Below are 54561 nucleotides of genomic sequence, written 5' to 3'. Positions count from 1 at the left end.
CGGTAGCCGACGTTGCGGACGGTGCCGATCAGCGACTCGTGCTCGGGGCCCAGCTTGGCGCGCAGCCGCCGTACGTGGACGTCGACCGTACGGGTGCCGCCGAAGTAGTCGTAGCCCCAGACCTCCTGGAGGAGCTGGGCGCGGGTGAACACACGGCCGGGGTGCTGGGCCAGATATTTGAGCAGTTCGAATTCCTTGAAGGTCAGGTCGAGGACCCGGCCCTTCAGCTTCGCGCTGTACGTCGCCTCGTCGACCGACAGGTCGCCGTTGCGGATCTCCATCGGGGAGTCGTCGCCGGCCATCTGCCGACGGCCGGTGGCCAGCCGCAGTCGGGCCTCGACCTCGGCGGGACCGGCCGTGTCCAGCAGTACGTCGTCGATGCCCCAGTCGGCGGTGACGGCCGCGAGACCGCCCTCCGTCACGACGAGGACCAGCGGGCAGCCCGGCCCCGTGGACCGCAGCAGCTGGCACAGCGACCGCACCTGCGGAAGATCGCGGCGGCCGTCGACCAGGATGACGTCGGCACCGGGGGTGTCGACGAGCGCGGGGCCCTCCGCGGGCGCCACCCGCACGCTGTGCAGCAGGAGACCGAGGGCGGGAAGCACCTCCGTCGACGGTTGAAGCGCGTTCGTCAGGAGCAGCAGTGAACTCATCGCCACCCACCTGCCCGGTTCGTCGGTCGATGATGGTGCACGGTTCGCTCGCCCATTACGTCGGTCCTCCTCGTTCCCTGCGAGAGGGGCACTCCCGGGACGGGCCCGGGGGAGTATGCGGCACTTCTTCGTTCGTTTTCGCGCGGCCCTTTGCACGGTTGCACGGTTACGCGGGTACGGCCCCGCGTCCCCGAGCCGCTGAGCTTGTGGAAACGTCGCCGTAACAACGCCTGGAAAGCGCAAAAGGACCCGGGGGCTTCTCTGCCCGGATCCTCTTCCCAGCAGAATAGCCCACATGAGTTCTGCGCCCGAGGGACGATTTCGGAGTTCCCCTGTTCCCTTGCTCACGCCCGGTGGTCCGTCCGGTGGTACGGACGGTTCCTCGCGTGCCTCGCTGCTGACCGATGACGGCGTCCGTATCGAGGCGCTGTACGAGCCGCGCGCGATGGCGGGACGGACCGTCGCCGGATCATCCTTCGACGGTACTGCGGGCGACGGCGTCACGGACGGACACGAGAGCGTCGTGGACGGGCACGGCGGTGCCGCGGAAGGCGGCTGCGTCACGGACGGCGGCGGCCTCACGAACGGCCACGGCTACGGCTCGGGCACCGCCGGTGTCGCGGTCGGTACGGCGATCGTGATCGCCCACGGTTTCACCGGTTCACTGGACCGGCCCGCGGTACGGCGTGCCGCCCGGGTGCTGGGCCGGCACGCGGCCGTGGTCACGTTCTCGTTCCGGGGGCACGGCGGGTCCGGTGGCCGGTCGACGGTGGGGGACCGCGAGGTGCTGGACCTGGCGGCCGCGGTGCGGTGGGCCCGGGCGCTGGGACACCGGCGGGTGGTGACCGTCGGGTTCTCCATGGGCGGTTCCGTGGTGCTGCGGCACGGGGCGCTGTACGCGGCGGGCCGGGAGGCCGGGGGGACGGAGGTCCCCGCGGAGGTTCTCGGGGATCCGGAGGCCCGTGCGGACGCCGTGGTGGCGGTGAGCGCCCCCGCCCGCTGGTACTACCGGGGCACCGCTCCCATGCGCCGCCTGCACTGGCTGGTCACCCGGCCCACCGGCCGGCTGGTCGGCCGCTACGGCTTCGGTACCCGCATCGACCGGGACGACTGGGACCCGGTACCGCTCTCGCCGGTCGAGGCCGCCGGACTGATCGCCCCCGTTCCGCTGCTGATCGTGCACGGCGACCGGGACCCGTACTTCCCGCTGGACCACCCCCGGATGCTCGCCGGGGCGGCGGGCGACGGGGCCGAGCTGTGGCTGGAACCCGGCATGGGGCACGCGGAGAACGCCGCCGACGAGAGCCTGCTCACCCGGATCGGTGACTGGACCACGGCGGCGTGCTCGATGATGGGCAGCTGACGCGATACGAGAGGAGCCGCCGTCATGCCAGCGGGAACGATCCGCTACTGGGCCGCCGCCAAGGCCGCCGCCGGGACCGCGGAGGAGCCGTACACGGCCGCGACCCTGGCCGAGGCCCTCGACGCGGTGCGCGAGCGGCACCCCGGCGAGCTCACCCGAGTGCTGCGAAGGTGCTCGTTCCTCGTCGACGGTGAACCGGTGGGGAGCCGGAGTCATGAGACCGTACGCCTTGCCGAGGGCGGCACGGTCGAGGTGCTCCCACCGTTCGCAGGAGGGTGAACCCCAGAACATGAGCAGCAACGATCAGCAGTACCCGTACGGGCCGGCCCCGGACCAGGGTTACGGGCACGGGTACGACGGGCCGTCGGGCGGGCAGCAGCCGCAGCAGCCCCCGCACGCCGCGCGGCCCCAGGACCCGTACGCGTACGGCGACGGGTCCACCGGTGCGCAGCCGTACCCGCCCCAGGCGCACGGTGGCCGCCCGTACGGGGACCAGCCGCATGCTGGTCAGCCGTACGGGAGCCCGTCGTACGGGGACCAGCCGTACGGGGGCCAGGTCTACGGGGGCGGGGCCCACGCACCCCAGCCAGATGGCGGCCAGACCCCCCAGCCCCACGGCGGTCAGTCCTACGACGACCGGCCCTACGGCGGTCAGTCCTACGGAGGCCAGCTCCACGGAGGCGTGGCCCAGCCGCACCCCCGGCTCCAGCCGCAGTCGCAGCCCCAGCTCCCGCCGCAGGCAAACCACCAGCCCCAGGCGAACGAGTCCTACGGAGGCCGGCCCTACGGGGACCAGTCCCACGGCGCCCCGGTGCCCGGCCACGGTGCCGCCCCGTACGACCAGGGCCAGGTCCCCGGGACGCACGTCGGCGCCGCGTGGCCGACCGGGGCCGGGCACACGCCCGGACCGGCGGCCGGGCACACGCAGGAGCCCGTCCCCTTCGCCGCACCGGCCCCCGGTCCGCAGGACCCGCACGTCCCGTACGACCCCGCGGTCACGCAGACCTGGGAGGGCCAGACCTGGGACACCCAGTACCAGCCGGCCATCCGCCCCACCGGGTCCACTGGGCCTTTTGCCCCCGAGGGTCCTTCCAGCTCCACCGGCCCCACTGGCTCCGCTGGTCATTCCGGTACCACCGGTCCTGCCGGGCCCACCAGCCCCAACGGGCCCGCCCAGCCGGAAACCTCCGCGCGGGAGTCCGTGCCGTCCGCCGCCGAGACCGCCTATCTCCCGCCGTACTCCGCGTACTCGGCGGGGCCGCAGGGCGCCACCGGCTCCCACCCGCTGCCCCCCGAGGCGCCTGTCGCCCCGGCGCCCGTGTCCGGAGCCGCGCACGGCGACGGGCCGGCCGCCACCGGCTCCGCGGCCACGACCACGTCCGGACTCGACACCTCCGGGTACGGCACTCCCAGCACCCTGGGCAACAGCCGCGTCACCGACGCCCAGCGCGCCCGCGCCGAGGGCCGCTCGCCGATCATCCCGCCGGGCATCCAGCCCGCGGGGCTCACCGCCGTGCTCGCGCTGCTGCTCGCCCTCGGCGCGGCGATCGGGTCGTACGCCCTGCTCGTACCGCTGGTCCTGCTGCAGGCCGTGACCGCGGCCGGATGGTTCCGGCTGAACGGCATGTGGCCCGCGCGCCAGGGCATCGCGCTCGCGTTCGCGGGCGGGATCGTCGCCGACGTCGCCCTGCTCGCCGCGGGCCGCGAGAACGCCCCGGCGGCCGTTCTCGGCACCCTCGGCGTGTGGGTGCTGCTCACCGTGGTCCTCCAGCTGCGCAGCCACGCGGACGCGGACGAGCGGATGTACGGGCTGATGGCCACCACCGCCTCGGCCGCCCTGACGGTGCTGGCGGCGGGGCACCTCGCGGCGGTCCCGGACGCGGTGACGGCCGGCACGGTGGCCGTCGCGGCCGCCGTGCTCGTCCGCGCGCTCCCGCTGCCCGGGCCGGCCTCGGTCGCGGTGGCGCTGCTGGCGGGCGCGGGTGCCGGTGCGGCGGCCGGGGCGCTCGCCGGTCCCGGTGGCACGCACGGCGCGCTGCTCGGCCTGGCGGCGGGCGGATGCGCGCTGATCGGGCTGCGGGCGGCGAGCTACGACTACCCCTCGCGGTTCGTCCACATGACGGCCGGTGTGGCGCTGCCGCTCACCGCCGCAGCCCCCGCCGTCTACCTGATCGGCCGCATGCTCGCGTAACGCGTAATGCGTGCCCGCACCGGCACCGGCACCGCGCCGATCGGCGCCGCCTTCCGACGAGCGGGCACCTCCCCGGGGAACCGATGGGGGTGCCCGCTCGTCGATCATTCGGGACGGTCTGTGCGCACGGGGGAGCGCGGGCGCCGTCGATCCGGACGCAGGGGGGAATGAGCGGTCATGCGGGCGCTGCGGGGATTGCTGGTCATAGTGCTGGTGCTGGGCGGGATCTTCGTCGTCCTCGACCGGACGCTGCTGTACTTCGCAGAGTCGGAGGCCGAGGACCGGATCCGGATCCCCGGGGCGACGGTCGAGTCCGCGGACGTCTCCATCAACGGGTTCCCGTTCCTGACCCAGGCCCTCGCCTCGCAGTTCGACGAGGTCGATGTCGAGATCACCGGCATCCAGACCGACAGCAACGGCCGCAGGATACGGGTCAGCCGGATGAGTGCCGCGCTGCACGACGTGAAACTGACGGAGGGCTTCTCCGGTGTCACCGCCGCCGACGCCGACGGCAAGGCCGTCATCTCCTACGACGACCTGACCAGTACCGCCGGTGACGGGGTCGCCGTCGAGTACGGCGGCAACGGCAAGGTGAAGGTCACCGGCACCGTCGACGTTCTCGGCCGCCCGTTCTCGCGCAGCGTGCTCTCCACCGTCACCCTCGTCGACGGCCAGACCCTCAGGGTGCGTGCGGACAAGGTGCCGGGCGGGGGAATCCCCGGGCTGGAGGACCTGGTGCGCCGGAAGACCGACTTCGAGCGGCAGGTCGGCGGCCTGCCCAGCGGTCTGGAGCTCCGGAAGATCCAGGTGACCGACGAGGGTGTGGAGGTCATGGTGGCGGGTACGAACGTGAAGCTCGCCGGCTGAATCCGGGCGGGTTCCGCCGGAGCCGGTGGGACCGGGCGGGTCGGACGCGTCCCTTCGGGCCCGGCTGATCGGCGGCGGGCCCGGACGAGTCCCTCTGGCCCGGTGGGCCCGGGTGAGTCCCGGTGGATCCGGGCGAGTCCCGGCCGGGAACGGACCGGGCCGGGGCTCCGGCCGCCGCCACTGCCCCGCAGGTCACATGCTGAGACGACGGTGTCCGCTCCGCAGATGGGTGGCGGGCGTCGGCCGTCGGGGAGCGGGGCGGGGAGTGTCGGGGGCCCTTTCGCATCCCGAATCGTGGATGATCGTGTCTCATCATGCGACACAACGGTGACATGGCCGTCCGCGCGTCCCTACGATCGGTCCCATGCAGTGCGCTATTGGCGGTCTCCCTCAGTGGGGACGGGCGGATCTCACGAAGCGGCGGGCAGTGGACCTGTGCCGCGTCGCCGCCATGCTCTGTCGCGCTGTCTGAGCGGGAGCCTCCGGCACCCCGCGTCCTCTCCGGCCCTTCGACCGGTTTTCAGGGCCCAGCCCCATCCCGCTGTCTTCGCACGTGTGCCACGGGCCCGCGCCCGCCGTACACCCGCATACACGCACCGTCTCGCATCATCTCGCCGCAGACTGCCCCGGAGGAGAAAAGAATGAGCCGCAGCGACGTCCTGGTAGACGCCGACTGGGTCGAGGCCCACCTCGACGACCCGCAGGTCGCTCTCGTCGAGGTCGACGAGGACACCTCGGCGTACGAGAAGAACCACATCAAGAACGCGATCCGGATCGACTGGACGAAGGACCTCCAGGACCCGGTGCGCCGTGACTTCATCGACCAGGCCGGCTTCGAGAAGCTGCTGTCCGAGAAGGGCATCGCCAACGACACCACCGTCGTCCTGTACGGCGGCAACAACAACTGGTTCGCGTCCTACGCGTTCTGGTACTTCAAGCTCTACGGTCACCAGGACGTCCGCCTGCTCGACGGCGGCCGCAAGAAGTGGGAGCTGGACTCCCGCGACCTCGTCGACGGCGACCAGGTCCCGTCCCGCCCGGCCACCGAGTACAAGGCCAAGCCGCAGGACCAGTCGATCCGCGCCTACCGCGACGACGTCGTGCAGGCGATCGGCGGCCCGAACCTGGTCGACGTGCGTTCTCCCGACGAGTTCAGCGGCAAGCTGCTCGCCCCGGCGCACCTCCCGCAGGAGCAGTCGCAGCGCCCCGGCCACGTGCCGACGGCCCGCAACATCCCGTGGTCGAAGAACGCCAACGACGACGGCACCTTCAAGTCGGACGAGGAGCTGAGGGCCCTCTACGAGGCCGAGCAGGTCGACCTGTCGAAGGACACCATCGCCTACTGCCGCATCGGCGAGCGTTCCGCGCTCACCTGGTTCGTGCTGCACGAGCTCCTCGGCCAGGAGAACGTCAAGAACTACGACGGTTCGTGGACCGAGTACGGCTCCCTGGTGGGTGTGCCGATCGAGCTCGGCGCCGCCAAGTAGCCCCGCGACTCCGCACGACCCGGATCAGTACGACCCCGACCCAGAAGGACAGGACACCATGTGTGGAGCACAGGCCGGCGGCCCCGACGCCTCGACCATCAAGCCCGGTGAGACGACCATCCAGGGCAGCGTGACGCGTGACGGCGAGCCCGTCGCGGGCTACGTGCGCCTGCTGGACTCGACCGGCGAGTTCACCGCGGAGGTTCCGACCTCGGCGACCGGGCAGTTCCGCTTCTACGCGGCCGAGGGCACGTGGACGGTGCGCGCCCTGGTGCCGGGCGGCAGCGCCGACCGTACGGTCGTGGCGCGGACGGGTGGCCTCTCCGAGGTCGCCATCGCCGTCTGACCGCCGTCTGACCGCCGTCTGACCGCCGTACGGGCGGCCTGCTCGGCCGGGCCGTACGGAACGAAACGAGCGCGGCCGAGCAGGCCGCCTCGCACGGGCCGAAGGGCCGTACCCCAGGGGTTGGACGCTTCTGGCGCGGGTACGGCCCTTCGCGCCGTCCGCACGAACCTGTCGGCACCGGCGGCACGCATCCATGGGCACGACGAGCACGTCCGCACGATCGCGTGTTCAGGTGTTCGTGCGGACGGGATCCCGCGTGTGCGCACGGGCTGTCCGCACCGGCGGAAACCGACCTACGCTTGAAGCATGTACGCCCGACGCCGGCGTGGCTATTTCCTGATGATGGGCGGCTGCATCGTCCTCTTCGTCTCGGCCTGGGCCTTCGTGAGGCTGTGGTCGATGCCCGCCGCGATAGTGATGTGCTTCGTGGCGATGGTCATTCCGCCCGTCGCGGCCATGATCGCCAATCGGCGGGGGCCGGAGGACCGCTGGTGGGACGATCCGTCCGGCGATCCGCAGTCCGACGAGTGGTGGGACGAGCTCGACGGCAAGAAACGCCACTGAACGTCACCGCCCGGCGATGACCGTGTGCGTGCGGGGCGTGGACGGGGCGTCGGGGGTGCGCGTGCGAGTGCCGGGGTGTGTCAGTAGACGAGGGCCTGCACGCCGTCGGCCATGATCTCGCCGACGAAGACCTGGGCCCCCGCGATCCGTACGCCTTCCAGGACGTCCTGTTCGGTGATGTCGCGGCGGGCCGCGCACTGCGTGCACAGGGTGATCCGCCCGCCCGCCTGGATCGACTCGATCAGGTCCGGCAGCGGCGCGGCGTGCGGCAGTTCGAACTCGGCGGCGCGCCCCGGCAGGGCGAACCACGAGGATTCACCGGTCAGCCAGAGCGAGACCTCCACTCCGCTGGCGACGGCGACCGCGGCCACCGTGAACGCCTGCGAGCAGCGCTCGGCCGCGTCGGCACCGGCAGTCACCTTGATCACGAGCTTCTTCGACATGGCTCGAACTGTAATCGTCGGCCGGTCCCCGTGCGCGGGCCCGCACCTCGCGGTCCCGCGGTGCTCACCGCGAACCGTGCGTCCGTGCGCGGCCGGGCCCGCAAGCCCCGAACCGACGTGCCGGGGCCCAACCCATTAGGCTGGGGCCCGGCGCCGTACCGCTGCCACACCGCCCGTCCCAAGGAGTTCCCGTGCTCGAGGCATTCTTCACCGCCCTGCTGGTCCTGGTCTGCATCGGCACCCTCGCCTTCGCGGGCGTGACCGTGAAGAAGCTCTACCAGGGCCAGCGCTGACCGCAGCGGCCCACCGCCGCCCCTCCTCCCTCCGTCCCCCGGTGCGGGTATCCCCGCTGGGCGGCCGTGACCCCCGCACCCGCGTGTGCCACGTCCGGAATCCAGCACCCCCGCCTTCCTCACAGATCGTCTGAGCCACTCATGATCGAGATCCCGTCCGACCTCCACCCGGACCTCGTCCCGCTGGCCTTCCTCCTCGGCAACTGGGCGGGCGCGGGTGTCTCCGACTTCCCCGGCGCCGAGAAGTGCAACTTCGGCCAGGAGGTCTCCTTCCGGCACGACGGCCGGGACTTCCTGGAGTACGTCTCGCACACCTGGGTGCTCGACTCCGATGGCAACAAGGTCAGGCCGCTGGAGTCCGAGACCGGCTACTGGCGCATCGACAAGGACCGCAAGGTCGAGGTCGTGATGGTGCGCGACCAGGGCGTCGTCGAGATCTGGTACGGCGAGCTGGCCGACCAGAAGCCGCAGATCGACCTGGCCACCGACGCGGTGGCGCGTACTGCAGCCTCCGGCCCGTACAGCGGTGGCAAGCGTCTCTACGGCTACGTCAAGAGCGACCTGATGTGGGTCGGCGAGAAGGCCACCCCCGAGGTCGAGCTGCGCCCGTACATGTCGGCCCATCTGAAGAAGGTCGTCACCCCCGAAGAGGTCGAGGCGATGGCGAAGAGCCTCGGCGACCTGCCGGACGACGGCATCGCGTTCTTCAAGTAGACCGCTTCGAGGAGACCGCTTCGAGCAGGCTCCGAGCGGGCGCGAGCGGGCCGCAGGCATCGCGGGCGGCGGTGCACTGCCTCGGGCAGACCGCCGCGAACGGGCCGCTTCGAGCAGCCGGCCGCCACCCGACCCGCATTCCAACCGGTCCTCCAGCCCTGCCGCACGGCCCTTTCGTCTTCGGCCGCGGGCGGCGGTCCGCCCGGACCTACACTGAGCGTGTGGTGAGCACCGACTGGAAGACCGATCTCCGGAAGCGCGGCTACCGGCTGACGCCGCAGCGGCAGCTTGTCCTGGAAGCCGTCGACACACTCGAGCACGCGACGCCCGACGACATCCTCTGCGAGGTGCGCAGGACCGCGTCGGGGGTGAACATCTCCACCGTCTACCGGACGCTCGAACTCCTTGAGGAACTGGGCCTGGTCAGTCATGCCCACCTGGGGCACGGGGCGCCGACGTACCATCTGGCCGACCGCCACCACCACATCCATCTGGTCTGCCGCGACTGCACGGACGTCATCGAGGCCGACGTCGAGGTGGTCGCCGAGTTCACCGCGAAGCTCCAGGACGGCTTCGGTTTCGAGACCGATATGAAGCACTTCGCGATCTTCGGCCGATGCGCCGAGTGCACGGCGCGGGCGACGGCGGAAGAAGCGTCGGCGAAAGCGGCGTCGACGGTGGCGCCGGAAGGTCACGGCGCCGGAGCGTGACGCCGAAGGGGGCGTCGGAAGGTGACGACGCCCGCCGCCGGGCCCCTGGGACCGCGTCGTACGCTGGTCGCATGAAGAGCCCCCTGCTGTCCCTGCCCGGCGCCGTCCCCGCCGAAGGCCGCGACGAAGGCGTCGCCGCGCACTACGGCGACCTGTTCCGCGAGCAGCGCGCCCTTGCCGACGGTTCCGGTCTCGTCGACCTCTCGCACCGTGCCGTCGTCACCGTCAGCGGCGGCGACCGGCTGGCCTGGCTGCATCTACTGGTCACCCAGCACGTCAGCGAACTCGCCCCGGGACAGGCCACCGACGCGCTGATCCTCACCTCGAACGGGCACGTCGAGCACGCCCTCTACCTCGTCGACGACGGCGAGACGGTGTGGATGCACGCCGAGCCGGGCACGCAGGACGGACTCGTCGCCTACCTGGAGTCCATGAAGTTCTTCTACCGGGTCGAAGTCGCCGACCGCACCGAGGACTTCGCCGTGGTGCACCTGCCCGCCGGTTCCATCGCCGAGGTCCCGGACGGCGTGACGGTACGGGAGACGGCGTACGGCCGGGACGTGTTCCTGCCCCGCGCCGACCTGGAGGAGTACGCGGCCGCGCACGGCCCGCTCGCCGGGATCCTGGCGTACGAGGCGCTCCGCGTCGAGGCGCACCGCCCGCGTCTCGGCTTCGAGACCGACCACCGCACCATTCCCCACGAGGTGGGCTGGATCGGTACCGCCGTCCACCTCCAGAAGGGCTGCTACCGGGGGCAGGAGACCGTGGCCCGGGTGCAGAACCTGGGCAGGCCGCCGCGCCGGCTGGTCTTCCTGCATCTCGACGGCAGCGAGGTCGTCCTGCCCGGACACGGCACCCCCGTGCGGCTCGCCGCGGACGGCCCCGAGAGCCGGCAGCTGGGCTTCATCACCACGTCCGCCCGCCACCACGAGCTGGGGCCGATCGCGCTCGCCCTGGTCAAGCGGAACGTCGCGGTGGACGCGGAACTGCTCGCGGGGGACACGGCCGCCGCGCAGGAAGTCGTCGTGGAGCCGTAGGACCGACCGACCGGGCGCCCCCGCCTGGGCACGTTCGTCTCGGGGCCGGGGCGCACCACGGACGCGCTCGTATCGGGGCCGGAGGGGGCCCGGCCCGCGTCCGCTGCCGGGCCCGTGCCGTGCCATCCCGACGCGCCCGCAGCCGGGCCCGTGCCGTGCCATCCCGACGCGCCCGCGTCGGGATCGGTCCGTCCCGGTCGGTCCCGGCCGGGACCGGGATCAGACCTCGACGATGACGGTGAACGGGCCGTGGTTCGTGAGCGAGACCCGCATCTCCGCCCCGAACCGGCCCGTCTCCACATGCGCCCCTAGCGCCCGCAACTGCGCCACCACCTCGTCGACCAGCGGTTCGGCGACCTCACCCGGCGCGGCGGCGTTCCAGGTGGGCCGACGGCCCTTCCTGGCGTCCCCGTAGAGGGTGAACTGCGAAATCACCAGAAGCGGTGCATTCACATCCGAGCAGGACTTCTCGCCCTCTAGAATGCGGACCGACCAGAGCTTGCGGGCGAGCTGGGCCGCCTTTTCCGGAGTGTCGCCGTGGGTGACCCCCACCAGCACACACAGCCCCTCGCCGACGATCTCGCCGACCACCTCGGGCCCGTCCGACGCGCCCGAGCCGTCGGCCACCGTCACCTTCGCGCCGTCCACCCGCTGTATCACTGCACGCATACGGACCAACCTAACTTGGCCAAGCCCGCCTTGGGCTGAACGGGTACAGAGCGCCCACACAGGGCCACTGGAGTGGCACCATGCTCGCAAGGCGGTGTGCCGACGCACCGGTCGAGGGGATGGACACAAGCATGAGCACCTATGGAACCGGGCGGTCCTCCGGCGCCGTGCCGTTCACGTGCGACGGCAATGGCGACGGCGACGGCGGCACCAGCACCATGCGCCCACCCGTACAGCGGACCGGTCACGCGGGTGTGGACGCCCCGCCCGCCGGGCCGCGGCCCGAGCTGGGCGGTCTGCGGCTGGCGGAGCTGCGCACGCTGCGCCGCGACTCGCAGCGCGACGAGGCCGACCTCAGCTACGTGCGGCGACTGGTCCAGGGGCGGATCGACATCCTGCGGGCCGAGCTGGCCCGGCGGCTGGATCCGGAGGCGCCGGTGGTGGACCGGCTCTCGGAGATCCTCGCCGATACCCCGTCCCGGCACCGCTCCTCCGCCCGGCACGTCACGCTCACCACGCCCCGCAGCGACGAGTACCGCCAACTGGCGGCCGAGACGCTCGCCGAGGTCGAACTCTCCGACCTCGACGCCCGTACGGACGAGGAGCTGCACGCCGCGATGGGGCGCCTGGTCCGTTATGAGCAGCAGGTCTCCCGGCGCCGCCACCAGCTGCAACGCACGGCTGACGATTGCGGTGCCGAGATCGCCCGCAGGTACCGTGACGGAGAAGCACAAGTAGACGATCTGCTCGCCTGAAGCGATCCTTCCGGGGGCGGATCCGCACCGTCCCCGGAAGGCCACCATGACCCCCAGCGCCGTCTCCTCCGCCCCCGCCGCCCCGTCCGGCATATCCCCCGTCCGCCCGGACGCCCATCCGGTCCTGGCCGAGGTCGTACGGTCCGGCTTCGTGGAGGGCGGCCATCGCGGCTCGCTGGTCGTGCTGGCCGCGGACGGCAGTGTGGAACGGGCCCTGGGCGATCCGGCGGCCCCCGTCTTTCCGCGTTCCGCCAACAAGCCGATGCAGGCCGCTGCCGTGCTGCGGGCCGGACTCGACCTGTCCGGCGAGCGGCTGGCGCTGGCCGCCGCGAGCCACTCGGGGGAGGGCTTCCACCTCGATCTCGTCCGTACCATGCTCGCCGAGCACGGGCTGACGCCCGGCGACCTGCGGACCCCGCCCGACCTGCCGCTGGATCCGGCCGAGGCGGAGGCGTACCTCGCCGCCGGGAACGTCCGTGAGCGGATCACCATGAACTGCTCGGGCAAGCACACGGCGATGCTTGCGGCGTGCGCGTTGAACGGCTGGGACCGGACCTCCTACCTCGACCCCGCGCACCCGCTCCAGCGCCTGGTCCACCAGGTGGTGGAGGAGGTCGCGGGCGAGCCGGTCGCGGCGGTCGGCACGGACGGGTGCGGGGCGCCGCTGATGGCGATCAGTCTGGTGGGGCTGGCCCGGGCGTTCCGTTCGTTCGTGCTGGCGGAGCCGGGGACGGCCGAGCGCCGGGTCGGGGACGCGATGCGTGCCCATCCCGAGTACGTGGCCGGGACGCGCCGCCCCGACACCTGGCTGATGCGGGAGGTGCCGGGCACGCTCTCCAAGATGGGCGCGGAGGCGGTGCAGGCGGTGGCGCTGCCGGACGGCCGGGCGCTCGCCTTCAAGATCGACGACGGTGCCGGGCGCGCGCTGGGCCCGGTGCTGGCCCGGTCGCTGGGGCTGCTCGGCGTCGACGCCCCGGTGGTCGACCGGATCGGGCACGCCCCGCTGCTGGGCGGCGGCGACGAGGTCGGCGAGATCCGCGCGGCGTTCTGAACGGACACGCCCGGACGGATGTCCGCGTCCGATATCCGGGTAAGGGGCGGTGCCGGGACGGGAACCCGAGCCGACCGGACCTTGTCCCGGCACCGAGGGAAAAACGCGGCGACAGTCCGTGATCGGAATGCCTAGCGTGGGCTCATGCCTCTTGATCTCCGAACTCTCGACGAGTCCGACTTCCCCGACTGGTTGCGGTCCGTGAACACCGGCTTCCTGCGCCCGCCGACCGTGACGGAGCAGGAGATCGGCAACCGCCTTCTGCACACCGACCTCTCACGCACGCGAGGCGTGTTCGACGACGGGCGGTGCGTGGCCACGTTCCGCTCGTTCGCACAGGAACTCACCGCCGTCGGCGGTGCCGCGGTGCGCGCCGACGCCATCTCCAACGTCACGGTCTCGCCCACGCACCGCCGCCGCGGACTGCTCGGCCGGATGGTGGCCGACGACCTGACGGCGGCGAAGGAACGCGGCGAGGTGGTCGCCACGCTGATCGCCGCCGAGTACCCGATCTACGGGCGGTACGGCTTCGGCCCGGCGACGTGGACCACCGAGTGGGAGATCGACGTGTCCCGGTCGGGCCTCGACCTGCGCCGACCCGTCCCTTCCGCGGCGGACGGCGGCCGGATCGACCTGGTGACGGGCGCGGAGGTACGGAAGCTGGGCCCGGCGATCCACGACCGGCTGCGCGCCCGTCGGCACGGGGCCATCAACCGCGACGCGCGCTGGTGGGAGTTGACCACCGGCGAGAACCGGCCCCGTCCCGAGCCCTGGACGGAACCCTTCTACGCGGTCCACCGGGACGCGGACGGCGAGCCCGACGGCCTGATGGCCTACCGCGCCGACGACCGCTGGAGCGACGCCAAGCAGCCGTTGAACCGGGCCACGGTCGTCGAGCACATCGCCGTCACCCCGGCCGCGGAGCGCGCGCTGTGGCACTTCGTCTGCTCGATCGACTGGATCACCACGGTCCGTACCGGCTACCGCGCCCCCGACGACCTGCTTCCCCTCCTCCTCCCGGACCCGCGCGCGGCCCGGGTCGTGACCCACGCGGACTGGCTGTGGGTGCGCGTCCTCGACGTCGTACGCGCCCTGGAGGCCCGCACCTACGCCGTGCCCGGCACGCTGATCCTGGACATCCACGACGCGGCCGGCCTGGCCGGCGGCCGTTACCGCCTGGACGCCTCCCCGTCCGGCGCGACCTGCGCCCCCACCACGCGGGACGCCGACATCGCCCTGGACGTACGGGAGTTGGGGACGCTCTACCTGGGCGACGAGTCCCCGGCCCGGCTGGCGGCCCTCGGCCGTATCGAGGAACGGACACCGGGGGCGGTGGCGACGGCGGAGGGGATGTTCCGGGCGGCGCGGCGGGCGTGGTGCCCGGACATGTTCTGACGCCCGGCGGCGGAGGCGCTCCGTGCGCGCGGGCGGGTCCGCAGGGGGTGTCCGACGTGCGCGCGGTGGCCGGGCTCGGGCGTCGAGTCCGCTCGGGGCCGAGGCGTACCCTTCATGGTCATGAGCGGAGAGAATCCCGGCCCCGGGGCAGTGGCGCACACGGCGCACGGGGGCCGTCGGGGCCGCCCGGAGGACACGCCCCAGACCTCCCATGCGCTGCACGCGCCGATGAGCCTGCGTGAGCGGAAGAAGCAGCTGACGTATCAGGCGGTCTCGGAGACCGCGATCGCGCTGTTCCTGGAGCGGGGTTTCGACAAGGTCTCGGTCGCGGAGGTGGCGGCGGCCGCGGACATCTCCAAGCCGACGCTGTTCCGGTACTTCCCGACCAAGGAGGACCTGGTGCTGCACCGGTTCGCCGACCACGAGGACGAGTCGGCCCGCGTGGTCGCCGCCCGCGCGGACGACGAATCCCCCCTGGATGCCCTGCGCCGCCACTTCCTCGACGGCCTGGAGCGGCGCGACCCGGTGACCGGGCTGTGCGACGCGCCGCAGGTACTGGTGTACCTGCGGCTGCTGTACGGGACTCCGTCGCTGGTGGCGCGGCTGTTCGGCTACCAGAGGCGTTCGGAGGCGGTGCTCGCCCACGCGCTCGGCGACCGGATGCCGGACCGGCTGGCCGCGGGCCAGATCAACACCGTGCTCCGCGTCCTGGCCGAGGAGAACTGGCGGCGGATCGACGCGGGCATGAGCGCGGACCGGGCGTACCCGGAAGCGGTCGCGGACGCCGAGGTCGCGTTCGAGCAGCTGCGCTCGGGGATCGACCGGTGAGGAGCGCCGGGCACGGAGCCGGTGAGCAGTCGGCCGTGGAACCGGCCCGGAGTCGCCCCGGAGCAGCCCCGGAGTCGGCCGGGGGACCGCTCGTTCAGACGCGTGAGTGCGGTGAGTGCGGTGAGTGCGTGAGTGCGTGAATGCGTGAGTGCGTGAGCGAGTGCGCGCACGCTGAGCGCCGGGTGCGTGAGCGCGGGCGCTCGGCGATCAGCCGCTCAGGTCCGTGCCGTGCAGCACCGCTTCGGCGATCGCCCGCACCCGGTCGCGTGTGATGCCGGTGCGCTGTTCGATGGCGAGGGGGTGGTCGGTGGGTTCCAGCTCGACGGCGGGGCGTCGGCCGATGGGGCGGGTGTGCACGTTCGTCTTGAGACTGGTCGTGCGGGGCGAGTACAGCCCCAACTCGGTGCTCAGCCAGCCGAAGTAGGGCTGCTCGGCCTCGCGCCCCGGGGTCTCCCACACATCGAGGGCGCGTGCGAAGTTCGTCCGGCTGAGCGAGACCCACACACCCCAGGAGAAGGGCTCCTCGCTGCCGAGGACGGGTATCTCGATCAGGCCCTTGATGAAGAAGTGCTCGTTCCTGACGACGCACTGTTCCGAGGAGAGCATGCTGTCGGGATCGCTCTCCAGGCTCGCGTCCCAGACGTCGGGCGCCATGGTCGAGTACCCCATCGGGAGTTCCGCGTGGTGTTCACCGCAGCAGGAGCAGGTGTAGCCGGGGTCGATAGCCATGGGCCGGATCCTAAGGGCTGTCCCGTAATCCCTGTCTTCGAACGCCGCCCGCCGTGCGGCCGACACGGACTCCGGGAGCACGGGGGGAGACCGGGAACGGAGACAGGGAACGGAGACAGGGAATGGGGCCCGGGGCGGGAGGCGGAGCGTCGGCTCGCCCCCTACCGGTGCGCCTCCACGACGTCCGCGACGACGCAGCTGATGTTGTCGGGGCCGCCGGAGCGGTTGGCCAGTGAGACGAGTTCCCGTACGGCCGGTTCCGGTTCGTCGACCGTGGTGAGGACCTGGCGCATCTCCTCGGTGCCGACCACCGCGGACAGGCCGTCGGAGCAGAGCAGGTAGCGGTCCCCGGCGCGGGCTTCGTGCAGGCGCATGTCGGGGGTGCCGTCGGTTCCCCGGCCCAGCGCCCGGATCAGCAGTGAGCGCTGCGGGTGGGAGTCGGCCTCCTCCGGGCCGATGCGCCCCTCGTCGATCAACGCCTGCACCACGGTGTGGTCGTGCGTGATCCGGAACAACTCGCCGTCGCGCAGGAGATGGGCGCGGGAGTCGCCGATGTGGACGAGGGCCAGCCGCGAGCCCGTCCAGAGCATCGCGGTGAGCGTGGTGCCGGTTTCGTCCGGCGCGGGACCCGTGGCGGTGACGCCCCGTACCGCCCGCTCGGCCCGTTCGACGGCGTCCGCCAGGACGTTGAGGAGATCGCCCGCCGGGACACCGCCGGTTTCGAGGTGCCGGAACGCGTCGACGGCGGCGGCACTCGCGGAGGCGCCCGCACGGCCGAAGCCGTCGGCGACGGCGAGCAGCCGGCCTCCCGCGTAGGCGGTGTCCTGGTTGTTCCCGCGGACGCGTCCGGTGTCGGAGAGCGCGGCGTAACGGATTGCCAGGGGCTCGGTGGTCGTGGTCGGTGACATGGCGGGGTCCTTTCCGGTCAGCTGGTCGACGAGGAAGGCGGCGAGGTCCCGCCGCGCGGCGGTCTCGGCCTCGAACCGGGCCCGGAACGCGCGGACCTCCTGGGCCGCTCCGGCCGCGTCCAGGGTGCAGACGTGCCGGATGCGAGCGAGCGGCATTCCCAGGCGTCGCAGCCAGGCGACCAGTCGGGCCCGCTCCAGTTGGCGCGGCGCGTAGAGGCGGTAGCCGGTCACCGGATCGACGCGCGCGGGTGGCAGCAGGCCGAGTTCGTCGTACAGGCGCAGGGCCTTCGGCGACAGCCGGGACGCCTTCGCGAACGCCCCGATGGTCAGCAGCTCCATGCCCGCTCCTCCTCGTGCCGGGCTTCTGGCCCGGCCCCACCGATGCTGTGGCTTTCCCCAGGGTGAAGGTCAAGGCGGAGGCCGGGCAGGGGATCCGTGCTTCCCCGGTCCTTTCTCTGCTCGGTGGTGGTCTCCCCGGCCTGGCGGTCGGATTCGTACCCGCCTCCGTGGTCGGCGGCCGGCGCGACCGGACCCGGCCGCTCCACCGCGTCGACGGCCTCCCACCGCCCCGAGCGGGAGGTCCTCGCCGTCACCCGCCCCCGTACCCCGCACCCCGTGGCCGGACGACCTCGCCGACCTCCTGGCCGCCGCTGTCGCGGCCACGCGTGACGCGTGAGGGGGCGAGTACCGGGCGAGCTCACAACAACATCCAGCAGTAGAGCTGATCACCGGCGTCGTGAGCCCGCCTGGCGAGCAGGACGAGCGATTCGACCAACGGCCGCATGTCTTCGGCGCGGGCTTCCCGCAACTCCTCCGCCTGCACCCACCTCGCGGCGATGGCCGGTATTTCGGAGTCGTGTACTCCCGCCAGGGCGTCCCGTACCAGGGGATCGAGCTGTGACACCCACGGTCCCGTCACCCAGGGATCGTCGTCGGTCTCGGGGCCCTCCGGGCCCGGTGCCGGGGAAGTCGGCCACACGGTCGTCTCGCCCACCAGGTCCACCCGCCACTCGGTCTGCTGGACGGCCGCGATCAGCTGACCCAGGACGACGGACGGATCCACGTGCTTGGCTTCGACCCCGTCGAACACGGATGGTTCCGCGTAGAGCGGGGACGCACCATCCGTCTGCTCAAGCGCCTGGACGACCGATGCGGCATCCACCGCGCGGAAATAGTCGGTCAGTACACCCATTGATCTTCTCCCGCTCTTCGATTCGTCGGCGGGCGGCGGGTCGGGCACTGCCCGCCGCGACGGTCCGTACCGCCGGTCGGAGCATGTGTCGTCGAAGCCGCCCCATGCCGTGTTGTGTTGTGTTGCGTCTCGCCGAATGTCGAGTGCAGGTGAACCTGCTGCGTCGTGCCTCATCCTGAATTCGCGCCAGGCGCCGTCGACTCCGCTGCGGCGGCGGTGTCATGGACGACCCGGGCGCTGCCACGGTCCGCACGCCCTTCGAGGCGGCGCAGCACCTCGGCGGGCGACAGGCCCTGCATCGAGGTGAAGCAATACGCTGCCGTGAGTTCGGGGAAACGCTCCTCGAACCACATGCGATCGGCGGCGGTCGTGGTCATGCCGCGATCATCGCCGATGCCACTGACATCGACGTGTCGTCACTTGCGACGCGGTTCACCTGCGGCACGGTCCCCTGCGATGCGCTCACCCGTGGCGCGGGGCCCTGGGGTGCGGTCGTCCGGGGACGGTCGCCCGGGGTGCGGTCGTCCGGGGTGCGGAGCGGCGCCTCGGGCCGCCCGACGGTCGCGTACGCGAGTGATCCAGCCGTCAGGCGTCGAAGTCGCGCCGGGCGTTCTCGATGTGACCGAGGTACCGGTGGGTCCAGTCGCACATACCGGCGACCGTCGCTCGCAGGGCCCGGCCCGGCTCCGTGAGGGTGTACTCGACCCGCGGCGGCACGGTGGGATGCACGCATCGTTCGACCAGGCCGTTGCGCTCCAGCATGCGCAGGTTCTGGGTGAGCATCTTGTGGCTGATGCCTTCGACCTCGTCGCGCAACTCGGTGAAGCGCAGAGTGCGGTCACCCACCGCCTCGATGATCAGGAGCGCCCACTTGTTGGCGACGTCCGAGAAGATCTCCCGCGCCAACGAGTCCGCGCGGGTCAGGTCTGCTTCGTCCTCGGGCGAGCCCTTGAACTGCTTGGTCACCATGGGGTTCCCCTGTCACCGAAAAGTGCGTTCTTCCATGTCAGCGGCCACTCTCCTACGGTTTCTCAGTAACCACAAGAGACCACGGGGGACGAGACCGTCCCTCATGACAAGGAGGTGGCCGACATGGCCGTCACGCTGCTGAACCCCGGTGGACTGCCCGAGGTCGACGTCTATCGGCAGGTGTCGATCGCATCCGGGGCGAAACTCGTCTTCATCGCCGGGCAGGTCGCCTGGGATGCCGAGGGGGCCACGGTCGGCGAAGGCGACCTCGCCGCCCAGGTCGAACAGTGTTACCTCAACATCGGTACCGCCCTGGCCGCAGCCGGTGGTTCCTTCGACGACGTGGCGAAGCTGACCGTCCACGTCGTCGACTGGACCCCCGACAAGATGCCGCTGCTCCTGGAGGGGATCTCCCGGGCGGCCGCGAAGCTGGGCGCCGCCCCGGTCCCGCCGGCCACGCTGCTGGGCGTGGCGGCACTGGACGTTCCCGACCATCTCGTCGAGATCGAAGCCACCGCGGTCCTCGACTGAGCGGATGCCTTTCGCCTGCTGGGCGAGACGGTCGTCACCCGCCCTGGTTCCGAGGGCCGCCCGTCACGGGTCGCGCCGTGCGACGGATGCGGGGCCCGGGTGACGACCTCCGCGTCCAGTCACTCGTGCGCGTCACATTGATGCCGGTCGCACCCGTGACACGATGCACTTTTGCAAGCGGGTGCTTGCAAAAGTTAGCGAGTGGGCGCACCATCGGGACATGGCATCGCTCAACGTCGGCAATCTCGGTGAGTACCTGCGCGAACAGCGGCGCAACGCGCAGTTGTCGTTGCGGCAGCTCGCCGATGCCGCCGGGGTGTCCAACCCCTACCTCAGCCAGATCGAGCGCGGGCTGCGCAAGCCGAGCGCCGAGGTCCTGCAGCAGGTCGCCAAGGCGCTGCGGATCTCCGCCGAGACCCTGTACGTACGGGCCGGGATTCTGGAGGAGCGGGAGCGGGAGGAGTCGGAGACGCGGGCGTCGATCCTGTCCGATCCGTTCATCAGCGAGCGGCAGAAGAGCGTGCTGCTGCAGATCTACGACGCCTTCCGCAAGGAGAACGGCTTCGAGCCCGGACCTGGATCCGGTGACGGCACCGACGGCCCGCACGCGGGCGACGACGGGGAGGGCGCCGGCCCGGCTTCGAAGCCAAAACCCTCAAAACCCTCACACTGAGTCTGATGATCCGGGAGGACCACAGTCATGCCCATCACCGATGACCTGCGCAAGACCCTCACCGACCCGACCCCCCTCTACTTCGCCGCCGGTACGGCCGACCTCGCCGTCGAGCAGGCGCGCAAGGTTCCGGCGCTGATCGAGCAGCTGCGTGCCGAGGCGCCGGAGCGCATCGAGGCGATGCGCAACACCGACCCCAAGGCCGTGCAGGAGAAGATGGCGGCCCAGGCCAAGGAGGCACAGGCCACCGTGCAGGCCAAGGTCGGCGAGGTGATCGGGGCGTTCGACAGCGATCTGCGGAAGCTGGGCGAGAGTGCCCAGGACCTCGCGATGCGCAGCCTGGGCGTGGCGGCGGAGTACGCGGTGCGGGCCCGGGAGACGTACGAGAAGGTCGCCGAGCGCGGCGAGCGGACCGTGCGGAACTGGCGGGGCGAGACGGCCGACGAGATCGTCGAGATCGCCGTCGTCGTCGAGCCGCGCAAGGAGTCCAAGTCGGCCGGGACCAGGACGACCGGTACCAACGCGACCGGAACCAAGGCGAACAGCGCCAAGGCGAACGGCGCCAACGCCACTGCGACCGGGTCCGCGGGCGCCAAGCCGGCCGGGACCGCGTCTGCGGGGACCAGGCCCGCGGGTACCAGGTCCGCCGGGACCACGGGCACCTCACGGACGGCGTCGGCCGACCGGGCGGGACAGGCCAAGGCGGCGCCCGCCCCGAAGGCCGCGGGGGCGGAGGGCAAGGCTCCGGCCGCGTCCGCCAAGAAGGCGCCCGCGCGCAAGCCCGCTGCCAAGCGGACGCCTCCGCCGAGCGCGAAGTAGGGCCCCCGGGGCGAGGCAGGATTCCCGGGGCGAGGCAGAACCCCGGTTCGAAGCGGAACCCCCGCGTGAAACAGGACCCCCGGTGCCACGGGCCGCAGGCTGCGGTGCCGTGGCACCGCCGCGTGTACCGGCGGCCGGGGCGGGCATTTTTCGGGGTGCCCGGCACGTTGCCCCGGTACCTTGGCCGCGAGGGGCTCATCCATCGACTAGGCGGTGCACACCATGTTGCTCACAGGATTCAGCACACTCATCTGGCTGCTCTACATGGCCATGCTCGTCCTGGCCGTGGTCGCACTGGTCATGGCGGCGATGGCCCGTGATGACGCCTACCGGGCCGCGGACAAGCAGCAGAAGTCCTTCTGGCTCATCATCCTCGGTGTCGCCGTCGCCGTGAATCTCTTCGTGCCCATGCTGTTCCTCCAGCTCGCCGGTCTGGTCGCGTCCATCGTGTTCCTGGTGGACGTGCGGCCCGCGCTCAGGGCGGTCTCGGGTGGCGGCAGGCGCGGCGGTTCCAGCAGCGACGGGCCGTACGGGCCTTACAACGGCGGGCGCTGACCGGACGCGGCGCTCGCCGCGTCCGTGGGTGAGGCCGATCCGGGGCGGGGGCGCGGGATGTTCATGGCCCGGCCCCCGCCCCCGTTCGGGCCACCGCTCGGAGTCCGGTCACCGCTCGGGCTCCGGCCGTCGTTCGGGTTCCGTCCGCCGCCCGGGCCGTGGTCGGAACAGGGGGCGGCATAGGGGTCGGAGTACGGGGCCGGACCACGGCTGGTGCACGCGCCCAGGCCGGATCCCGCGTACCGGCGGATCCGTTCCTGGTCGCGGTCGAGCAGCAGGACCGCCACGTCGTCGGTCAGCTCGTCGCCGTTCAGCTGACGCACGCGGGTGACCGCGGCCTCCAGCAGGTCCTCGCCGGTGAGTCCCTCGGCCAGCTGCTGATTGATCATCGCGACCATGCCGTCCTGGCCGAGCCGTCGGGTGCCCTCGCCGACGCGTCCTTCGATCAGCCCGTCCGTGTACATCATGAGGCTCCAGGAGCCGCCGAGGTCCACCTGCCGACGCGGCCACCGGGCCCGCGGCAGCAGGCCCAGGGCCGGTCCGCCGTCCTCGTACGGGAGCAGATGCGCGGCCCGTCCGCGCCGGGCGAGCAGCGGGGCGGGATGGCCCGCGATGCAGAGACCGGCGCGCCGGCCGTCGGGGGCGATGTCGACGGCGCAGAGCGTCGCGAAGACCTCCTCGCTCTGCCGTTCGTGCTCCAGGACCTGCTGGAGCGTGGCGAGCAGCTCGTCGCCGCAGAGTCCGGCAAAGGTCAACGCCCGCCACGCTATGCGCAGTTCGACACCGAGCGCCGCTTCGTCCGGGCCGTGACCGCAGACGTCGCCGATCATCGCGTGGACGGTTCCGTCCGGGGTGCGGACCGTGTCGTAGAAGTCGCCGCCGAGCAGCGCGCGGCTGCGGCCGGGGCGGTAGCGGGCCGCGAAGCGCAGGTCGGAGCCCGCGAGCAGCGGGGTGGGGAGCAGGCCGCGTTCGAGACGGGCGTTCTCCTGGGCGCGCAGCCGGGACTCGGTGAGCTGGTGCTGTGCGAGGTCGGCGCGCTTGCGTTCGACGGCGTACCGGATGGCGCGGCTGAGCAGCCGCCCGTCGAGTTCGCCGCGGAAGAGGTAGTCCTGGGCGCCGACCCGTACCGCCTCGGCGGCCAGCTCGGTGTCGTCCCGTGCGGTCAGGGCGAGGACGGCGTGGCGTGGGGCCAGTCGCAGGACGTGCCGGAGTGTGGCGAGCGCGTCCACGCTCGCGCCGTCGGCTCCCGCGGCCTGTGCGGGGCCCGTCGCTCCCTGGGCGGACCCGGTCGTTCCGCGGACGTTTCCGGCGCGGGCGGCTCGTGCCTCGGCGCCGGACGGCAGGGCCAGGTCCAGCAGGATGCAGTCCACGTCGTCCGTGAGGAGCCGGTCCGCCTCGGTCAGGTTGCGGGCGGTCCGGACACGTATCCGGGTGCTCGCCGAGGCCGGAAGTTCGGGGACGGTGAAGGTGCCCGCGGGGTCGTCCTCGATCACCAGGAGGGTGAGGCCGGTGGCGGGGGAGGGCTCCGCAGCGAGCGGGGTCTGCTCCTGCGGTTCGGGTACGGGCATCGGTTCGGGTTTCCTTCCCTCCCCCCGAGGGTGCGGCGGGACGACGAACGACGAACCGCCAGACCGGGACGATAGCGGGCCGCGGCGGGGAAACGGAATGGCGTACCGCGACCGCCCGCCTTCATGCGCCGGTCGTGCGCCGGGTCGCGGGCCGCGTCCGCCCGGCCATAAGCCGCGTCCCGTCACGGATCCGGCGGGGAGCGCCGGGGCGGGGACCGGGGGCGGGCGACCGCGCATGAGAAAGCTCACGTGGGCGCGGAGGTGGCGCGCGTCACCGCAAACATGTGAGCCGCTCGGTGGCCCAGCCCACCACGAAGCGCGTGAGCACCCTGGTGGCGTGCGTCACCCCGGTGAGATGGGTCACCGGAGCGAGGCGCGCGGTCCCGGGCCGGTGGGTCGCTTCGGCGCGATGGCGCAAGCGGGCGGGGTGGTGCACCTCAGGCGCCACCGTGCATACGGGCGCCACCGTGCATACGGGCGTGACCGTGCACACAGGCGCCACCGTGCACGGACGGGGCGGTGCACACGGGCGTGACCGTGCACATGGGCGGGGCGGTGCAGTGGCTCTCGTCCCACTCCCGCCCCCGGGCGGCGTTCTACTTGTCCGGGCGGACCACGCCGAGTATCCGCATCGAACCCGCGCCCGCCAGCGTGACGTCGCGGCCGGGGCGCGGGGCGTGGACGATGGCGCCGTCGCCGATGTACATCCCCACGTGGCTGGCGTCGTCGTGATAGATGATCAGGTCGCCGGGGCGCATGTCCTTGATGGCGATGCGCGGCAGCAGCCGCCACTGTTCCTGAGAGGTGCGCGGGATCGGCCGGCCGGCCGCGGCCCACGCCTGCGACGTCAGCCCCGAGCAGTCGTAGGAGTCGGGCCCCTCGGCGCCCCACACGTACGGCTTGCCGATCTGCGCGGTTGCGAAGGCCAACGCCTTCTTCCCGCTCGCGCTCGCCTCGCGGTTGATGTCCTTCAGGGCGCCGGAGCTGAGCCACGCCGTCTGCATCTTGTACGCGGCTTCCTGCTCCAGCTTGAGCAGCCGGGCCCGCTCCTCCTTCTCGAGCCGGGATTCCAGCTTCTTCGCCGCCGCTATCTGTTCCTTGATCTCTTTCTTGGCCTCGGCCTGCTTCAGGCGGTTGGCTTCGAGCTTCTCCCAGTTGGTGCTCGCGTCCTTGCTGTACGTCTCCAGGTTCTGCTGGGTCCTGGTCAGTTCACCGAGGACGCCGCGGGCGGCCTGCTGGCCTTCCCGGACCCGGTTCACCCCGTCCAGGAACAGCTGTGGATCGTCGCTCAGCATCAGCTGCGCCCCGGGCGGCAGCCCCCCGCTGCGGTACTGCTCGCGGGCCTGGGCGCCCGCCTGGCTCTTGAGCTCGGTGATCTTCGCCCGGCCCACGACGATGGCCCGGGCCAGCCTGACGATCTCGTTGGACTGCTTCTTGGCCTTCTCGGCGGCGAGGTTGTACGCGTCGGTGGCCGCACCCGCCTTGCGGTAGAGGGCCTCGATCTCCTCGCGTACCTCTTCGAGGCTCTTCTTCGGCTCCGACGCCTTCGACTGCTTCTTCGCCTTCGTCTTCGCCCCGGTCCCGGGCCCGACGGGGTTTTTGGGATCCGACGCGTGCCGCGATGCGGCGGGGGACGGCGGGGAGGGCGCGGCGAACGCCTCGACCGGCGCGGTGAGCACGGTCAGCGCACAGACCAGAGTGATCGCGGCTGCGGCACAGTGACGTCGGTTCACGTGATCCCCCTCCGAAAGCACTTGATTAACCGTCAGTAACTTTTCTTCGACGGCGTGATCGTGCCACGCCGTCCCGAAAAGCAACAGAGGCCCACACATGCTGTTCCGACCATCACACAGATCGGGCCGAAATGTTGGCAATACGCGCACGCGCCGGGGGGCGCTCGGTTGCGAAGTCGGTGCGCGCCGGGCCGCGGAGGCGGGCCCCGTGCATACATACCGGGCTGCCAGTTCAGTACATGTCTCAGTACGCGCGTCTCAAGCGCTCGAGTGCTCGCGTCTCAGTGCTGGCGTCTCCGTGCTCGCGTCAGTGCTCGCGTTTCAGAACGCGTGTCTCAGTGCGCGTGTCTCAGTACGCGTCGGGTCGGAGCGCGGCCCACCGCACCGTGACCTCGCCCTGGCGCCAGCGCCGTACCCCGTCCGTCAGCGGCCAGTCGGCCGACAGCGCCCGTACCGCCGTGATCCAGCGCTGCCGGGCGCCGAGCGCCGCGTACGGGGCGGCCGCGGCCCACGCCCGGTCGAAGTCGCGCAGGAAGGCGTGGACCGGTTCGCCCGGCACATTGCGGTGGATCAGCGCCTTGGGCAGGCGTTCCGCGAGGTCGGAGGGGCGGTCCAGGGAGCCGAGCCTGGCTGCGAACGTCACCGTGCGCGGGCCCTCCGGCCCGAGTGCCACCCATACGTGCCGACGCCCGATCTCGTCGCAGGTCCCCTCCACCAGCAGCCCGTCCGGCGCGAGGCGGGCGCACAGCAGCCGCCAGACCTCCGCCACCTCGCCCTCGTCGTACTGGCGCAGCACGTTCGCCGCCCGGATGAGGTCGGGGCGCCGGGGGACCGGGATCTCGAAGCCGCCGTGCAGAAAGGTGAGGCCCTCGCGTTCGTACGGCTTCGCCGCCGCGACCCGTTCCGGGTCGATCTCGATGCCGGCCACCTCGGTGCGCGCTTCGGCGGTGCGCAGGCGCTGGAGCAGTTCGACGGCCGTCCAGGGGGCGGCCCCGTACCCGAGATCGACGGCGAGAGGGGCGTCGGCGCGGTGCAGGGCCGGGCCGTGGGCGGCGGCGATCCAGCGGTCCATGCGGCGGAGCCGGTTCGGGTTGGTGGTCCCGCGGGTCGCGGTGCCGATGGGGCGCATGACAGCGAGCGTAACGACTGCCGGGCGGTGGGTGGCGGGGGAGTGAGGGGACAGCGGGTGAGTAGGGGGGGCCGGGGTGGCGGGCGGCAGCGGGAGGTGCCCACGCGCCTTGAGCGCGCGCGGCGTGTGGCGTGCGGCATGTGGCACCAGGCGCGGGGCACGGGCAGGTGAATGCGGGCCCGCGCGGCGAAGTTCGTAATGATTTGGTAAAGCGGAAATGAAAGGAGAGGTTCCGCTGTTTCCCCGCGGGAGGGGCTGGGTCCCTCCGTGTCGTGCCCTGAGTGAGGAGGACCGGACGACGTGAGTCAGTACGTCTCCCGGCTCGGCAGCAGTCGTGTGGCGCCGCGTCTCAGGTTCCCCGCGGCCTTCCCCGGCGGTCACCGCAAGCCGCGCCGTATCGCGATGCTCTCCGTGCACACCTCGCCCCTGCACCAGCCCGGAACGGGCGATGCGGGCGGCATGAACGTCTACATCGTGGAGCTGGCGAGGCGCCTGGCCGCGATCAACATCGAGGTCGAGATCTTCACCCGGTCCACCACCGGCGGACTGCCCCCAGCGGTCGATCTGGCGCCCGGAGTCCTGGTCCGGCACGTCGACGCGGGACCGTACGAAGGGCTCGCCAAGGAGGAGCTGCCCGCCCAGCTCTGCGCCTTCACCCATGGAGTCATGCAGGTGTGGGCCGGCCAGCGCCCCGGCTACTACGACCTGGTCCACTCCCACTACTGGCTCTCCGGCCACGTCGGCTGGCTCGCCGCCCAGCGCTGGGGCGTCCCGCTCGTCCACGCCATGCACACCATGGCCAAGGTCAAGAACGCGGCACTTGCGGAGGGCGACACACCGGAGCCGGCCGCCCGCGTCATCGGCGAGACCCAGATCGTCGACGCGGCCGACCGGCTGATCGCGAACACGGCCGAGGAGGCGGACGAACTGATCCGCTTCTACGCCGCCGACCCCGGTTCCGTCGCCGTCGTCCACCCCGGGGTCAACCTGGACTGCTTCAGCCCGGCCGACGGGCGCGCCGCGGCCCGGGCCCGCCTCGGACTGCCGCAGGAGGCCCTGATCCCGGTCTTCGCGGGCCGCATCCAGCCGCTGAAGGCCCCGGACGTGCTGCTGCGGGCCGTGGCGGTGCTGCTGGACCGGAACCCCTCGCTGCGTACCCGAATGGTCGTACCGATCGTCGGCGGTCCGAGCGGCAGCGGGCTCGCCAAGCCGGAGGGGTTGCAGAAGCTGGCGGCGCGGCTGGGCATCGCGGACGTCGTACGGTTCCACCCGCCGGTGCGGCAGCACGAGCTCGCCGACTGGTTCCGGGCCGCGTCCGTGCTGGTCATGCCCTCGCACAGCGAGTCCTTCGGGCTGGTCGCGATCGAGGCGCAGGCGGCGGGCACCCCGGTCGTCGCGGCGGCCGTGGGCGGGCTCCCGGTGGCGGTGCGGGACGGGATCACCGGCTTCCTGATACCGGGGCACGAACCGGGGGCGTACGCGGAGGCGTTGGCCCGGTTCGCGGACGCGCCGGACCTGGTCGCCCGGATGGGCGCGGCGGCGGCGGCCCACGCGCAGGGCTTCGGCTGGGACACCGCCGCGTCGGCGACCGCCGACGTGTACACGGCCGCGATGCACGCGCGCCGCCGTCGCGTACGCTCGCACCATGGCTGACGCACCCGAGGAAGCGACGACGGCTGATGCGGCGATGGCCGACGTGACGGCGCGGGACGGGCGGCCGCAGCAGGACGAACGGCAGGAGCGGACCGGGAGGCAGGAGCGGGCCACGCGGACCACGCCGTCGGAACGGACCGCGCGGGCCGCACAACCGGAAGCGGCCGCGCAGGCCGCACTACCGGGAGAGACCGCGCAGCTCGCGGAGGCCGCACCGGTCGCGCGGATCATCGAGGCGGCGCTGAAGGACGCCGAGCTCGAATGGGAGAGCCCGGAACCCGGAAGTTACGTCGTCAAGCTGCCCGGCACGCGCAAGCTGTCCACCACCTGTTCGCTGCGGGTCGGCAGGCACTCGCTCTCCCTCAACGCCTTCGTCATCCGGCGCCCGGACGAGAACGAGCCGGCGGTCCACCGCTGGCTGCTGGAACGCAACCTTCGCCTCTTCGGCGTGAGCTACGCGGTCGACGGGCTCGGCGACATCTACCTCGTCGGCAAACTGCCGCTCTCCGTGGTCACGCCGCAGGAGCTGGACCGGCTGCTCGGGACGGTCCTGGAGGCGGCCGACGGCTCGTTCAACACCTTGCTGGAACTGGGGTTCGCGAGCGCGATCCGCAAGGAATACGCATGGCGGGTGTCGCGCGGCGAGTCCACGCGGAACCTGGAGGCGTTCAGGCACCTGACCGAACGTCCGGAACGCTGACGCCCGGCGGAACGGCCGTCCGGCTGACCGCTCGACCGGCCGACTGCCCAACTGCTCCGAGAGCCCTAATGCCCGACCGGCTGGCCAACTGGCCAACTGGCCGGCTGACCGCCTGACCGGTCGAACCGGGCCCGCTGGGCTCAGTCCCCCGACCGCAGCGCCGATTCCACGTCGCCCAGGGCCCGCACGAGTTGTGGACCGACCTCCCGCCACGTCCAGTCCAGTTGCTCCCGGGGGACTCGGCGCGGGACGGTCTCCACCAGCATGATCAGGTAGAGGTAGCAGCGGTAGAGCGCGAGCCGCAGTCGTGCGGACGCGTCGAACACCATCGGCTGTCCGCTGCCCTCGGCGTACCCGGTGAGGAGATCCTCGTCGTCCTCCGGGTCCGCGAAGAGGGAGAGGGACACGAAGTCGGCGACCGGGTCGCCCCAGAACATCCGCTCGCCGTCGACGATCCCGCCGAGGGAGCGGGCGCCCGGCTCGCCGTCGACGAGGAGGTTGCCCTGCCACAGGTCGAAGTGGACCGGGGCGGGCCGGGTGACATCGTCGAGGACGGGCGACGCGGCGGCGAGCAGCGCGCGGATGTCCGCCGTCGGGCGCGGCAGCCGGGCCCGGTACGCGTCCGCGTCGGCGAGGACGGCGTCGGTCATCGCGGTGAACGCCTGCCGCCAGGTCGCGGACAGCGGGCCCAGCGCCTGCCCCGGGTAGCCGAATCCGGCGGAGCCCGTGAGGGAATGCGTACGGCCGACGATCCTGCCCAGTGCGTTCCTGAGCCGACGTTCCTCGGCATCCGGAGCGGAGGTGCCTGGAACAGCGGCTCCCGGCGCGGCGGCGCCTGGAACAGCGGCTCCCGGCGCGGCGGCGCCCGGGGTGGCGACTCCCGGAGCTGAGGCTTTCGGAATGCTGGCGCCTGGAACGGAGGCGTCCGGCGCCGCGGAGCGCGTGGTGGTGGCGTCATGGGCGGCGATGTCGTCGGCGACGTCACTTCAGGGGCGTCCCGGAAGTGCCGACACGATCAGGTACGGGCCGGTCGGCGACGCCGGGTCGAGTTGGCTGTGGAGCACGCGCGGCACCGGTGCCGTACCGGCTGTGCAGGTGTAGAACTCGACCTCATTGACCAGCAGGTCGCGCTCATGGCTCATCAAGGTCCCGTCGATCGCGGGCGGTGGGACCTTGACCACCCAGTCGTCGCCGTTGGTGAGGGTGACCCGGGTGACGGTGTTGAAGGTGCCTCCGGTGAGACGCATGAGGGCGGCGATCCGGTCCTCCCTCAGACCGACCGACCGCAGTACGACCGAGGTCAGGTCGTCGTTCGCCATGAGTGGCTTTCCCCCGAAGTCGTAATTTCTGTGCATCGTGGTGACGAACAGCTCATTCACAGCGTGATCACAGCGCCGTCACGATCGCACCGCTTTCCCAGCTTGATTGATCAACAAACAAAATGTGCTTCTAAGGTGAGTCGAATCCTCAATTCCTGCACAGAGATACGGATCCGGATCATGCGACCCACCGCCATACGCCGTACCGCCCTTGCCGCCACCGCGGTGTGTGTGGCCCTGCTCGCCACCGCGTGCGGTGGAGGCTCGGACTCCGGTTCCGGCTCCGGAGACAAGGGGGCGGACAAGGGCAAGGAGTCCGCCGCCGCGAAGCCAGCCGCCAAGGCGCTGACCGCCGCCGAACTGGAGAAGGCGGCGCTGGCCCAGGGCGACGTCGAGGGCCACAAGATCGCCAAGGCCGCGGCCAAGGACACGGTCTCCAAGGACGACGTCAAGTCCGCGAACGCCGCCTGCACCCCGCTCGCGAACGCGCTGATGGGCGCGGAGGTCGGTGAGCCCGCGGCGTTCACCAGGCGGACGGTCGTCAGTGAGCCCAAGAAGAAGGAGGGCCTGAAGCCCGAGGAGATCCTCAAGGCGGCGATGGACATCACGACCACGCAGCTCGCGCTCGGCTCCTACGACGGCACGGGCGCGGCCGACTCGGTCGCCGCACTGCGCAAGGCCGCCACCGAGTGTGCGGGCGGGTTCGAGTTCACGGCGGCCGGTACCAAGAACAAGATCACCAAGGTCACCGAGGCGCAGGTCACCGGCGGCGAGGAAGCGGCCGCCTGGAGCGTGGAGATGGCTGCCGACGGGGAGAAGATACAGCTCAAGCTGGTGGGCATGCGTCAGGGCGCCTCGTTCGCCTCGTTCTCCTCGATGAACCTGGCCGCGATGGGCAGCGGTGGCGACTTCGAGCTGCCGGCCGCGGTGGTCGAGGCGCAGGCCAAGAAGCTGGCCTAGTGCTGCGACCGGAACGGTTCGCCGGCTCGCGACGCCCGGCGCGGCACCTCGCGGCGTTGCCGCATCACCCGAGTACGTCCCGTACGAGGGCGCTCCTCCGCCTTGCGGCGCACCGCACCGGATGTCGCGAGCTTCCCGGCAAACCTTTCCAGCCGCAGCACTGGCCGGTCGACCCGTGGCCGGTCGACCCGTGGCTGTTCGGGTAATGGTCGTTCGGGTAGTGGTCGTTCCTTCCACGGCTGCCCGGATCCGACCGGGCGAGGGGGCGGAAGGAAAGGCGGGGGCCGGCCCGGTCGTTCACGGCAGTGGAACGGAAAGGCCGGGTCCGGTCGTTCACGGCAGCGGGACGAGCCTCACCACCGTGACGATCAGGACCGACCCGGACACGTAATAGAGCACGATGGCCCCGGCGACCGTCGCCTCGCGGCGGTCGCGCTCGCTCTTGACGGCGGTGGACCCGTGCCCGTACGGGTCCCGGCCCAGGGTGCGGGCCATTTCGTCCCGGAAGACCTCGCCGTCGCGCATCTTGGCCAGGGTGTCGTCGGCGGGCGGGGCGTAGGAGATGCGGAAACTCAAGCGACGGTCCGCCTCTCGGCCTCGTCCTGCGCCAGTCGGTCCAGGATCTTCTCGGCCTCCGGATCGGGTACGGCCTCCAGCATCCAGTGGCGCATAACCGCCTGGATCTCGCCCACCCCGGCGTCGTTGATGGCGCGGTCGAACTCCTCGCGTCTCTCCTCGGGCAACGCGGCACGGATGGCCGGAATGCTGTTGGGCACGTCGACTTCGGCGCCGCCGACGAAGGTCTTCAGGGGCTCGCCCATGGTTGCTCTCCCCGCTCTCCTTGCTCTCCGCGCACGGCCCGCCCGGGGCCCGTACCGCACTCGCGCGGCTGCGACCCCGTACGGGTGGACTCCCGCCCGCACACGGACCGTTGCTCCGCCTCACGGTAGCGCCAGGCGCCGGGGCGGGGCCGGGGACCGCACGGTACGTTCGTTCCGTGACAGGAACATCATGGGACATATTGTTGGTTGGCGGGGCGTCAGGCATTGGCAAGAGCCGACTGGCCGCGCGGCTCGCGGCCGAACACACGGCGTTCGTGGTCGAGTTCGACGACGTGGTCAGCGCTGTCGAGGCGATGACGACGGCCGAACACCACCCTGCCGTCCATCACTTCGACGACATCCCCGACACCTCGGGGCTCACTGTCGACGAGGTGCTCGACCTCCAGATCGCCACCGCCCGTGCCCTGGAACCCGCGGTGCTGGGCGTGGTCGACAACCGCCTGACCGTCGACGCCCCCGCAGTGATCGAGGGCGACTACCTCACCCCGGCCGTGGCCGCGACGGCGATCAACCGCGGCGCCGGCTCCGGTCGCCGCGTACGGGCGGTGTTCCTGCACGAGGAGGACCCGGACCGGATCACCGCCAACTACGCCTCCCGGGAGCCGGGCAACGGCGAGCAGCGGCACCGGGCTCAGGTCAGCGCCGCCTACTCGCACTGGCTCGCCGCCCAGGCGACCCGCCACGGACTGCCGGTCGTCCCGTGCCGCCCCTGGAACACCCTCGCGGCGCGCGTGGGACAGGCGTTGGGATAGGAGCGAAGCCCCGCGGCCGGGGGCGCGACCACGCGGCCACCGCCGGACCGATCACCGACGTGCCCCGCACCCCCGCCCCGGTCCCGGAACCGCCCCCGTCCCGGAGTCGTCCCCGTCCCGGAACCGCCCCCGGTCCCGGAGCCGTCCCCCGGAACCGCCCCGGCCCCCGCCCGTTCGCCCGCCCGGCGTTGTCACACCCCCGTCGTACGCTCGGGACATGAGCGTTTCCGTCTACTACAGGGCCCGTCGGGCAGAGCCGTTGACCGGCCCCGAATCCGCCGCGGTCGAGCGTGTCGTCGCCGCACGCACGGCGTCGTTCCCGTACGACGACGAGGAAGACTTCTACCTCTACGACCTCGGCGGCGACGAGGACGACGAGATCCTCGCGGGATCCACCAAGCTGCCGAGCGATCCGGGCCGATGGCTCCCGGTGCTCACTCACGTGCTCGACTCCGTCACCGAGCTGCGCCGCGCCGTGGCCGGGGCGGAGTGGCACGTGCACATGGACGACGTCGACGTCCCGTGGGACGAGAGCGAGGGGTACGCCCTGCCGGGCATGCGCGACGCGGAGCTCGCCGCCGAGCTCGGCGGCCTCGACTGACTCCCGGACGGGGACGGGCGGAGGTCTGACGGAGGACCGGAGGAGACGCCACGCACGACGCCTCCCGCCCGGGCCGGCCGCGTACAACGACGAGCCCCCGCCCGCGGCGAACCGCGGACGGGGGCTGTCGGAGCGCAGTGGCTACTTCTTCTTGCCCTGGTTCTTCACGGCCTCGATGGCGGCCTTCGCGGCCTCCGGGTCGAGGTAGGTGCCGCCCGGCTTCACGGGGCGGAATTCGGCGTCCAGTTCGTAGAAGAGCGGGATGCCGGTCGGGATGTTCAGGCCCGCGATGTCGGCGTCGGAGATGCCGTCGAGGTGCTTGACGAGGGCCCGGAGGCTGTTGCCGTGGGCGGCGATCAGGACCGTGCGGCCGGCCAGGAGGTCCGGGACGATGCCGTCGTACCAGTACGGCAGCATGCGGACGACGACGTCCTTGAGGCACTCCGTGCGCGGGCGCAGCTCCGGCGGGATCGTCGCGTAACGGGCGTCGTCGCTCTGGGAGAACTCGGTGCCGTCCTCGAGGGCGGGCGGCGGGGTGTCGTACGAGCGGCGCCAGAGCATGAACTGCTCCTCGCCGAACTCGGCGAGCGTCTGCGCCTTGTCCTTGCCCTGGAGGGCGCCGTAGTGGCGCTCGTTCAGGCGCCAGGAGCGGTGTACGGGGATCCAGTGGCGGTCCGCGGACTCCAGCGCGAGCTGCGCGGTGCGGATGGCGCGCTTCTGGAGGGAGGTGTGCAGCACGTCGGGGAGCAGACCGGCGTCCTTCAGCAGCTCACCGCCGCGGACAGCCTCCTTCTCGCCCTTCTCCGTGAGGTTGACGTCCACCCAACCGGTGAACAGGTTCTTCGCGTTCCACTCGCTCTCGCCGTGACGGAGGAGGATCAGCTTGTACGGTGCGTCGGCCATGGCTCCGAGCGTAATCGAAGCCCCGCGAGCGCCGCGCGGACGGTCACAGGACGGACGGCCGGGGGTGGGCCAACACCTGTCCAGGCCCCTGACCAGGGCGGACTCGGCCCCTGACCGGGGCCGGGTCGGAGTCCGTCGCCGGGTTCGGAGCCGGGGCGGACGGGGGCGGTGCGCGCTCGGGGCGGGGCGGGAGCGCGTCGATTGACGGGGCGCGTCAATCGACTGGCGATCCGGAATCCGTTGATCGTAATGTTCGGATCGCTGCCGGGCCTCTTACCGGTGGTGTTCGCTCCGTCGTACTTCCCTGGGGGGATTCCGTATGTCTGTCGCCGGTGTCAGACGGGCTCTACAGGAGTCCGTGTCCGGGCTCCCCCGGGAGTTCTGGTGGCTGTGGACCAGCACGCTGGTCAACCGTCTGGGAGCGTTCGTCGCCACGTTCATGGCGCTCTATCTCACCCTGGAGCGGGGCTACTCCGCCTCGTACGCCGGTCTGGTGGCCGCGCTGCACGGGCTCGGCGGGGTCGTGTCCGCGCTCGGGGCCGGGGTGATGACGGACCGGCTGGGGCGTCGGCCCACCATGCTGATCGCACAGACCTCGACCGCCGTGTCCGTGGCCGTGCTCGGATTCATGGTCGATCCGGTGGCGATCGCCGCCGTCGCCTTCGTCGTCGGCATGGCCAGCAACGCCTCGCGGCCCGCCGTTCAGGCCATGATGGCCGACATCGTGCGGCCCGAGGACCGGGTGAGGGCCTTCTCGCTCAACTACTGGGCGATCAACCTCGGCTTCGCCGTCTCGTCGGCCGGGGCCGGATTCGTCGCCGAGTACAGCTATCTCGCCGGGTTCCTGGGCGAGGCCGCGATGACGCTGATCTGTGCCGTCGTCGTCTTCGTCAAGGTGCCCGAGTCGCGGCCCGTGCCCGGGACGTGGCCCGGGAAGGACGGGGCACCCGGTCGGACGGTTGCCGACGGGGTGGCCGCCGGGCGTGCGGGCGAGGTGCGGCTCTCCACCGTGCTGCGCGACGGCCGGTTCATGAGTGTTGTCGGGCTGTCCTTCGTCATCGCTCTGATCTTCCAGCAGGGATATGTGGGCCTGCCGGTGGCCATGGGCGCGGACGGCTTCTCCAGCTCCGACTTCGGTACCGCCATCGCCGTCAACGGTGTGCTGATCGTGGTACTCCAGATCCCGGTCACCCGTTTCATCGAGCACCGGGACCCCCGTCGGCTGCTCGTCGTGTCCTCCCTTTTGGCGGGATACGGGTTCGGGCTGACCGCGTTCGCCGGGTCCGTCGCCGTCTACGCGTTGAGCATCTGCGTCTGGACGGTCGCCGAGATCGTCAACTCGCCTATCCAGACCGGCCTGGTCGTCCGGCTCTCGCCGGCCCAGGGCCGCGGCCGGTACCAGGGCATGTACACGATGTCCTGGTCCGCCGCGGCGCTGGTCGCGCCCCTGATGTCGGGCCAGGTCATCGACCGCTTCGGGGCGCAGTGGCTGTGGGGGGCGTGTGCGGTACTGGGCACCGGTGCCGCGCTCGGGTACTGGCTGCTGATGCGGAACCTTCAGGAGGAGTCCGCCGCGGCGCTCGACGGCGGGGCCGCGGCGGCGGGCGTCCGGGCGGGGAACGGCGGGAGCGGGAGCGCCGGGAGTTCCGAGCGTGTCGGGAGCGCCGAGCGTGTCGAGTGCGTCGCGAGCGAGGGAGGCACGCGCAACGGGTCGGCCACCCCGTCGGCGTCCGAGCACACGTCCGTGGAGAGCGGCTGAGCGCCTGCCGTACGGGGCGCGACGCGGCGCATGTTCCGTGACGCATGGCCGATGACACATGCGGGGCGTGTGTACAGCCACGGCCCATGAAGACACGGCCCACATGCCGACGGCGCACATGCTCATAGCCCATACGCCCCCGGCGCACGCGTCCCCGACTCGCACGGTTGTGACACACGGCTGTGGCACATACAGCGGCGCCCCGCGCGGAGACGTGTCACTCCGCGCGGGGCGCGCCCGTCACTGCTGGGCGGCCTCGGTCAGCCGCAGCAGCCGCCGCACTGGCACGGAGCGCCGGACTGGCAGCCGCAGCCGCAGCCCGAGCCGCAGCCACAGGCGCCGAGCAGGGGCAGGTGCACCACGTCGGCGGGGGTTTCCTGCCGGGGGTCGGTCGTGGGGGAATCGGCCATGGTTCCTCCTCAAGGCGTACGACAGGGCCGTGCGCCGACAGCGACGTACGCACGGCCGGGGCGTACGGACCAGGCGTGCCGCCCCATCCCATTGGACGCCCGCAGGGGCGGGCGCATCAACGGCGCACACGTGCAGAACGCGTGTGCGATCGAAATGCGACCGCGCACGCCGCCCCGCATCCGGACCTGTCCGGCCCTCGGGACTTCCGCCGGGCACCCCGTCCGGTTACGGCCTCGTCCACGATTGTCAGCGGCGTCGCGGTGTCTGGGACCTCCGCCTCCGGCGTTGTCGTCAGTCCCCGACGCTCCTTCCCCAAGCTCTCAGCTGCGTTCGAGCAGGGGAGACCCCATCCGACTCCCACCTCCGCCTTGGATTCGAAGGCCCCAGACACCGCTCCTTCCTCCACTGCCAATCGTGGACGAGGTCGTTACGCGCCCTCCACCGAGGCCTGCTGCTGGATCTCGTCGGCGTGCTCGCCCGTCACCAGATAGACCACACGCTTGGCGACCGACACCGCGTGGTCCGCGAAGCGCTCGTAGTAGCGGCCGAGGAGCGTCACGTCGACGGCGGTCTCGATGCCGTGCTTCCAGCGGTCGTCCATCAGGTGCTGGAACAAGGTGCGGTGCAGCAGGTCCATCTCGTCGTCGTCCTGCTCCAGCTGGAGGGCCAGATCGACGTCCTTCGTGATGATCACTTCGGCCGCCTTGGCCATCAGGCGCTGGGCAAGCTGCCCCATCTCCAGAATCGTCGCGTGCAGGTCGCGCGGCACCGGCGACTCCGGGAACCGCAGCCGGGCGAGCTTCGCGACGTGCTGGGCGAGGTCGCCCGAGCGCTCCAGGTCGGCGCTCATCCGCAGCGAGGTCACCACGATGCGCAGGTCGGTCGCCACCGGCTGCTGGCGCGCGAGCAGGGCTATGGCCCGGGCCTCCAGGTCGTGCTGGAGGTCGTCGACCTTCTGGTCCGCGGCGATCACGCTCTCCGCGAGCTTGAGATCGGCATCGAGCATGGCCGTCGTCGCCCGGCCGATCGCCGACCCGACGAGCCGGGCCATCTCGACCAGCCCCTCGCCGATCGAGTCGAGTTCCTCGTGGTAGGCGTCACGCATGGAAGTCCCTCTCCAGTCTTCTGTGCAATACCGGGGCAGGCTGTGAGCCCCACGTTGCCACCTTGGGCGGCGTACGCGTCCGCTTCCGGCCGCCCAAGTGAACCGTCCCTTGCTCCTCGGTGAACTCTGGGCGACGAGTGTTCGGACAGGCACCCGGATGGCTGGGAGAGTCCTCCCGGACCCGCATAACCTTGACGTATGGACGTGAACGCGGCAGTCGCCGCAGCTGCGGCGATCGGCGGTGCGTGTACCGGCGTGATCGCCATGCTCGCGTTCCGCTGGAGCGAGCGCGACCAGAAGAAGCCGACGCGAACCTCTCTGCGGCCCGACAACAACGCGGCTCTTCCTCCCGGTGTGGACACGGTCCTGTCCGTGCTCAGCTCCTCCGCCGTCGTGCTCGACGAGAGCGACAGCGTGGTCAAGGCCAGCTCCGCCGCCTACGCGCTGGGGCTGGTCAGGGGAGGACGGCTCGCCGTCGACGCGATGCTGAACATGGCCAGGGACACCCGCAGGGACGGCGAGATAAGGCAGGTCGAACTGGACCTGCCTCGCCGCGGCACCGGCCGCGGCGAGGCCCTCGCGGTCTCCGCCCGGGTCGCCCCGCTGGGCTCCCGGCTGGTGCTGCTGCTGGTCGAGGACCTCACCGAGGCCCGCCGCATAGAGGCGGTACGGCGCGACTTCGTCGCCAACGTCAGCCATGAGCTCAAGACCCCGGTCGGCGCGCTCTCGCTGCTCTCCGAGGCCGTGCTGGACGCCTCCGACGATCCGGAGGCGGTGGAGCGGTTCGCCGGGCGGATGCAGATCGAGGCGACCCGGCTGACCAACCTCGTGCAGGAGATCATCGACCTCTCCCGGGTGCAGAACGACGACCCGCTGGAGGACGCCGAACCGGTACGCGTGGACGAGCTGGTGGCCGAGGCCATCGACCGCTGCCGCCAGCAGGCCGGCTCGAAGCAGATCACCATGGCCGCGGGCGGCACCGCGGAGCTCCGTATATGGGGCAACCGCGGTCAGCTCGCCGCGGCGCTCGGCAACCTCGTCGAGAACGCCGTCAACTACAGCCCCGCCCGTACCCGAGTGGGCATCGCCGCCCGGCGTGTGTCCGTACCCGGCGGGGACCAGATCGAGATCGCGGTGACCGATCAGGGCATCGGCATCTCGGAGAAGGACCGCGAGCGGGTCTTCGAACGGTTCTACCGCGTCGACCCGGCCCGCTCACGGGCCACCGGTGGCACCGGCCTCGGCCTCGCCATCGTCAAGCACGTGGCCGCCTCGCACGGCGGGGAGGTCACGGTCTGGAGCTCGGAGGGCCAGGGCTCCACCTTCACCCTGCGGCTGCCCGAAGCGGGCCCCGCACGGGAACGGGACCGCAGCTCGGGCGGACCGCTCGTCGCCGACGGCGACGAGGGCCCTTACGGGCCCGCTCACCCCGACACCCTTGAACCAATCCCTGCCCCGGAGGTCCTTCCGTGACCCGAGTGCTTGTCGTCGAGGACGAGGAGTCCTTCAGCGACGCCCTGTCCTACATGCTCCGCAAGGAGGGTTTCGAAGTCGCCGTCGCGGCCACGGGACCGGACGGTCTTGACGAGTTCGAGCGCAACGGCGCCGACCTCGTACTGCTCGACCTGATGCTGCCGGGCCTGCCCGGCACCGAGGTCTGCCGTCAGCTGCGCAGCAGGTCCAACGTCCCCGTGATCATGGTCACCGCCAAGGACAGCGAGATCGACAAGGTCGTCGGCCTGGAAATAGGAGCCGACGACTACGTCACCAAGCCCTTCTCCTCGCGGGAGCTGGTCGCCCGCATCCGCGCCGTGCTGCGCCGCCGGGGCGAGCCGGAGGAGGTCACCCCGGCAGCGCTTGAGGCGGGCCCGGTCCGCATGGACGTGGACCGCCATGTCGTCACGGTCGCGGGCGGCAAGGTCGACCTGCCGCTCAAGGAGTTCGACCTGCTGGAGATGCTGCTGCGCAACGCGGGCCGTGTGCTGACCCGCATGCAGCTCATCGACCGGGTCTGGGGCGCCGACTACGTGGGCGACACCAAGACCCTCGACGTCCACGTCAAGCGCCTGCGGGCCAAGATCGAGCCGGACCCCGGCGCGCCGCGCTTCCTGGTGACGGTCCGCGGCCTGGGGTACAAGTTCGAGCCGTAGACGACGGCGGTACGCGACGTCGGAGGGCGCCCCCCGAAAGGGGGGCGCCCTCCGACGTGCACGTTCCCGTGCGCCTCGTGCGCCTGCCGGGGACCGGCACCCATCAGCTGCGGGTGCCGACGTGTCCCTGTGTGCCCGTCCGGTCAGTCGCCCGACGGGGCGTCGGCCTCGGCGTTGTCCTGGGCAGGCGTGTCGTTCTCGGAGTGGGCCTCGCCCGGGGCACCCGGCGTCGTGGAGCCGGTCGGCGAGGTGGCCGGCGAGGTCGGCTTCTGAGAGGGAGCCGTCGGCAGTGAGCTCGGGCCGAAGTCCGTGAAGTAGCTGGTCGCCGGGACGACGAACACGCCGAGCGGGATCTCGCCGGTCGAGCTGAACTTGAAGACGACGTTCTGCACGCTGCCGTTCGGGGCGGCTTCGCGGCCGTTCTCGATCACGGCGGACGCGTTGCCCTTGCCGCCGATGATCACCCTGCCGCCGGCCGGGACGACGACGGGGCCGCTGCCCTCGGCGGCGTGCAGCTTCACCGTGGCGTTCGTGCCCGGGAGGGTGACCGAGTCGAGGGTCTGCTGCTTGGTGCCGTTGTTGAAGAGCGTGGCGGAGACCACGGCCGGTCCCTCCGCGTTGCGCTCGGGCTGGGTGATCAGGTTCGCGTTCTGGATGCTGATATCACCGGAGGTGGTGGCGGCGCTGTCCGGCTTGATCTGGAGCGTGGCTGCGTCATTGCCCGCACCGCACGCGGTGAGCGAGGCGATCGAGAACACGATGGCTGTGGCGGCGAGGGCGCCGTGTCGAAGGCTGCGGCTCACGGCGGCGGCAACTCCTTGAACGATCGGACTGCGGACGGGTGGTCGAGCGACGCGGGGTCGCCCTGCGAGCGGCGTAAAGCCGCCCTAAGTGTGTGTCAGCGGCCTTAGGCTACCGAGCCGCCTCGCCCGCCCCGCACCCGACCCGCCCCTTACACGCTCCGCACTCCCGCCCCGGCGCTCCCTAAGGGCTGTCCCCAGGCCGACGGTGCCGTGCCGGCACCGCCTTCGGAGCGGCGCGTCCGCTCGCGGCGAGAGGAAGCCGCGAGCGGACACACCGGGCGGCCGTGCCCGGATGCGCGGGGCGGGCGCAACCGGGCTGCGGGGCAGTCGCATCGGAACAACGAGCATCTGCGTCGGGGCAACAGGCACCCACATCCGGTCGCCGCATCCGGGCATCACGTGCCCCCGCATCCGATCACCGTGCGCGATCCGCATGCGCCGACACATGGCGTTCACATATTGCCGGTGATCAATTCATGAGGGTGGCGCATTCCGTGCGCATTAGTGATCACGGCGCAGTGTCGATCAATTCCATTGAACGGCAGCACTTACCTCCGCTTACCTCCGCGCATACATCTGTACGGGTGAGCGATCTTCGAACGAAGTATGGAAAGTTTGGCGTCGAGAACCCGACAAAACGGGACGTTCGACCACTTCAGAGGGGGGTTCCGGGGTGCGTGAGGTGCACGTTTCGTCCCGCCCACGCAGCCGCTCCGACCTGCGAATACCGGCTTCCGTGAACCTTCCGCAGCACGTACGTGTCGCTGTTGTCAAGCCCCGAGATATGCCCTGACCTGCGAAAACGCCATTCAGGAGAAGCTGTTCTCGTGTTACCCTTGATAGCCACGGAAGGGGTACCTGTCACATGACGTTCAAGGTTGGCGACACCGTGGTCTATCCCCATCACGGGGCCGCGCTGATCGAGGCTATCGAAACTCGCCAGATCAAAGGCGTGGACAAGACCTACTTGGTGCTCAAGGTCGCCCAGGGCGACTTGACGGTTCGTGTGCCGGCGGACAATGCGGAGTTCGTGGGTGTGCGCGACGTGGTCGGGCAGGAGGGGCTGGACCGGGTCTTCGAGGTGCTGCGTGCGCCGTATGCCGAAGAGCCGACGAACTGGTCCCGGCGCTACAAGGCAAATCTGGAGAAGCTCGCTTCCGGCGATGTCATCAAGGTCGCCGAAGTGGTTCGCGACCTCTGGCGTCGCGAGCGCGAGCGCGGACTCTCCGCGGGTGAGAAGCGAATGCTGGCCAAGGCCCGCCAGATTCTGGTGAGCGAGCTCGCTCTCGCGGAGAACACGAACGAGGACAAGGCCGAGGCTCTGCTCGACGAGGTACTCGCGTCCTGAACCGGCTTGTGCCGGTCATGAAAATGTGCTGCGGTGCCCGCTGACAACCGTAATCACGGTACGTCGGTCGGGCGCTGCGGCATGTCCGCATGCTTGCCGATAGCCGGCACGCGGTTCCCTGTATCCGGGTGGGCGCTCCCGTATCCGGTGCGGTGCGGTGCGGTCGTCGGGCACGGCAGGTACGACGAAGGCCGGGTGCGGCGAAGGGCGGCGTGAACCGTCTGGATTCAGCCAGGACGTGGCTGAATGGCGACGATTATGTTCCGTCGCACCCTTGCGTTGGCTTCAGCGGCGATCCCCCCGATACTTTGCTCGCGATCTTGCGCAGCCGATCCCGAGCGGCCGATGCGGCTCGTCCGGCTTCGACCGGGTGTCACGGAAAGGGCCCGGTCGAGTCGCGGCTCGGCGCCCGGCTCGCTTGTCGCCATACCCACGTCGGCCGTGGAAACAAACATGCCGAAGCTCCGGAGTGCAACCGATGTCTGATCAACCGCGCCTCTCCCGCACCGCCGCCGTGATTCCCGCGGCCGGCCGCGGTGTCCGGCTCGGCCCGGGCGCCCCGAAGGCGCTCCGCGGGCTGGGCGGGACGCCGATGCTCATCCACGCGGTACGGGCCATGGCGGCGTCCCGTTCCGTCTCGCTGGTCGTCGTCGTGGCGCCGCCGGACGGCGCCCCCGAGGTCAAGAACCTGCTGAACGAGCACGCCCTGCCCGAACGCACCGACTACCTCGTCGTGCCCGGTGGCGACACCCGCCAGGAATCGGTGCGCCTCGGCCTCGACGTCCTGCCCGAGGACGTCTCCGTCGTGCTCGTGCACGACGCGGCGCGCCCGCTGGTGCCCGTCGACACGGTGGACGCGGTGATCGAGGCGGTGCGCGACGGCGCGCCCGCCGTCGTCCCCGCGCTGCCGCTCGCCGACACCGTCAAGGAGGTGGAGCCCGGGGCGCCGGGCGAACCGGAGCCGGTGCTCGGCACGCCCGAGCGGGCCCGGCTGCGCGCCGTGCAGACCCCGCAGGGCTTCGACCGCGACACGCTCGTGCGCGCGCACCGCACCGTCGTCGTCGGGGGCGAGGGCGCCACGGACGACGCGGGCATGGTGGAACGGCTCGGGGAGCCGGTCGTGGTCGTCCCCGGGCACGAGGAGGCGTTCAAGGTGACCCGGCCGCTGGATCTGGTGCTGGCCGAGGCGGTACTCGCGCGCAGGAGGGCGAACGATGGCTTCTGAGGAAACGGTTCCCGGGACGATGGCGGCCGGGAACGAGTCGGCGGGGCAGCGGTCCGCCGCGTCCGCCGACGGGGATGCGGCGCAGGTCCGGACGGCCGGACCGGTGATCCCGCTCGTCGGGATCGGCACCGACATCCACGCCTTCGAGGAGGGCCGCGAGCTGTGGTGCGCGGGCCTGCTGTGGGAGGGCGAGGGCCCGGGCCTGGCCGGGCACTCGGACGCCGACGTCGTCGCGCACGCCGCGTGCAACGCGCTCTTCTCGGCCGCCGGTCTCGGCGACCTCGGGCAGCACTTCGGCACCGGGCGGCCCGAGTGGTCCGGCGCCTCCGGGGTCACGCTGCTGACCGAGGCGGCGCGGATCGTACGGGCCGCGGGCTTCGAGATCGGGAACGTCGCCGTCCAGGTCGTCGGTGTGCGGCCGAAGATCGGCAAGCGGCGCAAGGAGGCGCAGCGGGTGCTCTCGGACGCCGTGGGGGCGCCCGTCTCGCTCTCCGCCGCCACCTCCGACGGGCTCGGTTTCACCGGGCGGGGCGAGGGCCTCGCCGGGATCGCGACCGCGCTGGTCCACCGCACCGGCTGACCCGCCCCGCGGCATCTCCCGCATCGCCGACGCGGGACGACCCCGGGAGCGGTGCGGGAGCGCGGGAGCTCGTCGACGAGCTGTCCGTGTATACCGACGAGCCGTATGCGGAGTTCGACCCGTCGGCCCCACCGCCACCGAGCACGTGATCGTCCGGATCACGCCGCGCAAGGTCCTCTCGCGGACCTGAGGCAGTCGTCGGCGCACACCGCATTCCCGCGAAGAAGACCCCGCGACCCCCGAGGGGGCGCGGGGCACTGGTGCACGCCCACTACCCTTGAGGCGTGACTATTCGCCTGTACGACACCAGCGCCCGGCAGATCCGTGACTTCGTCCCGCTCACGGCGGGCTGTGTCTCGATCTACCTGTGTGGTGCCACCGTTCAGGCGGCCCCGCACATCGGGCACATCCGGTCCGGTCTGAACTTCGACATCATGCGCCGCTGGTTCGAGTACCGCGGCTACGACGTCACGTTCGTCCGGAACGTCACCGACATCGACGACAAGATCATCGCGAAGTCCGGCGAGCAGGGCCGGCCGTGGTGGGCCATCGGCTACGAGAACGAGCGGGCGTTCAACGCCGGGTACGACGCGCTGGGCTGCCTGCCGGTCACGTACGAGCCGCGCGCGACCGGGCACGTCACCGAGATGGTCGAGATGATGCGGGGCCTGATCGAACGTGGTCACGCCTACGCGGCGGACGGCAACGTCTACTTCGACGTGCGTTCCTTCCCGGGCTATCTGTCGCTGTCCAACCAGGACCTGGACGATCTGCGCCAGCCGTCCGGCGAGGGCGAGACCGGCAAGCGCGACCCGCGCGACTTCGCGATGTGGAAGGCGTCCAAGCCGGGCGAGCCCAGCTGGGAGACCCCGTGGGGCCGCGGCCGGCCCGGCTGGCACCTGGAGTGCTCGGCCATGGCGCACAAGTACCTCGGCCGGGCCTTCGACATCCACGGCGGCGGGATCGACCTGATCTTCCCGCACCACGAGAACGAGATCGCCCAGGCCCAGGCGTTCGGCGACGAGTTCGCGCGGTACTGGGTGCACAACGGCTGGGTCACCATGTCCGGCGAGAAGATGTCGAAGTCGCTGGGCAACTCGGTGCTGGTCGGCGAGATGGTCAAGGCATGGCGCCCGATCGTGCTGCGCTACTACCTCGGCACCCCGCACTACCGGTCGATGATCGAGTACAGCGATGAGGCCCTGCGCGAGGCGGAGTCCGCGTTCGCGCGGATCGAGGGCTTCGTGCAGCGGGTCGTCGAGAAGGCGGGCGGCGTGGTCGCCCCGGCCCGTGAGGTGCCGCCCGCGTTCGCGGAGGCGATGGACGACGACCTGGGCGTCCCGCAGGCGCTCGCGATCGTCCACACCACGGTCCGGCAGGGCAATTCCGCGCTGGCAGCCGACGACAAGGAGGCGGCCGTCGCCCGGCTCGCGGAGGTACGGGCGATGCTCGGGGTCCTCGGGCTCGATCCGCTGGAAGAGCACTGGGCGGGCGAGAACGACCGCGGCGACGATCTGCACGGGGTCGTGGACACGCTCGTACGCCTGGTCCTGGACCAGCGCGAGGCTGCCCGCGCCCGGAAGGACTGGCCCGCCGCCGACGCCATCCGCGACCAGCTCGGCCAGTCCGGGCTCGTCATCGAGGACAGCCCGGCCGGACCGCGCTGGACCCTCGGCCCGCGCCCGTAGACAGCCCGTAGGCATCCCGTGTGTGCCGTCCGGAGTCCCGGACGGCACACTCATGGGGGCACACTTCATATACGTACGCAACGCACGCTCGTCCGAGCAGCAACGAAACAGGTAGGTCATGGCCGGGAACAGCCAGCGCAGGAACCGCCGCACTGCCAACAAGAAGGGCGCGCAGGTCGGCAGCGGTGGCCAGCGACGCCGTGGCCTGGAGGGCAAGGGCCCGACGCCGCCCGCCTCCGCGCGCAAGGGGCACGTGAAGAACCGGGTCGCCAACGCCAAGGCCAAGCAGGCCGCGCACCGCCGCCCTGCGCCGCGCCGCGGCGGCGTCAAGGGCACGTCCGAGATGGTCGTCGGCCGCAACCCGGTCTACGAGGCCCTGCGCGACGGGGTGCCCGCGACGACCCTGTACGTCCAGCAGTACATCGACAACGACGAGCGGGTCCGCGAGGCGCTCCAGCTCGCGGGCGAGCGCGGCAACATCAACCTGATGGAGGCGCCGCGCGCCGAGCTGGACCGGATGACGAACGGTCTGAACCACCAGGGCCTCGTCCTCCAGGTCCCGCCGTACGAGTACGCGCACCCGGACGACCTGGTGGTCGCCGCGCACGACAACGGCGAGGAGCCGCTGATCGTCGCCCTCGACGGTGTCACCGACCCGCGCAACCTGGGCGCGATCGTCCGTTCCGTCTCCGCGTTCGGCGGGCACGGCGTGGTCGTGCCGGAGCGTCGCGCGGCCGGGATGACGGCCGGTGCCTGGAAGTCCTCGGCGGGCACCGCGGCCCGTACGCCGGTCGCCCGGGTGACGAACCTGACCCGGGCCCTGGAGGGCTACCAGAAGGCGGGCCTCACGGTCGTCGGCCTCGCCGCGGACGGCGAGCACACCGTCGAGGACCTGGAGGCGCTCGACGGCCCGGTCGTCGTCGTCATCGGCAGCGAGGGCAAGGGACTCGGCCGTCTCGTCGGCGAGACCTGCGACTACCGCGTCCGCATCTCGATGCCGGGCGGCGCCGAGTCGCTGAACGCCGGTGTCGCGGCCGGGATCGTCCTCTACGAGGCCGCGCGGCGCCGGGCCTGAGGCACCTTCGGGCGGGGTCGGCCGTCCGGCCCGGTCCCGCCCGTCCGGCCCGGTCCCGCCCGTCCGGCCCGGTCCCGCCCGTCCGGCCCGGTCCCGCCCGTCCGCCCCGGTCCCGCCCGTCCGCCCCGGTCCCGCCCGTCCGCCCCGGTCTCGTCCCGTTCGGCGGTCCGGCCCGGCCTGGCCTGGTCCGGCCTCGTCCCGTCAGCCGTCCCGTACGGCCCGTCAATCGTTCCGTCCGGTCCGTTCCCGCTCCGTCCGAGAGCCGTCGTTGACGCGTCTCGGACATGATTGACGGGTCTCGGACACATCGGGCTCGTCAAGGCAGTGTCCTAAACACTCATCACTCGGTTAGATGAGTGTGGACACCAGAACGCCTCGGTTCGACGAACTACCCGCCCTGAGCATGACCAAGGTGGACTGCGACCCTGCGCAGGTCATCGTCAACCACGCCAGCTTCCGGGTGCAGCTCGCGCCCGGCCAGCGCGCACGGCTGCGCGGGCTGGCCCCCGCGGGCGTGCCCAGGATCCCCGCCATGAGCGGGTCCTCCGGAACGGCGCGCGGCAGGCGTGCGCCCGTCGTGTGGAGCGGCAGGTCCGCCCCCGGCGACCCCGGAGCCACCGGACTCCTCCAGGCCGTGCGGAACTCGGCCGCAGGCCCTTCGACGGCCGCGTACGACGCCTACGACTCCCGTGCACACCGCGGTGACTCCGGGCACCCCGGCGAGTTCGACGGCGGGCTCGGCACGGGCAGCACCCAACTGATCGACTGCCTGGAGGAGACCCAGCCCAATCCCGTCGTCACCGCGCCCCAGCAGCCGGGGCCCCACGGCAACGGTCCGCTGCTGCCGCCGATGCGCCAGGCGGTCGGTGCCTACGACCCCGTCGACCACGGTCCGTACGGCCGCGAGGGGTACGGCCGCGACACCGGATACGACGGATACGTGGACGCTGCCGGTGACGGGGCCGGGGCCGCGTACGACGACGGCACGGAGGCCCGGGGCCGCCGCCAGGCTCAGGAGGCCGTGCGGCACGCCTACTACCCGGGACGCCGCATGAACCTCGGCGTGGTGCTGCTGCCCCTGCGGGTCTTCCTCGGCTTCATCTCCATCTACGCCGGCATGGGCAAGCTGTGCGACCCGGTGTACTTCGACGGTGGCGAACGCGGCTCCATGGTCACGTGGCTGAACTCGCTGCACCCCTGGGCGCTGGCCGAGCCGCTGCGCGACTTCGCGCTCTCGCACCCGGTGGGCGCCGGGCTCACCGTCGCCTTCCTCCAGGTCGTCGTCGGCGTCCTCACCGTGCTCGGCCTCTGGCAGCGCGTCGCCGCGTCCGTCGGGGCCCTGCTCTCCGCCGCCCTGCTGGTCACCGTGAGCTGGCGCAGCGTCGCCGTGTACGACGCGCCCGACATCATCTACCTCGCCGCCTGGAGCCCGCTGATCATCGCGGGCGCGCCGGTCTACTCCGTCGACGGGCGGCTCGCCGGCGAGGCATGGCGCACGCTCGGCCCGCGCTCGGCGATCTGGGACCTGCGTCGCCGGGTGCTGCGCCGGGGCGCCGCCGTCGCGACCCTCGTCGTCGGACTCACGTTCCTCGTGGGCTCCATCCTCGGCGGGGCCGTCCGCTCTTCCGGGGTCGTGACCGTGCCGGGCCCGAACGGCAACCCGACCAACCAGCTGCCCGGCTCCCCGCTCCCGGAGAAGTCCCGTACCGGCGAGGCCTCGCACACGCCCGAGGGGCAGCGCCCGTCGCCGACCCGCAGCGGCGCCCCCACCACCCCGTCCACGCGGGCGTCCACGCCTCCCTCGGACTCCGTGCGCGAGCCGGGCCGTGCGACGACCGGCGCCGGGCAGCCCAGCCAGACCCAGGGCACCGTCCAGCAGGTCCCGCGGCAGACGACTCCGCAGCAGCCCCCGGCAAGCAGCTCCGGCCCGAGTTCCTCGGGTTCCACGGGCACCGGCGGCGGCCCCACGGGCGGCAGCGGCCCGGACGACAGCGGTTCCACCGGAGGAACGTCGGGCGCCGGGCAGAACCCGATCGGGGGCCTGCTCGGCTGAGCCGGGCGCCCGTCCGCCTCACCTCGTCCCGAGGCGGGCCGGGTGAGGCGGACGGGAACGACGGACGAAGAAGGGGCGGTCACCGGTGGGATCCGGTGACCGCCCCTCCGCGTACGTGGTGCACGCGCACCTGCGGCGACCTCCGCCGCGGGTGCTCACGGAGATTTCGGAACCACCGGAGTCACCGGCCGTCGAGCGGAGTCACCCGCCGTCGAGTTCCTTGGCGGCCTCGGTCAGGTCCTTCGCCGTGTCGATGGCCCGCCAGTACGCCCCGTGCGGCAGCGGGTACCCCGCCAGCCTGCGCTCGCGCGCCAGCTTCGGGAACGTCGTCCGCTCATGGTCGCCGCGGTCCGGCAGCAGGGTGGTGAAGGCCGGCGAGAAGACGTACACGCCGGCGTTGATCAGATACGGCGACGGCGGCGCCTCGATGAAGTCGGTGATGTGCCCGAACGCGTCCGTCTCCACGGCGCCCCACGGGATCCGGGGGCGGGCCAGCGCCAGCGTGGCGGTCGCGTCGCGCTCGGCGTGGAAGGCGGCCATCTCACGCAGCGAGAAGCGCGTCCAGATGTCGCCGTTGGTGGCGTACCAGGGCTGGTCCGGGTCGGGCAGCCGGGCAGCGGCGTACTTCAGGCCGCCACCCCGACCCAGGGGCTCGGACTCCACGACGGTCGTCACGCGCAGCGGCAGCACCGCCGAGTCCAGCCATTCCTGCAGTACTTCTGCCAGATGACCGCACGACACCACGACGTCGGTCACGCCCTCGGCGGCCAGCCAGGAAAGCTGATGGCCGATGATCGGGGTCCCGGTGCCCGGGATCTCGACCATCGGCTTGGGGCGGTCGTCGGTGTACGGGCGCAGCCGCGATCCCTGGCCACCTGCCAGGATCACGGCCTGCGTCGGATACGTATGCATACCAGGCACGATATGTGGTGCCTGGTGTCGTGTTGTGCGGGGCCGTGGGTCGGCCGGTCGAGCGACGGGCCGATCGGTGCCGGGACGGTCGGTGCCGGACGGACCGGGTGTCGCGCCGGCCGATGTCGGGACGACCGGCGTCGCGCCGACCGGTGCTGGGCCCGCCTGCCGAGGGGTCAGCTGAACTGCGCGACGCCGGAGGCGAACGACGTGTCGCAGACGGGGCGGGAGAACCGGTGGGCGCGCGTCGGTCCGTACTGCTCGACCGCCGCCCGGCCCAGCGCCTTCGCGATCGACATGCAGTGCCGGGCGAGAGCGGGCCGGCCCTCGACGGAGCGCTGAAGGTCCGTCAGCGCGACGCCCGGGTCCTGCTCGCGGAGTTCCACGAGCAGACGGTCACGGAGGATGTCCTGCGGGGCACGTGCCTTGGCGCGCTTCGATACGTCCTGGGCCGACGCGGCCAGGACCTGCGAATCGGAGCTGTGCGCTGCCCACGGCACGCTGGTGACGGCGAGGGTCCCGGACAGGACCATCACGACGGGCAGTACGAGAGCGAGGGAACGGCCGATACGGCGAGCGGTGTGGGTCACACAGCGAGCGTAGCGGTCGGTAATGGCATGGCGACATCTTGTCACCCTTGTGAGGGATGGTTCGAGGGCGTCTTTCGAATTCGGTGTTGACCGGGAGCGGCGAAACGGCCGGTGCGCAGCGGGGAGTCGGTGCAGCTCGGTTCAAACCCGTTCCCGCCTCCGCGACGCGCGAACGGCCCCCCGTACGGCTTTTCGGTGGGCTCCCGGCTCGTGGAGTCTCCTGGGGGGATGCCCTGCACGCGAACGGCCCCGCACGGGGAAGCGTGCGGGGCCGTCGTCGTGCGCGGGCGCGCGGGCCGTACGGGGCACGCCGGCGTGAGCGGCGTGCGAGGTACGGGTTCGTGCGCGGGCGTGCGGGGCGTCAGTCGGTGAGGCGGGCGCCCGTCGAGGTCGAGAAGACGTGCAGCTCGTCCGGGCGCGGCACGACGTGCAGCTTGGTTCCCTTCTCCGGGACGGAGCGGCCGTTGACGCGGACGACCAGGTCCTTGTCCTCGCCGCCGACCCGCGCGGAGCCGTAGACGTAGCCGTCGGCGCCGAGCTCCTCGACGACGTTGACCGAGACGGCCAGGCCGGCGGGGGAGTCGGAGCTGTCCTTCGTGAGGGACTTCGCGGCGGCGCCGCCGTGCTCGACGATGTCGAAGTGCTCGGGGCGGATGCCGACCGTGACGGTCGTGTCGCCCTTGTCCGTGGCGGCCTTGAGCGCCTCGCGCGAGACCGGGACGACGCTGTTGCCGAACTTCACGCCGCCGTCGGTGATCGGGACCTCGACCAGGTTCATGGCGGGGGAGCCGATGAAGCCGGCCACGAAGAGGTTCGCCGGCTTGTCGTACATCTTGCGCGGCGAGTCGACCTGCTGGAGCAGGCCGTCCTTGAGGACGGCGACCCGGTCGCCCATGGTGAGGGCCTCGACCTGGTCGTGCGTGACGTACACGGTCGTGATGCCCAGGCGGCGCTGGAGCGAGGCGATCTGCGTACGGGTGGAGACACGGAGCTTGGCGTCGAGGTTCGACAGCGGCTCGTCCATGAGGAAGACCTGCGGCTCACGCACGATGGCACGGCCCATCGCGACGCGCTGGCGCTGACCGCCGGAGAGCGCCTTCGGCTTGCGGTCCAGGTACTGCGTGAGGTCCAGCATCTTGGCGGCCTCTTCGACCTTCGCCCGGATGTCGGTCTTGTTGACACCGGCGATCTTGAGCGCGAAGCCCATGTTGTCCGCGACGGTCATGTGCGGGTAGAGCGCGTAGTTCTGGAACACCATGGCGATGTCCCGGTCCTTCGGCGGCAGGTGCGTGACGTCGCGGTCACCGATGCGAATGGCGCCGGCGTTGACGTCCTCAAGGCCCGCGAGCATGCGGAGGGAGGTCGACTTGCCACAACCGGAAGGACCGACGAGCACGAGGAACTCGCCGTCCGCGATGTCGATCTCCAGCTGGTCCACGGCCGGCTTCGTCGAGCCGGGGTAGATGCGGGACGCCTTGTCGAACGTGACACTGGCCATGCTGAATCTTCTCCTCCACCGGCAGGAACGTGCCGGACGATCCGAGTAGGGAGTGGTCTGGTCCACTTGAGTGAATCCTGAGCGACGCTACCTGGACATGCGGAATATGTCAGTAGTTCGAGGGTCGTGAAATTCCGGGACCGTGCGCGGGGCGAGGTTGGTTACACTGCTCCGGCACGCCTCCTTAGCTCAGCTGGCCAGAGCAACGCACTTGTAATGCGTAGGTCGTCGGTTCGAATCCGACAGGGGGCTCCGCGAAGGCCCGGGTCGGATCGCTCCGACCCGGGCCTTCTGCTGTCTGCTTCGGGGTCCTTGATGCTCGGCCGGGTCGGGCCGTGCCCGTTCGGCCCGGGGGTTGTGGTGACGCGCGCTCCCTGTTTGCATGTAACGCGTGTTACTTTTTCTGCGTGGGTGGGTGGGTGAGTGAGGAGGCGGCGGTGCAGTGGATGGTGCTGATCGTGCGGCTGCCGGCGCAGCCGTCGCGGCACCGGGTGGCGGTGTGGCGCGAGCTGCGCAAGGTCGGCGCGCTGTCGCTCGGTCAGGGGGTGTGGGCGGTGCCGGAGGTACCGTTCTTCGCCGACGGCGTGCAACGGGCTGTGGAACTCGCCCAGCGGGCGCAGGGCGAGACCGTGGTGCTGCGTGCCGCGGGCCGGGAGCCGCAGGACGCGCAGCGGTTCGAGACGATGTTCACCACGGCCCGCGAGGAGGACTGGGCGGAGTTCGTCGCCGACTGCGGCAAGTACACGGCGGAGCTGGACAAGGAGATCGGCAAGGCGAAGTTCACCCTCGCCGAGCTGGAAGAAGAGGAGCAGTCGCTGGAGCGGCTGCGGCGCTGGCACCGTGATCTGAAGGCCCGTGACGTGTTCGGCGCGCCGGGCGCCGAGGAGGCCGAACGGCAACTTGCCGAGTGTGTAAGCCGGTTCGAGGACTACGGCGAACGCGTCTTCGTCCACCTGCACGCCTTCTCCTCCGGCGGTCAGGAGGGTGCGCCGTGAGCGCGGAGCGCGCCGCCGAGCCCGTTGAGCCCACCGCTGAGCCTGCCGAGTCGGCTGGGCGTGACAGTGCTGCTGAGCCCGCTGGGCTGGGCGGGCCAGGAGGGGCCGATGGGATACGTGGGGTGGGCGGACGGCGGATGTGGCCGCTGTACGCCGCCGGGTTCACCACCGCCTTCGGCGCCCACGGCATTGCCGCCAACCTCGGTGCCGGTGACGAGGACCTGGTGCGGTCGGTGCTGTACCTGGGGGTGCTGCTCGCCCTGTACGACGGTGCCGAGGTCGTCCTCAAGCCGGTCTTCGGCACGCTTGCCGACCGCGTCGGTCCGCGCCCGGTGCTGCTGGGCGGGCTGATCGCGTTCGCCTCCGCCTCCGCCGTGTTCGTCGCGGCCCGTGATCCGGGATGGCTGTGGGCCGCCCGGCTGGGGCAGGGGGCCGCGGCCTCCGCGTTCTCTCCCGCCGCCTCCGCGATGGTCGCCCGGCTGAATCCGCAGGCGAAGCACGGCCGCGCGTTCGGCTCCTACGGGTTCTTCAAGAGCATCGGCTACACCGCCGGCCCGCTCCTCGGCGGTGTCCTGGTCTGGGCGGGAGGCCTGACGCTGCTGTTCTGCGTGCTGATGGTGCTGGCCGCCGCGGTCGCGGCGTGGGCCGCGCTCACGGTGCCCGCCGTCCCGCCGCTGCCCAAGGCCCGTCAGACGCTCCTGGGACTGGCCCGGCGGCTGGCCGACGGTGTCTTCCTGCGACCGGTCGCCGCGCTGGCCGCCGCGACCGCCGCCCTGTCGGTCGGTGTGGGGTTCCTGCCCCTTTCCGGTGCCGTCGACGGGCTGTCGCCCCTGGCCACCGGTGCCGCCGTCTCCGCCTTGGCGGCCTGCGCTGCTGTCGTCCAGCCCTGGGCCGGGCGGGCGCTGGACGACGGGCGGCTGACGGTGCGTTCAGGTACGGCCGCCGGGCTCCTGCTGACCGCGTGCGGACTCGCCGCCGCCCTGCTGCCAGGCGTGGCCGGGCTGCTCGCGGCCGCCGTTCTCATCGGGATCGGCACCGGCCTGATCACTCCGCTCGGCTTCGCCGCCCTCGCGGCCACCACCCCCGAGGAACGGATGGGGCAGACCATGGGGGCTGCCGAACTCGGCCGGGAACTCGGCGACGCGGGAGGCCCGCTCCTGGTCGCCTCCGTCGCCTCCATCACGGCACTCACCTGGGGGTATGCCGCACTCGCCCTCCTGGTCGGACTTCTCCCGCTCGCCCTGCGCATCCGCCGTACACCTGGCTGACGGACGCACACCGCTGGGGAGGCAACGGCGACGGCCACGTCGACGGGCGGAATGATCGCGCATTCGGCATGGTGGCCGTGGCGCGCGCCGCTTCGGGTGGTCCGCCCGGTCGGCCTTCAGTGCCCGGTGGGGCGAGCGGGAGCCTCGCCGTCGCCCGGTGCCGTCGGCGCGGGGCCGTCCGTGGACGGCGGCGGGGTGCCGTACGCCGGTGGGAGGTCCGCCCAGCCGAGCGGATGCGGGGCGTCCGCCTCCGGGCCCGGGGCGGGCGGTTCACCGGCCGCCTCGTTGAAGGCGGTCAGCGCGCCGACGAGGGCCGTGCGTCGGGCGGGGGCGAGACGCGCGACGATCGTGGTGAGTTCACGGCGGCGCCGGGCGGTGACGTGCTCGACGGTGCGACGGCCCTCGTCGGTGAGCCGGAGCAGGGTCTCGCGGCGGTTGCCGGGGTTGACCTGCCGGTCCGCGAGGCCGGAGGCGATCAGCCGGTCGACCATGCGCATCGCGGTCGGGGGCGATACGCGCAACAGCTCCGCGAGCCTCACCAGTTTGGTCGCGCCGCGTGTCGACAGCACCACCAGCATCCGGAACTGCGCCGGAGTCACCCGCTCCTCGACCTCGGCGAGCGAGTTCGCCGCCACCGCGTCCAGTACCCGTGACGCCGTGACGACCGCCCGAGTCACCGCGTCGACGTCGTCGGCGTCGGAGGAATGGGTGGTATTGGAGGTGGCGGTGGTGTCAGAGGTGTCGACGACGGCGTCCACGGCGTCCACGTCCGCAGTGCCGGGCTCTCCTTGGGGCATGCCCCATTTCTACCGTTTTCGTCGTTCGCTTCCACTCCACCGCTCCGGGCGTGGTCAGCCCCAGAGGGCGCGGGCGAGTGTCGCACCGGTGAACGCGGCCCCGAGCCCGACGGCCGTGCTCGCCAGGATGTTGACCGCCGCGTAGAAGCGGGCTCCGTCCTCGGCCAGGCGCAGCGTCTCGTACGAGAAGGTCGAGTACGTCGTCAGCGCCCCGCACAGGCCGGTGCCGAGCAGGAGCTGTGCCTCGGAGGAGGCGGCCCCGGCGGCGGTTGCGCCGGTGAGCAGTCCGAGGATCAGGCACCCGAAGATGTTGACGGTGAAGGTCCCCCACGGGAAGAGGCTGTCGTGCCGCGACTGGACCGCGCGGTCGGTGAGGTAGCGCAGTGGCGCTCCGACCATGGC

General features: G+C 71.7%; 57 protein-coding genes, 1 tRNA gene and 1 pseudogene (2 of these 59 running past the window's edge). 36 read left to right on the top strand and 23 right to left on the bottom strand.

Features of this window, described 5'->3' with window-relative positions; translation table 11 throughout:
* Window positions 1-653 carry the 5' portion of a response regulator transcription factor gene (locus ACFYY6_RS26480; protein WP_351520951.1) on the bottom strand. Its footprint begins 160 nt before the window's first position, so 653 of the gene's 813 nt are visible here — the first part of the coding sequence; it begins with the start codon at window positions 651-653; the stop codon falls past the left edge of the window.
* 295 nt (window positions 654-948) lie between these two features.
* On the opposite strand from ACFYY6_RS26480, the gene ACFYY6_RS26475 reads away from it, so the two are divergent.
* From ACFYY6_RS26475 to ACFYY6_RS26440, 8 genes are all read left to right on the top strand, one after another.
* Window positions 949-2016 (top strand): alpha/beta hydrolase family protein, encoded by a 1068-nt coding sequence (locus ACFYY6_RS26475; RefSeq protein ID WP_389195462.1) that lies wholly within the window; start codon window positions 949-951, stop codon window positions 2014-2016.
* A 24-nt stretch (window positions 2017-2040) separates the two neighbouring features.
* On the top strand, window positions 2041-2295 hold the full coding sequence (locus ACFYY6_RS26470) for a MoaD/ThiS family protein (protein WP_351520952.1): 255 nt from the start codon (window positions 2041-2043) through the stop codon (window positions 2293-2295).
* Between the two features lie 532 nt (window positions 2296-2827).
* Window positions 2828-4207, top strand: coding sequence for a hypothetical protein (locus tag ACFYY6_RS26465; protein WP_389195519.1), 1380 nt, complete (start codon window positions 2828-2830; stop codon window positions 4205-4207).
* 177 nt (window positions 4208-4384) lie between these two features.
* Window positions 4385-5074: a DUF2993 domain-containing protein gene (locus tag ACFYY6_RS26460; RefSeq protein ID WP_351628375.1), complete on the top strand. Its 690-nt coding sequence runs from the start codon at window positions 4385-4387 to the stop codon at window positions 5072-5074.
* A 364-nt stretch (window positions 5075-5438) separates the two neighbouring features.
* Window positions 5439-5546, top strand: a complete 108-nt coding sequence (locus ACFYY6_RS26455; RefSeq protein WP_351520956.1) for a putative leader peptide — start codon at window positions 5439-5441, stop codon at window positions 5544-5546.
* A 169-nt stretch (window positions 5547-5715) separates the two neighbouring features.
* Window positions 5716-6561 (top strand): sulfurtransferase, encoded by an 846-nt coding sequence (locus ACFYY6_RS26450; RefSeq protein WP_351520957.1) that lies wholly within the window; start codon window positions 5716-5718, stop codon window positions 6559-6561.
* Between the two features lie 58 nt (window positions 6562-6619).
* Window positions 6620-6907 (top strand): DUF1416 domain-containing protein, encoded by a 288-nt coding sequence (locus ACFYY6_RS26445; protein WP_073785773.1) that lies wholly within the window; start codon window positions 6620-6622, stop codon window positions 6905-6907.
* Between the two features lie 306 nt (window positions 6908-7213).
* Window positions 7214-7471: a DUF3099 domain-containing protein gene (locus ACFYY6_RS26440; RefSeq protein ID WP_351520959.1), complete on the top strand. Its 258-nt coding sequence runs from the start codon at window positions 7214-7216 to the stop codon at window positions 7469-7471.
* An 80-nt stretch (window positions 7472-7551) separates the two neighbouring features.
* Here the strand turns inward: ACFYY6_RS26440 and ACFYY6_RS26435 are convergent, their stop codons facing one another.
* Window positions 7552-7914 carry a DsrE family protein gene (locus ACFYY6_RS26435; RefSeq protein WP_351520961.1) on the bottom strand — a complete coding sequence of 121 codons (363 nt, stop codon included), beginning with the start codon at window positions 7912-7914 and terminating at the stop codon, window positions 7552-7554.
* Window positions 7915-8348: 434 nt separating this feature from the next.
* On the opposite strand from ACFYY6_RS26435, the gene ACFYY6_RS26430 reads away from it, so the two are divergent.
* The 3 genes from ACFYY6_RS26430 to ACFYY6_RS26420 all read left to right on the top strand — a co-directional run bounded on the left by ACFYY6_RS26430 (window position 8349) and on the right by ACFYY6_RS26420 (window position 10668).
* Window positions 8349-8921, top strand: a complete 573-nt coding sequence (locus tag ACFYY6_RS26430; protein WP_351628381.1) for an FABP family protein — start codon at window positions 8349-8351, stop codon at window positions 8919-8921.
* 221 nt (window positions 8922-9142) lie between these two features.
* Window positions 9143-9631 carry a transcriptional repressor gene (locus ACFYY6_RS26425; protein ID WP_351520965.1) on the top strand — a complete coding sequence of 163 codons (489 nt, stop codon included), beginning with the start codon at window positions 9143-9145 and terminating at the stop codon, window positions 9629-9631.
* Window positions 9632-9702: 71 nt separating this feature from the next.
* Window positions 9703-10668 carry a folate-binding protein gene (locus tag ACFYY6_RS26420; RefSeq protein WP_351520967.1) on the top strand — a complete coding sequence of 322 codons (966 nt, stop codon included), beginning with the start codon at window positions 9703-9705 and terminating at the stop codon, window positions 10666-10668.
* Window positions 10669-10887: 219 nt separating this feature from the next.
* On the opposite strand, the gene dtd is transcribed toward ACFYY6_RS26420, so the two are convergent.
* Complete coding sequence (dtd, locus tag ACFYY6_RS26415; protein WP_351520969.1) at window positions 10888-11337, bottom strand: D-aminoacyl-tRNA deacylase; 450 nt, start codon at window positions 11335-11337, stop codon at window positions 10888-10890.
* Window positions 11338-11468: 131 nt separating this feature from the next.
* Here dtd and ACFYY6_RS26410 point away from each other — a divergent pair, with 131 nt between their 5' ends.
* The 4 genes from ACFYY6_RS26410 (at window position 11469) to ACFYY6_RS26395 (ending at window position 15366) form a co-directional block, all read left to right on the top strand.
* Complete coding sequence (locus ACFYY6_RS26410; RefSeq protein WP_351520971.1) at window positions 11469-12092, top strand: ABC transporter substrate-binding protein; 624 nt, start codon at window positions 11469-11471, stop codon at window positions 12090-12092.
* Between the two features lie 46 nt (window positions 12093-12138).
* Entirely contained in the window at window positions 12139-13143 is a 1005-nt protein-coding gene (locus tag ACFYY6_RS26405) for an asparaginase (protein WP_360111129.1), read from the top strand.
* A 144-nt stretch (window positions 13144-13287) separates the two neighbouring features.
* Window positions 13288-14538 carry a GNAT family N-acetyltransferase gene (locus tag ACFYY6_RS26400; protein ID WP_389195458.1) on the top strand — a complete coding sequence of 417 codons (1251 nt, stop codon included), beginning with the start codon at window positions 13288-13290 and terminating at the stop codon, window positions 14536-14538.
* Window positions 14539-14766: 228 nt separating this feature from the next.
* Window positions 14767-15366, top strand: coding sequence for a TetR family transcriptional regulator (locus ACFYY6_RS26395; RefSeq protein ID WP_389195516.1), 600 nt, complete (start codon window positions 14767-14769; stop codon window positions 15364-15366).
* Window positions 15367-15573: 207 nt separating this feature from the next.
* On the opposite strand, the gene ACFYY6_RS26390 is transcribed toward ACFYY6_RS26395, so the two are convergent.
* From ACFYY6_RS26390 to ACFYY6_RS26370, 5 genes are all read right to left on the bottom strand, one after another.
* Window positions 15574-16095 carry a DUF2199 domain-containing protein gene (locus ACFYY6_RS26390; RefSeq protein ID WP_389195455.1) on the bottom strand — a complete coding sequence of 174 codons (522 nt, stop codon included), beginning with the start codon at window positions 16093-16095 and terminating at the stop codon, window positions 15574-15576.
* 161 nt (window positions 16096-16256) lie between these two features.
* Window positions 16257-17342 (bottom strand): MerR family transcriptional regulator, encoded by a 1086-nt coding sequence (locus tag ACFYY6_RS26385; RefSeq protein WP_351628395.1) that lies wholly within the window; start codon window positions 17340-17342, stop codon window positions 16257-16259.
* Between the two features lie 358 nt (window positions 17343-17700).
* Window positions 17701-18195 (bottom strand): hypothetical protein, encoded by a 495-nt coding sequence (locus tag ACFYY6_RS26380; protein WP_388650705.1) that lies wholly within the window; start codon window positions 18193-18195, stop codon window positions 17701-17703.
* A gap of 170 nt (window positions 18196-18365) precedes the next feature.
* Window positions 18366-18572, bottom strand: coding sequence for a DUF6461 domain-containing protein (locus tag ACFYY6_RS26375; protein WP_389195452.1), 207 nt, complete (start codon window positions 18570-18572; stop codon window positions 18366-18368).
* Between the two features lie 208 nt (window positions 18573-18780).
* Complete coding sequence (locus ACFYY6_RS26370) at window positions 18781-19164, bottom strand: winged helix-turn-helix transcriptional regulator (protein WP_351520989.1); 384 nt, start codon at window positions 19162-19164, stop codon at window positions 18781-18783.
* Window positions 19165-19287: 123 nt separating this feature from the next.
* Here ACFYY6_RS26370 and ACFYY6_RS26365 point away from each other — a divergent pair, with 123 nt between their 5' ends.
* The 4 genes from ACFYY6_RS26365 (at window position 19288) to ACFYY6_RS26350 (ending at window position 21742) form a co-directional block, all read left to right on the top strand.
* The gene (locus ACFYY6_RS26365) at window positions 19288-19695 is read left to right on the top strand and encodes a RidA family protein (RefSeq protein ID WP_351520991.1); all 408 of its coding nucleotides are present in this window, start codon (window positions 19288-19290) and stop codon (window positions 19693-19695) included.
* Between the two features lie 220 nt (window positions 19696-19915).
* A complete protein-coding gene (locus ACFYY6_RS26360; protein WP_386608299.1) occupies window positions 19916-20368 on the top strand; it encodes a helix-turn-helix domain-containing protein in 453 nt (150 codons plus the stop codon).
* 27 nt (window positions 20369-20395) lie between these two features.
* Entirely contained in the window at window positions 20396-21187 is a 792-nt protein-coding gene (locus ACFYY6_RS26355) for a hypothetical protein (protein ID WP_351628415.1), read from the top strand.
* A gap of 222 nt (window positions 21188-21409) precedes the next feature.
* Window positions 21410-21742, top strand: a complete 333-nt coding sequence (locus ACFYY6_RS26350; protein WP_351520997.1) for a DUF2516 family protein — start codon at window positions 21410-21412, stop codon at window positions 21740-21742.
* Here the strand turns inward: ACFYY6_RS26350 and ACFYY6_RS26345 are convergent.
* The 3 genes from ACFYY6_RS26345 to ACFYY6_RS26335 form a co-directional block, all read right to left on the bottom strand.
* Window positions 21724-23310 (bottom strand): PP2C family protein-serine/threonine phosphatase, encoded by a 1587-nt coding sequence (locus tag ACFYY6_RS26345; RefSeq protein ID WP_389195449.1) that lies wholly within the window; start codon window positions 23308-23310, stop codon window positions 21724-21726. The two genes, ACFYY6_RS26350 and ACFYY6_RS26345, sit on opposite strands and share 19 nt — an antisense overlap.
* Before the next feature lie 596 nt (window positions 23311-23906).
* Entirely contained in the window at window positions 23907-25043 is a 1137-nt protein-coding gene (locus ACFYY6_RS26340) for an NlpC/P60 family protein (protein WP_351521001.1), read from the bottom strand.
* A 349-nt stretch (window positions 25044-25392) separates the two neighbouring features.
* A complete protein-coding gene (locus ACFYY6_RS26335; protein ID WP_351521003.1) occupies window positions 25393-26172 on the bottom strand; it encodes a class I SAM-dependent methyltransferase in 780 nt (259 codons plus the stop codon).
* 300 nt (window positions 26173-26472) lie between these two features.
* Here ACFYY6_RS26335 and mshA point away from each other — a divergent pair, with 300 nt between their 5' ends.
* Window positions 26473-27825: a D-inositol-3-phosphate glycosyltransferase gene (gene mshA / locus ACFYY6_RS26330; protein ID WP_389195446.1), complete on the top strand. Its 1353-nt coding sequence runs from the start codon at window positions 26473-26475 to the stop codon at window positions 27823-27825.
* A gap of 226 nt (window positions 27826-28051) precedes the next feature.
* Window positions 28052-28525 carry a YbjN domain-containing protein gene (locus tag ACFYY6_RS26325; RefSeq protein ID WP_351521024.1) on the top strand — a complete coding sequence of 158 codons (474 nt, stop codon included), beginning with the start codon at window positions 28052-28054 and terminating at the stop codon, window positions 28523-28525.
* 140 nt (window positions 28526-28665) lie between these two features.
* On the opposite strand, the pseudogene ACFYY6_RS26320 reads toward ACFYY6_RS26325, so the two are convergent.
* Window positions 28666-29844: pseudogene (locus tag ACFYY6_RS26320) on the bottom strand (phosphotransferase family protein).
* 180 nt (window positions 29845-30024) lie between these two features.
* Here ACFYY6_RS26320 and ACFYY6_RS26315 point away from each other — a divergent pair.
* Complete coding sequence (locus ACFYY6_RS26315) at window positions 30025-30804, top strand: hypothetical protein (RefSeq protein ID WP_389195443.1); 780 nt, start codon at window positions 30025-30027, stop codon at window positions 30802-30804.
* Between the two features lie 333 nt (window positions 30805-31137).
* Here ACFYY6_RS26315 and ACFYY6_RS26310 read toward each other — a convergent pair whose 3' ends face one another.
* Window positions 31138-31380, bottom strand: a complete 243-nt coding sequence (locus ACFYY6_RS26310) for a hypothetical protein (RefSeq protein ID WP_073789288.1) — start codon at window positions 31378-31380, stop codon at window positions 31138-31140.
* The gene (locus ACFYY6_RS26305) at window positions 31377-31625 is read right to left on the bottom strand and encodes a hypothetical protein (protein WP_073789286.1); all 249 of its coding nucleotides are present in this window, start codon (window positions 31623-31625) and stop codon (window positions 31377-31379) included. Before ACFYY6_RS26305 ends, ACFYY6_RS26310 begins: the two co-directional genes overlap by 4 nt.
* Before the next feature lie 176 nt (window positions 31626-31801).
* Between ACFYY6_RS26305 and ACFYY6_RS26300 the strand changes: the two genes are divergently transcribed.
* Window positions 31802-32398 (top strand): AAA family ATPase, encoded by a 597-nt coding sequence (locus ACFYY6_RS26300; RefSeq protein ID WP_386608301.1) that lies wholly within the window; start codon window positions 31802-31804, stop codon window positions 32396-32398.
* A gap of 217 nt (window positions 32399-32615) precedes the next feature.
* Window positions 32616-32999 (top strand): hypothetical protein, encoded by a 384-nt coding sequence (locus ACFYY6_RS26295; protein ID WP_351521012.1) that lies wholly within the window; start codon window positions 32616-32618, stop codon window positions 32997-32999.
* Between the two features lie 141 nt (window positions 33000-33140).
* Here ACFYY6_RS26295 and ACFYY6_RS26290 read toward each other — a convergent pair whose 3' ends face one another.
* On the bottom strand, window positions 33141-33902 hold the full coding sequence (locus tag ACFYY6_RS26290; RefSeq protein WP_351521014.1) for a phosphoglyceromutase: 762 nt from the start codon (window positions 33900-33902) through the stop codon (window positions 33141-33143).
* Between the two features lie 319 nt (window positions 33903-34221).
* Here ACFYY6_RS26290 and ACFYY6_RS26285 point away from each other — a divergent pair, with 319 nt between their 5' ends.
* Window positions 34222-35661, top strand: a complete 1440-nt coding sequence (locus ACFYY6_RS26285; protein WP_386608302.1) for an MDR family MFS transporter — start codon at window positions 34222-34224, stop codon at window positions 35659-35661.
* A gap of 260 nt (window positions 35662-35921) precedes the next feature.
* Here ACFYY6_RS26285 and ACFYY6_RS26280 read toward each other — a convergent pair whose 3' ends face one another.
* Window positions 35922-36071: a hypothetical protein gene (locus ACFYY6_RS26280; protein ID WP_351628438.1), complete on the bottom strand. Its 150-nt coding sequence runs from the start codon at window positions 36069-36071 to the stop codon at window positions 35922-35924.
* A 428-nt stretch (window positions 36072-36499) separates the two neighbouring features.
* The gene (phoU, locus tag ACFYY6_RS26275) at window positions 36500-37177 is read right to left on the bottom strand and encodes a phosphate signaling complex protein PhoU (protein ID WP_351525224.1); all 678 of its coding nucleotides are present in this window, start codon (window positions 37175-37177) and stop codon (window positions 36500-36502) included.
* Window positions 37178-37375: 198 nt separating this feature from the next.
* Between phoU and ACFYY6_RS26270 the strand changes: the two genes are divergently transcribed.
* A complete protein-coding gene (locus ACFYY6_RS26270; protein ID WP_351525225.1) occupies window positions 37376-38650 on the top strand; it encodes an ATP-binding protein in 1275 nt (424 codons plus the stop codon).
* Entirely contained in the window at window positions 38647-39327 is a 681-nt protein-coding gene (locus ACFYY6_RS26265) for a response regulator transcription factor (protein ID WP_073789279.1), read from the top strand. The genes ACFYY6_RS26270 and ACFYY6_RS26265 overlap by 4 nt, the downstream gene beginning before the upstream one ends.
* Window positions 39328-39470: 143 nt before the next feature.
* Here the strand turns inward: ACFYY6_RS26265 and ACFYY6_RS26260 are convergent, their stop codons facing one another.
* Complete coding sequence (locus ACFYY6_RS26260) at window positions 39471-40130, bottom strand: DUF461 domain-containing protein (RefSeq protein WP_389195438.1); 660 nt, start codon at window positions 40128-40130, stop codon at window positions 39471-39473.
* Between the two features lie 865 nt (window positions 40131-40995).
* On the opposite strand from ACFYY6_RS26260, the gene ACFYY6_RS26255 reads away from it, so the two are divergent.
* From ACFYY6_RS26255 to ACFYY6_RS26230, 6 genes are all read left to right on the top strand, one after another.
* Complete coding sequence (locus ACFYY6_RS26255) at window positions 40996-41478, top strand: CarD family transcriptional regulator (RefSeq protein WP_006380568.1); 483 nt, start codon at window positions 40996-40998, stop codon at window positions 41476-41478.
* Between the two features lie 478 nt (window positions 41479-41956).
* Complete coding sequence (gene ispD / locus ACFYY6_RS26250; protein WP_386608304.1) at window positions 41957-42703, top strand: 2-C-methyl-D-erythritol 4-phosphate cytidylyltransferase; 747 nt, start codon at window positions 41957-41959, stop codon at window positions 42701-42703.
* Window positions 42693-43283 (top strand): 2-C-methyl-D-erythritol 2,4-cyclodiphosphate synthase, encoded by a 591-nt coding sequence (gene ispF / locus ACFYY6_RS26245; protein WP_389195435.1) that lies wholly within the window; start codon window positions 42693-42695, stop codon window positions 43281-43283. Before ispD ends, ispF begins: the two co-directional genes overlap by 11 nt.
* A 284-nt stretch (window positions 43284-43567) precedes the next feature.
* Window positions 43568-44971 (top strand): cysteine--tRNA ligase, encoded by a 1404-nt coding sequence (gene cysS / locus ACFYY6_RS26240; RefSeq protein WP_351525229.1) that lies wholly within the window; start codon window positions 43568-43570, stop codon window positions 44969-44971.
* 118 nt (window positions 44972-45089) lie between these two features.
* Window positions 45090-46046 carry a 23S rRNA (guanosine(2251)-2'-O)-methyltransferase RlmB gene (gene rlmB / locus ACFYY6_RS26235; protein WP_351525230.1) on the top strand — a complete coding sequence of 319 codons (957 nt, stop codon included), beginning with the start codon at window positions 45090-45092 and terminating at the stop codon, window positions 46044-46046.
* A gap of 352 nt (window positions 46047-46398) precedes the next feature.
* On the top strand, window positions 46399-48099 hold the full coding sequence (locus ACFYY6_RS26230; protein WP_351525231.1) for a DoxX family membrane protein: 1701 nt from the start codon (window positions 46399-46401) through the stop codon (window positions 48097-48099).
* Between the two features lie 201 nt (window positions 48100-48300).
* On the opposite strand, the gene ACFYY6_RS26225 is transcribed toward ACFYY6_RS26230, so the two are convergent.
* From ACFYY6_RS26225 to ACFYY6_RS26215, 3 genes are all read right to left on the bottom strand, one after another.
* Window positions 48301-49011: an NDP-sugar synthase gene (locus ACFYY6_RS26225; RefSeq protein ID WP_388650685.1), complete on the bottom strand. Its 711-nt coding sequence runs from the start codon at window positions 49009-49011 to the stop codon at window positions 48301-48303.
* Window positions 49012-49187: 176 nt separating this feature from the next.
* Window positions 49188-49601, bottom strand: coding sequence for a hypothetical protein (locus ACFYY6_RS26220; RefSeq protein ID WP_351519392.1), 414 nt, complete (start codon window positions 49599-49601; stop codon window positions 49188-49190).
* Between the two features lie 361 nt (window positions 49602-49962).
* The gene (locus ACFYY6_RS26215) at window positions 49963-51099 is read right to left on the bottom strand and encodes a sn-glycerol-3-phosphate ABC transporter ATP-binding protein UgpC (protein ID WP_351519394.1); all 1137 of its coding nucleotides are present in this window, start codon (window positions 51097-51099) and stop codon (window positions 49963-49965) included.
* Window positions 51100-51277: 178 nt separating this feature from the next.
* On the opposite strand from ACFYY6_RS26215, the gene ACFYY6_RS26210 reads away from it, so the two are divergent.
* From ACFYY6_RS26210 to ACFYY6_RS26200, 3 genes are all read left to right on the top strand, one after another.
* Window positions 51278-51351: transfer RNA gene (locus ACFYY6_RS26210), tRNA-Thr, on the top strand.
* A 155-nt stretch (window positions 51352-51506) separates the two neighbouring features.
* Window positions 51507-52094, top strand: a complete 588-nt coding sequence (locus ACFYY6_RS26205) for a Chromate resistance protein ChrB (RefSeq protein WP_351628454.1) — start codon at window positions 51507-51509, stop codon at window positions 52092-52094.
* A gap of 137 nt (window positions 52095-52231) precedes the next feature.
* Complete coding sequence (locus ACFYY6_RS26200; RefSeq protein ID WP_351628523.1) at window positions 52232-53362, top strand: MFS transporter; 1131 nt, start codon at window positions 52232-52234, stop codon at window positions 53360-53362.
* A 116-nt stretch (window positions 53363-53478) separates the two neighbouring features.
* Here ACFYY6_RS26200 and ACFYY6_RS26195 read toward each other — a convergent pair whose 3' ends face one another.
* Both ACFYY6_RS26195 and crcB read right to left on the bottom strand, forming a co-directional pair.
* Window positions 53479-54159 (bottom strand): MarR family transcriptional regulator, encoded by a 681-nt coding sequence (locus ACFYY6_RS26195; RefSeq protein WP_386608305.1) that lies wholly within the window; start codon window positions 54157-54159, stop codon window positions 53479-53481.
* Window positions 54160-54213: 54 nt separating this feature from the next.
* Window positions 54214-54561 carry the 3' portion of a fluoride efflux transporter CrcB gene (gene crcB / locus ACFYY6_RS26190; protein ID WP_351519430.1) on the bottom strand. 27 nt of this gene lie beyond the right edge of the window, so 348 of the gene's 375 nt are visible here — the last part of the coding sequence; its start codon lies beyond the right edge, outside the window — the gene reads right to left on this strand; its stop codon occupies window positions 54214-54216.

The sequence above is a fragment of the Streptomyces sp. NPDC001750 genome, from assembly GCF_042892615.1.
GTDB lineage: Bacteria > Actinomycetota > Actinomycetes > Streptomycetales > Streptomycetaceae > Streptomyces.
Note: the sequence above shows the minus strand (reverse complement) of the source record. Positions and strands in the feature narration are given on the sequence as shown.

Bases quoted from the DNA above. Each gene is read 5' to 3' on its own strand.
- ACFYY6_RS26475 (WP_389195462.1), top strand. From the start codon at position 949: ATGAGTTCTGCGCCCGAGGGACGATTTCGGAGTTCCCCTGTTCCCTTG.
- ACFYY6_RS26470 (WP_351520952.1), top strand. From the start codon at position 2,041: ATGCCAGCGGGAACGATCCGCTACTGGGCCGCCGCCAAGGCCGCCGCC.
- ACFYY6_RS26460 (WP_351628375.1), top strand. From the start codon at position 4,385: ATGCGGGCGCTGCGGGGATTGCTGGTCATAGTGCTGGTGCTGGGCGGG.
- ACFYY6_RS26455 (WP_351520956.1), top strand. From the start codon at position 5,439: ATGCAGTGCGCTATTGGCGGTCTCCCTCAGTGGGGACGGGCGGATCTC.
- ACFYY6_RS26450 (WP_351520957.1), top strand. From the start codon at position 5,716: ATGAGCCGCAGCGACGTCCTGGTAGACGCCGACTGGGTCGAGGCCCAC.
- ACFYY6_RS26445 (WP_073785773.1), top strand. From the start codon at position 6,620: ATGTGTGGAGCACAGGCCGGCGGCCCCGACGCCTCGACCATCAAGCCC.
- ACFYY6_RS26440 (WP_351520959.1), top strand. From the start codon at position 7,214: ATGTACGCCCGACGCCGGCGTGGCTATTTCCTGATGATGGGCGGCTGC.
- ACFYY6_RS26435 (WP_351520961.1), bottom strand. From the start codon at position 7,914: ATGTCGAAGAAGCTCGTGATCAAGGTGACTGCCGGTGCCGACGCGGCC.
- ACFYY6_RS26430 (WP_351628381.1), top strand. From the start codon at position 8,349: ATGATCGAGATCCCGTCCGACCTCCACCCGGACCTCGTCCCGCTGGCC.
- ACFYY6_RS26420 (WP_351520967.1), top strand. From the start codon at position 9,703: ATGAAGAGCCCCCTGCTGTCCCTGCCCGGCGCCGTCCCCGCCGAAGGC.
- dtd (WP_351520969.1), bottom strand. From the start codon at position 11,337: ATGCGTGCAGTGATACAGCGGGTGGACGGCGCGAAGGTGACGGTGGCC.
- ACFYY6_RS26410 (WP_351520971.1), top strand. From the start codon at position 11,469: ATGAGCACCTATGGAACCGGGCGGTCCTCCGGCGCCGTGCCGTTCACG.
- ACFYY6_RS26405 (WP_360111129.1), top strand. From the start codon at position 12,139: ATGACCCCCAGCGCCGTCTCCTCCGCCCCCGCCGCCCCGTCCGGCATA.
- ACFYY6_RS26400 (WP_389195458.1), top strand. From the start codon at position 13,288: ATGCCTCTTGATCTCCGAACTCTCGACGAGTCCGACTTCCCCGACTGG.
- ACFYY6_RS26395 (WP_389195516.1), top strand. From the start codon at position 14,767: ATGAGCCTGCGTGAGCGGAAGAAGCAGCTGACGTATCAGGCGGTCTCG.
- ACFYY6_RS26390 (WP_389195455.1), bottom strand. From the start codon at position 16,095: ATGGCTATCGACCCCGGCTACACCTGCTCCTGCTGCGGTGAACACCAC.
- ACFYY6_RS26385 (WP_351628395.1), bottom strand. From the start codon at position 17,342: ATGGAGCTGCTGACCATCGGGGCGTTCGCGAAGGCGTCCCGGCTGTCG.
- ACFYY6_RS26380 (WP_388650705.1), bottom strand. From the start codon at position 18,195: ATGGGTGTACTGACCGACTATTTCCGCGCGGTGGATGCCGCATCGGTC.
- ACFYY6_RS26375 (WP_389195452.1), bottom strand. From the start codon at position 18,572: ATGACCACGACCGCCGCCGATCGCATGTGGTTCGAGGAGCGTTTCCCC.
- ACFYY6_RS26370 (WP_351520989.1), bottom strand. From the start codon at position 19,164: ATGGTGACCAAGCAGTTCAAGGGCTCGCCCGAGGACGAAGCAGACCTG.
- ACFYY6_RS26365 (WP_351520991.1), top strand. From the start codon at position 19,288: ATGGCCGTCACGCTGCTGAACCCCGGTGGACTGCCCGAGGTCGACGTC.
- ACFYY6_RS26360 (WP_386608299.1), top strand. From the start codon at position 19,916: ATGGCATCGCTCAACGTCGGCAATCTCGGTGAGTACCTGCGCGAACAG.
- ACFYY6_RS26355 (WP_351628415.1), top strand. From the start codon at position 20,396: ATGCCCATCACCGATGACCTGCGCAAGACCCTCACCGACCCGACCCCC.
- ACFYY6_RS26350 (WP_351520997.1), top strand. From the start codon at position 21,410: ATGTTGCTCACAGGATTCAGCACACTCATCTGGCTGCTCTACATGGCC.
- ACFYY6_RS26345 (WP_389195449.1), bottom strand. From the start codon at position 23,310: ATGCCCGTACCCGAACCGCAGGAGCAGACCCCGCTCGCTGCGGAGCCC.
- ACFYY6_RS26335 (WP_351521003.1), bottom strand. From the start codon at position 26,172: ATGCGCCCCATCGGCACCGCGACCCGCGGGACCACCAACCCGAACCGG.
- ACFYY6_RS26315 (WP_389195443.1), top strand. From the start codon at position 30,025: ATGCGACCCACCGCCATACGCCGTACCGCCCTTGCCGCCACCGCGGTG.
- ACFYY6_RS26305 (WP_073789286.1), bottom strand. From the start codon at position 31,625: ATGGGCGAGCCCCTGAAGACCTTCGTCGGCGGCGCCGAAGTCGACGTG.
- ACFYY6_RS26295 (WP_351521012.1), top strand. From the start codon at position 32,616: ATGAGCGTTTCCGTCTACTACAGGGCCCGTCGGGCAGAGCCGTTGACC.
- ACFYY6_RS26290 (WP_351521014.1), bottom strand. From the start codon at position 33,902: ATGGCCGACGCACCGTACAAGCTGATCCTCCTCCGTCACGGCGAGAGC.
- ACFYY6_RS26285 (WP_386608302.1), top strand. From the start codon at position 34,222: ATGTCTGTCGCCGGTGTCAGACGGGCTCTACAGGAGTCCGTGTCCGGG.
- ACFYY6_RS26280 (WP_351628438.1), bottom strand. From the start codon at position 36,071: ATGGCCGATTCCCCCACGACCGACCCCCGGCAGGAAACCCCCGCCGAC.
- phoU (WP_351525224.1), bottom strand. From the start codon at position 37,177: ATGCGTGACGCCTACCACGAGGAACTCGACTCGATCGGCGAGGGGCTG.
- ACFYY6_RS26270 (WP_351525225.1), top strand. From the start codon at position 37,376: ATGGACGTGAACGCGGCAGTCGCCGCAGCTGCGGCGATCGGCGGTGCG.
- ACFYY6_RS26255 (WP_006380568.1), top strand. From the start codon at position 40,996: ATGACGTTCAAGGTTGGCGACACCGTGGTCTATCCCCATCACGGGGCC.
- ispD (WP_386608304.1), top strand. From the start codon at position 41,957: ATGTCTGATCAACCGCGCCTCTCCCGCACCGCCGCCGTGATTCCCGCG.
- ispF (WP_389195435.1), top strand. From the start codon at position 42,693: ATGGCTTCTGAGGAAACGGTTCCCGGGACGATGGCGGCCGGGAACGAG.
- rlmB (WP_351525230.1), top strand. From the start codon at position 45,090: ATGGCCGGGAACAGCCAGCGCAGGAACCGCCGCACTGCCAACAAGAAG.
- ACFYY6_RS26230 (WP_351525231.1), top strand. From the start codon at position 46,399: ATGAGTGTGGACACCAGAACGCCTCGGTTCGACGAACTACCCGCCCTG.
- ACFYY6_RS26225 (WP_388650685.1), bottom strand. From the start codon at position 49,011: ATGCATACGTATCCGACGCAGGCCGTGATCCTGGCAGGTGGCCAGGGA.
- ACFYY6_RS26215 (WP_351519394.1), bottom strand. From the start codon at position 51,099: ATGGCCAGTGTCACGTTCGACAAGGCGTCCCGCATCTACCCCGGCTCG.
- ACFYY6_RS26200 (WP_351628523.1), top strand. From the start codon at position 52,232: ATGTGGCCGCTGTACGCCGCCGGGTTCACCACCGCCTTCGGCGCCCAC.
- ACFYY6_RS26195 (WP_386608305.1), bottom strand. From the start codon at position 54,159: ATGCCCCAAGGAGAGCCCGGCACTGCGGACGTGGACGCCGTGGACGCC.